Source organism: Pelagimonas sp. KU-00592-HH (assembly GCF_040369695.1).
Classification (GTDB): Bacteria; Pseudomonadota; Alphaproteobacteria; order Rhodobacterales; family Rhodobacteraceae; genus Shimia.
Genome location: NZ_BAABWM010000002.1, coordinates 1,016,538 through 1,071,340, shown reverse-complemented (window position 1 = coordinate 1,071,340; position 54,803 = coordinate 1,016,538). Strand labels below are relative to the sequence as shown.

General features: G+C 57.5%; 58 protein-coding genes (2 of these 58 cut by a window edge). 16 read left to right on the top strand and 42 right to left on the bottom strand.

All coding sequences use genetic code 11. The features are described 5' to 3' along the window. A protein-coding gene (locus ABWV42_RS12310; protein WP_353340358.1) for a DUF1217 domain-containing protein crosses the window boundary here: on the top strand, window positions 1-719 show its 3' portion. It extends 106 nt beyond the left edge of the window; 719 of the gene's 825 nt are visible here — the last part of the coding sequence; its start codon lies off the left edge, out of view; it ends in the stop codon at window positions 717-719. A gap of 12 nt (window positions 720-731) precedes the next feature. On the opposite strand, the gene ABWV42_RS12305 is transcribed toward ABWV42_RS12310, so the two are convergent. The 5 genes from ABWV42_RS12305 to fliF all read right to left on the bottom strand — a co-directional run bounded on the left by ABWV42_RS12305 (window position 732) and on the right by fliF (window position 5,453). Then, window positions 732-1,754 (bottom strand): flagellar motor switch protein FliG, encoded by a 1,023-nt coding sequence (locus ABWV42_RS12305; protein ID WP_255104346.1) that lies wholly within the window; start codon window positions 1,752-1,754, stop codon window positions 732-734. Between the two features lie 118 nt (window positions 1,755-1,872). Continuing rightward, complete coding sequence (gene fliP / locus ABWV42_RS12300; protein ID WP_353340356.1) at window positions 1,873-2,619, bottom strand: flagellar type III secretion system pore protein FliP; 747 nt, start codon at window positions 2,617-2,619, stop codon at window positions 1,873-1,875. Window positions 2,620-2,700: 81 nt separating this feature from the next. Further along, on the bottom strand, window positions 2,701-3,057 hold the full coding sequence (locus tag ABWV42_RS12295) for a FliM/FliN family flagellar motor switch protein (RefSeq protein ID WP_353340355.1): 357 nt from the start codon (window positions 3,055-3,057) through the stop codon (window positions 2,701-2,703). Next, a complete protein-coding gene (locus ABWV42_RS12290) occupies window positions 3,058-3,747 on the bottom strand; it encodes a FliH/SctL family protein (protein WP_353340354.1) in 690 nt (229 codons plus the stop codon). It abuts the gene before it with no gap. Continuing rightward, window positions 3,744-5,453 carry a flagellar basal-body MS-ring/collar protein FliF gene (gene fliF, locus ABWV42_RS12285; protein ID WP_353340353.1) on the bottom strand — a complete coding sequence of 570 codons (1,710 nt, stop codon included), beginning with the start codon at window positions 5,451-5,453 and terminating at the stop codon, window positions 3,744-3,746. Before fliF ends, ABWV42_RS12290 begins: the two co-directional genes overlap by 4 nt. A 148-nt stretch (window positions 5,454-5,601) precedes the next feature. Here fliF and ABWV42_RS12280 point away from each other — a divergent pair, with 148 nt between their 5' ends. From ABWV42_RS12280 to ABWV42_RS12265, 4 genes are read left to right on the top strand one after another with little or no spacing between them, the layout of a single operon-like run. Next, window positions 5,602-6,294, top strand: a complete 693-nt coding sequence (locus ABWV42_RS12280; RefSeq protein WP_353340352.1) for a flagellar basal body-associated FliL family protein — start codon at window positions 5,602-5,604, stop codon at window positions 6,292-6,294. A gap of 9 nt (window positions 6,295-6,303) precedes the next feature. Then, window positions 6,304-7,257: a flagellar motor switch protein FliM gene (locus tag ABWV42_RS12275; RefSeq protein ID WP_353340351.1), complete on the top strand. Its 954-nt coding sequence runs from the start codon at window positions 6,304-6,306 to the stop codon at window positions 7,255-7,257. Next, window positions 7,238-7,612, top strand: a complete 375-nt coding sequence (locus ABWV42_RS12270) for a flagellar motor switch protein (RefSeq protein ID WP_353340350.1) — start codon at window positions 7,238-7,240, stop codon at window positions 7,610-7,612. The genes ABWV42_RS12275 and ABWV42_RS12270 overlap by 20 nt, the downstream gene beginning before the upstream one ends. A gap of 3 nt (window positions 7,613-7,615) precedes the next feature. Continuing rightward, window positions 7,616-8,269 carry a MotE family protein gene (locus tag ABWV42_RS12265; RefSeq protein WP_353340349.1) on the top strand — a complete coding sequence of 218 codons (654 nt, stop codon included), beginning with the start codon at window positions 7,616-7,618 and terminating at the stop codon, window positions 8,267-8,269. Between the two features lie 59 nt (window positions 8,270-8,328). On the opposite strand, the gene ABWV42_RS12260 is transcribed toward ABWV42_RS12265, so the two are convergent. The 9 genes from ABWV42_RS12260 to ABWV42_RS12220 form a co-directional block, all read right to left on the bottom strand. Further along, window positions 8,329-9,294 carry a response regulator gene (locus ABWV42_RS12260; RefSeq protein WP_353340348.1) on the bottom strand — a complete coding sequence of 322 codons (966 nt, stop codon included), beginning with the start codon at window positions 9,292-9,294 and terminating at the stop codon, window positions 8,329-8,331. 130 nt (window positions 9,295-9,424) lie between these two features. Next, a complete protein-coding gene (locus tag ABWV42_RS12255; protein WP_255104328.1) occupies window positions 9,425-10,555 on the bottom strand; it encodes an EscU/YscU/HrcU family type III secretion system export apparatus switch protein in 1,131 nt (376 codons plus the stop codon). A 6-nt stretch (window positions 10,556-10,561) separates the two neighbouring features. Continuing rightward, window positions 10,562-11,317 (bottom strand): flagellar biosynthetic protein FliR, encoded by a 756-nt coding sequence (locus tag ABWV42_RS12250; RefSeq protein WP_353340347.1) that lies wholly within the window; start codon window positions 11,315-11,317, stop codon window positions 10,562-10,564. Between the two features lie 2 nt (window positions 11,318-11,319). Then, the gene (flhA, locus tag ABWV42_RS12245) at window positions 11,320-13,383 is read right to left on the bottom strand and encodes a flagellar biosynthesis protein FlhA (protein WP_353340391.1); all 2,064 of its coding nucleotides are present in this window, start codon (window positions 13,381-13,383) and stop codon (window positions 11,320-11,322) included. A 41-nt stretch (window positions 13,384-13,424) separates the two neighbouring features. Then, window positions 13,425-14,234, bottom strand: a complete 810-nt coding sequence (locus ABWV42_RS12240; protein ID WP_353340346.1) for a lytic transglycosylase domain-containing protein — start codon at window positions 14,232-14,234, stop codon at window positions 13,425-13,427. A gap of 2 nt (window positions 14,235-14,236) precedes the next feature. After that, the gene (locus tag ABWV42_RS12235; protein ID WP_255104323.1) at window positions 14,237-14,506 is read right to left on the bottom strand and encodes a flagellar biosynthetic protein FliQ; all 270 of its coding nucleotides are present in this window, start codon (window positions 14,504-14,506) and stop codon (window positions 14,237-14,239) included. Between the two features lie 34 nt (window positions 14,507-14,540). Then, entirely contained in the window at window positions 14,541-14,873 is a 333-nt protein-coding gene (gene fliE / locus ABWV42_RS12230) for a flagellar hook-basal body complex protein FliE (RefSeq protein ID WP_255104321.1), read from the bottom strand. Window positions 14,874-14,883: 10 nt separating this feature from the next. Further along, the gene (flgC, locus tag ABWV42_RS12225) at window positions 14,884-15,294 is read right to left on the bottom strand and encodes a flagellar basal body rod protein FlgC (RefSeq protein WP_255104319.1); all 411 of its coding nucleotides are present in this window, start codon (window positions 15,292-15,294) and stop codon (window positions 14,884-14,886) included. Between the two features lie 12 nt (window positions 15,295-15,306). Then, a complete protein-coding gene (locus tag ABWV42_RS12220) occupies window positions 15,307-15,657 on the bottom strand; it encodes a flagellar basal body protein (RefSeq protein WP_353340345.1) in 351 nt (116 codons plus the stop codon). Between the two features lie 71 nt (window positions 15,658-15,728). Between ABWV42_RS12220 and ABWV42_RS12215 the strand changes: the two genes are divergently transcribed. Beyond that, window positions 15,729-17,099, top strand: a complete 1,371-nt coding sequence (locus tag ABWV42_RS12215) for a FliI/YscN family ATPase (protein WP_353340344.1) — start codon at window positions 15,729-15,731, stop codon at window positions 17,097-17,099. A gap of 151 nt (window positions 17,100-17,250) precedes the next feature. On the opposite strand, the gene ABWV42_RS12210 is transcribed toward ABWV42_RS12215, so the two are convergent. The 4 genes from ABWV42_RS12210 to ABWV42_RS12195 all read right to left on the bottom strand — a co-directional run bounded on the left by ABWV42_RS12210 (window position 17,251) and on the right by ABWV42_RS12195 (window position 20,220). Then, window positions 17,251-18,123, bottom strand: a complete 873-nt coding sequence (locus tag ABWV42_RS12210; RefSeq protein WP_255104313.1) for a flagellin N-terminal helical domain-containing protein — start codon at window positions 18,121-18,123, stop codon at window positions 17,251-17,253. A gap of 131 nt (window positions 18,124-18,254) precedes the next feature. Further along, entirely contained in the window at window positions 18,255-18,752 is a 498-nt protein-coding gene (locus tag ABWV42_RS12205; RefSeq protein ID WP_353340343.1) for a flagellar biosynthesis protein FlgI, read from the bottom strand. A 20-nt stretch (window positions 18,753-18,772) separates the two neighbouring features. Then, window positions 18,773-19,084 carry a rod-binding protein gene (locus ABWV42_RS12200; RefSeq protein ID WP_255104310.1) on the bottom strand — a complete coding sequence of 104 codons (312 nt, stop codon included), beginning with the start codon at window positions 19,082-19,084 and terminating at the stop codon, window positions 18,773-18,775. Further along, a complete protein-coding gene (locus ABWV42_RS12195) occupies window positions 19,084-20,220 on the bottom strand; it encodes a flagellar basal body P-ring protein FlgI (RefSeq protein ID WP_255104308.1) in 1,137 nt (378 codons plus the stop codon). The genes ABWV42_RS12200 and ABWV42_RS12195 overlap by 1 nt, the downstream gene beginning before the upstream one ends. A 214-nt stretch (window positions 20,221-20,434) precedes the next feature. Between ABWV42_RS12195 and ABWV42_RS12190 the strand changes: the two genes are divergently transcribed. Next, complete coding sequence (locus ABWV42_RS12190; RefSeq protein ID WP_255104306.1) at window positions 20,435-21,148, top strand: response regulator transcription factor; 714 nt, start codon at window positions 20,435-20,437, stop codon at window positions 21,146-21,148. A gap of 18 nt (window positions 21,149-21,166) precedes the next feature. Here the strand turns inward: ABWV42_RS12190 and ABWV42_RS12185 are convergent, their stop codons facing one another. From ABWV42_RS12185 to ABWV42_RS12170, 4 genes are all read right to left on the bottom strand, one after another. Next, complete coding sequence (locus tag ABWV42_RS12185; protein WP_353340342.1) at window positions 21,167-22,249, bottom strand: flagellin N-terminal helical domain-containing protein; 1,083 nt, start codon at window positions 22,247-22,249, stop codon at window positions 21,167-21,169. Window positions 22,250-22,260: 11 nt separating this feature from the next. Beyond that, the gene (gene flgK, locus ABWV42_RS12180) at window positions 22,261-23,682 is read right to left on the bottom strand and encodes a flagellar hook-associated protein FlgK (RefSeq protein ID WP_353340341.1); all 1,422 of its coding nucleotides are present in this window, start codon (window positions 23,680-23,682) and stop codon (window positions 22,261-22,263) included. Window positions 23,683-23,709: 27 nt separating this feature from the next. Continuing rightward, window positions 23,710-25,008, bottom strand: a complete 1,299-nt coding sequence (locus ABWV42_RS12175) for a flagellar hook protein FlgE (protein WP_353340340.1) — start codon at window positions 25,006-25,008, stop codon at window positions 23,710-23,712. Between the two features lie 129 nt (window positions 25,009-25,137). Beyond that, window positions 25,138-26,952, bottom strand: a complete 1,815-nt coding sequence (locus ABWV42_RS12170; protein WP_353340339.1) for a tetratricopeptide repeat protein — start codon at window positions 26,950-26,952, stop codon at window positions 25,138-25,140. A 133-nt stretch (window positions 26,953-27,085) separates the two neighbouring features. On the opposite strand from ABWV42_RS12170, the gene ABWV42_RS12165 reads away from it, so the two are divergent. The 5 genes from ABWV42_RS12165 to ABWV42_RS12145 are packed head-to-tail and all read left to right on the top strand — an operon-like array spanning window position 27,086 to window position 30,603. Next, window positions 27,086-27,823 carry a flagellar hook basal-body protein gene (locus tag ABWV42_RS12165; protein ID WP_353340338.1) on the top strand — a complete coding sequence of 246 codons (738 nt, stop codon included), beginning with the start codon at window positions 27,086-27,088 and terminating at the stop codon, window positions 27,821-27,823. A 23-nt stretch (window positions 27,824-27,846) separates the two neighbouring features. Continuing rightward, the gene (gene flgG / locus ABWV42_RS12160; protein ID WP_255104295.1) at window positions 27,847-28,632 is read left to right on the top strand and encodes a flagellar basal-body rod protein FlgG; all 786 of its coding nucleotides are present in this window, start codon (window positions 27,847-27,849) and stop codon (window positions 28,630-28,632) included. 52 nt (window positions 28,633-28,684) lie between these two features. Then, the gene (flgA, locus tag ABWV42_RS12155; RefSeq protein ID WP_353340337.1) at window positions 28,685-29,338 is read left to right on the top strand and encodes a flagellar basal body P-ring formation chaperone FlgA; all 654 of its coding nucleotides are present in this window, start codon (window positions 28,685-28,687) and stop codon (window positions 29,336-29,338) included. Beyond that, window positions 29,335-30,123, top strand: a complete 789-nt coding sequence (flgH, locus tag ABWV42_RS12150) for a flagellar basal body L-ring protein FlgH (RefSeq protein ID WP_353340336.1) — start codon at window positions 29,335-29,337, stop codon at window positions 30,121-30,123. The genes flgA and flgH overlap by 4 nt, the downstream gene beginning before the upstream one ends. 9 nt (window positions 30,124-30,132) lie before the next feature. Continuing rightward, the gene (locus ABWV42_RS12145) at window positions 30,133-30,603 is read left to right on the top strand and encodes a flagellar biosynthesis protein FlgH (protein WP_353340334.1); all 471 of its coding nucleotides are present in this window, start codon (window positions 30,133-30,135) and stop codon (window positions 30,601-30,603) included. A gap of 6 nt (window positions 30,604-30,609) precedes the next feature. Here ABWV42_RS12145 and ABWV42_RS12140 read toward each other — a convergent pair whose 3' ends face one another. The 12 genes from ABWV42_RS12140 to ABWV42_RS12085 all read right to left on the bottom strand — a co-directional run bounded on the left by ABWV42_RS12140 (window position 30,610) and on the right by ABWV42_RS12085 (window position 44,309). Then, entirely contained in the window at window positions 30,610-31,278 is a 669-nt protein-coding gene (locus ABWV42_RS12140; protein WP_353340333.1) for a flagellar hook assembly protein FlgD, read from the bottom strand. 15 nt (window positions 31,279-31,293) lie between these two features. Further along, window positions 31,294-32,697, bottom strand: a complete 1,404-nt coding sequence (locus ABWV42_RS12135; RefSeq protein WP_353340332.1) for a flagellar hook-length control protein FliK — start codon at window positions 32,695-32,697, stop codon at window positions 31,294-31,296. 3 nt (window positions 32,698-32,700) lie between these two features. After that, entirely contained in the window at window positions 32,701-33,366 is a 666-nt protein-coding gene (locus tag ABWV42_RS12130; RefSeq protein WP_353340331.1) for a sigma-70 family RNA polymerase sigma factor, read from the bottom strand. Between the two features lie 291 nt (window positions 33,367-33,657). Beyond that, on the bottom strand, window positions 33,658-36,075 hold the full coding sequence (gyrB, locus tag ABWV42_RS12125) for a DNA topoisomerase (ATP-hydrolyzing) subunit B (protein WP_353340330.1): 2,418 nt from the start codon (window positions 36,073-36,075) through the stop codon (window positions 33,658-33,660). A 100-nt stretch (window positions 36,076-36,175) separates the two neighbouring features. Beyond that, window positions 36,176-37,285 (bottom strand): DNA replication/repair protein RecF, encoded by a 1,110-nt coding sequence (gene recF / locus ABWV42_RS12120; protein ID WP_353340329.1) that lies wholly within the window; start codon window positions 37,283-37,285, stop codon window positions 36,176-36,178. A gap of 64 nt (window positions 37,286-37,349) precedes the next feature. Next, a complete protein-coding gene (gene dnaN, locus ABWV42_RS12115) occupies window positions 37,350-38,468 on the bottom strand; it encodes a DNA polymerase III subunit beta (protein ID WP_255104277.1) in 1,119 nt (372 codons plus the stop codon). Between the two features lie 197 nt (window positions 38,469-38,665). Continuing rightward, complete coding sequence (gene dnaA, locus ABWV42_RS12110; RefSeq protein WP_353340328.1) at window positions 38,666-40,024, bottom strand: chromosomal replication initiator protein DnaA; 1,359 nt, start codon at window positions 40,022-40,024, stop codon at window positions 38,666-38,668. 531 nt (window positions 40,025-40,555) lie between these two features. Next, the gene (rpsT, locus tag ABWV42_RS12105; protein WP_255104273.1) at window positions 40,556-40,819 is read right to left on the bottom strand and encodes a 30S ribosomal protein S20; all 264 of its coding nucleotides are present in this window, start codon (window positions 40,817-40,819) and stop codon (window positions 40,556-40,558) included. Between the two features lie 224 nt (window positions 40,820-41,043). Beyond that, on the bottom strand, window positions 41,044-41,946 hold the full coding sequence (locus tag ABWV42_RS12100) for a glycosyltransferase family 2 protein (protein ID WP_353340327.1): 903 nt from the start codon (window positions 41,944-41,946) through the stop codon (window positions 41,044-41,046). Window positions 41,947-42,008: 62 nt separating this feature from the next. After that, window positions 42,009-42,785 carry an acryloyl-CoA hydratase gene (gene acuK, locus ABWV42_RS12095; RefSeq protein ID WP_255104269.1) on the bottom strand — a complete coding sequence of 259 codons (777 nt, stop codon included), beginning with the start codon at window positions 42,783-42,785 and terminating at the stop codon, window positions 42,009-42,011. Window positions 42,786-42,849: 64 nt separating this feature from the next. Beyond that, on the bottom strand, window positions 42,850-43,701 hold the full coding sequence (mutM, locus tag ABWV42_RS12090) for a bifunctional DNA-formamidopyrimidine glycosylase/DNA-(apurinic or apyrimidinic site) lyase (RefSeq protein WP_353340326.1): 852 nt from the start codon (window positions 43,699-43,701) through the stop codon (window positions 42,850-42,852). Then, window positions 43,680-44,309, bottom strand: a complete 630-nt coding sequence (locus ABWV42_RS12085; protein WP_353340325.1) for a hypothetical protein — start codon at window positions 44,307-44,309, stop codon at window positions 43,680-43,682. Before ABWV42_RS12085 ends, mutM begins: the two co-directional genes overlap by 22 nt. A 109-nt stretch (window positions 44,310-44,418) precedes the next feature. Between ABWV42_RS12085 and ubiE the strand changes: the two genes are divergently transcribed. Together ubiE and ubiB are read left to right on the top strand one after the other, a co-directional pair. Next, complete coding sequence (ubiE, locus tag ABWV42_RS12080) at window positions 44,419-45,171, top strand: bifunctional demethylmenaquinone methyltransferase/2-methoxy-6-polyprenyl-1,4-benzoquinol methylase UbiE (RefSeq protein WP_353340324.1); 753 nt, start codon at window positions 44,419-44,421, stop codon at window positions 45,169-45,171. Then, window positions 45,168-46,700, top strand: coding sequence for a 2-polyprenylphenol 6-hydroxylase (gene ubiB, locus ABWV42_RS12075; protein WP_353340389.1), 1,533 nt, complete (start codon window positions 45,168-45,170; stop codon window positions 46,698-46,700). Before ubiE ends, ubiB begins: the two co-directional genes overlap by 4 nt. A 2-nt stretch (window positions 46,701-46,702) precedes the next feature. Here ubiB and ABWV42_RS12070 read toward each other — a convergent pair whose 3' ends face one another. Further along, on the bottom strand, window positions 46,703-47,263 hold the full coding sequence (locus ABWV42_RS12070) for an HD domain-containing protein (RefSeq protein WP_353340322.1): 561 nt from the start codon (window positions 47,261-47,263) through the stop codon (window positions 46,703-46,705). 126 nt (window positions 47,264-47,389) lie between these two features. Continuing rightward, window positions 47,390-48,262, bottom strand: a complete 873-nt coding sequence (gene dapA, locus ABWV42_RS12065) for a 4-hydroxy-tetrahydrodipicolinate synthase (protein ID WP_255104257.1) — start codon at window positions 48,260-48,262, stop codon at window positions 47,390-47,392. A gap of 205 nt (window positions 48,263-48,467) precedes the next feature. Here dapA and ABWV42_RS12060 point away from each other — a divergent pair, with 205 nt between their 5' ends. Next, the gene (locus tag ABWV42_RS12060) at window positions 48,468-50,378 is read left to right on the top strand and encodes a lytic transglycosylase domain-containing protein (protein ID WP_353340319.1); all 1,911 of its coding nucleotides are present in this window, start codon (window positions 48,468-48,470) and stop codon (window positions 50,376-50,378) included. Here ABWV42_RS12060 and ABWV42_RS12055 read toward each other — a convergent pair. Continuing rightward, window positions 50,375-51,241, bottom strand: coding sequence for a DMT family transporter (locus ABWV42_RS12055; protein ID WP_255104254.1), 867 nt, complete (start codon window positions 51,239-51,241; stop codon window positions 50,375-50,377). The genes ABWV42_RS12060 and ABWV42_RS12055 overlap by 4 nt on opposite strands. Next, on the bottom strand, window positions 51,238-51,912 hold the full coding sequence (mnmC2, locus tag ABWV42_RS12050) for a tRNA (5-methylaminomethyl-2-thiouridine)(34)-methyltransferase MnmC2 (RefSeq protein WP_353340318.1): 675 nt from the start codon (window positions 51,910-51,912) through the stop codon (window positions 51,238-51,240). The genes ABWV42_RS12055 and mnmC2 overlap by 4 nt, the downstream gene beginning before the upstream one ends. 59 nt (window positions 51,913-51,971) lie before the next feature. Here mnmC2 and ABWV42_RS12045 point away from each other — a divergent pair, with 59 nt between their 5' ends. After that, the gene (locus ABWV42_RS12045) at window positions 51,972-53,012 is read left to right on the top strand and encodes an NAD(P)/FAD-dependent oxidoreductase (protein WP_353340316.1); all 1,041 of its coding nucleotides are present in this window, start codon (window positions 51,972-51,974) and stop codon (window positions 53,010-53,012) included. Window positions 53,013-53,082: 70 nt separating this feature from the next. Here ABWV42_RS12045 and ABWV42_RS12040 read toward each other — a convergent pair whose 3' ends face one another. The 4 genes from ABWV42_RS12040 to serB all read right to left on the bottom strand — a co-directional run. Next, entirely contained in the window at window positions 53,083-53,397 is a 315-nt protein-coding gene (locus ABWV42_RS12040) for a YciI family protein (RefSeq protein WP_255104249.1), read from the bottom strand. A gap of 27 nt (window positions 53,398-53,424) precedes the next feature. Continuing rightward, window positions 53,425-53,853, bottom strand: a complete 429-nt coding sequence (locus ABWV42_RS12035; RefSeq protein ID WP_353340315.1) for an SRPBCC family protein — start codon at window positions 53,851-53,853, stop codon at window positions 53,425-53,427. After that, a complete protein-coding gene (locus ABWV42_RS12030) occupies window positions 53,846-54,169 on the bottom strand; it encodes an ArsR/SmtB family transcription factor (protein ID WP_353340313.1) in 324 nt (107 codons plus the stop codon). Before ABWV42_RS12030 ends, ABWV42_RS12035 begins: the two co-directional genes overlap by 8 nt. A 167-nt stretch (window positions 54,170-54,336) precedes the next feature. Next, window positions 54,337-54,803 carry the 3' portion of a phosphoserine phosphatase SerB gene (gene serB / locus ABWV42_RS12025; RefSeq protein ID WP_353340312.1) on the bottom strand. It continues 409 nt past the right edge of the window, so 467 of the gene's 876 nt are visible here — the last part of the coding sequence; its start codon lies off the right edge, out of view; it ends in the stop codon at window positions 54,337-54,339.

The following is a 54,803-nucleotide window of genomic DNA, read 5'->3' as shown; positions in this document are numbered from 1 at the left end:
GTGCGGAAGCTGACTTTCGAGAGCGGATCGGCTCGATTTCTTCACCAGAAGAATTCGTCAAGGACTACGAGGTTTACAGCTTCGTCATGCGTGCCTTCGATCTGGAAGACCAGATCTTTGGTCGGGGTATGATGCGCAAGATCCTTGAAAGCGATCCCTCTGATGAAACATCGCTGGTGAACCGTTTGACGGATTCACGTTTTGGCGAAATTCATGGGGCGTTGGGCTTTACGACGGCCTCGGGGCCACAAACCCCGAATTTCGACAGTGCTTTCTGGGTTCAGGGCATCGTGGATCGGTACTACGAAACCGTCTTTGTTGCCGAAAATGACGCCCAGAACGAAACAGTTGGTACTGTCCTCCACTTCCGCGAGAAGGTTGGCGACGTCGATAGTTGGTACGACGTCCTGAAAGACCGCGATCTCACGCAGTTCTTTCAAGTGGCATTGGGCCTGCCTTCCGAGATGTCCGGCCTTGAAGTGGATATGCAAAAGGGCATTCTCGAGAGCAAGTTTGACCTGGCCAAGCTGGCTGATCCTGCTGAACTGGAGCGCTTGGAAAGCAGATATGTTGCCATCTCCGATGCGCTGAATGCGCAGACGACTGTGAGCAGTGCCGCGCTGTCCATCCTTCAGAATTCGAGTATCAGCGGCCAATTCGTGCCGATCACGATCGATTTCTCCGCGATCAACTATGCGCCTTCAACGCTTTATAGATAAGGGTCTGCGCGCCTAGTCGATCATCTCGTCGTCATCGTCGCTGGGCAGTTCGATCTCGCCTTCCGCGGCAAGGCGCATGGCAATCTCAACCATCTCGGACTGCGCCTGCTTGACGTCTTTAGACTTAACCGCGCCCATATCCTTCATCTCATCCTGAAGCATATCGCGGGACCGCGCCGGGAGTGAGCCTAGGAAGTGTTCGCGGACTTCCTTTTTTGCGCCTCTCAGGGCAAGGGGAAGGGTTTTTCCAGTGATCTCCCGCATGATCTTGCCCAGCATCGTCGGGGCAAGCTTCTCGAGGTCGTCGAATACGAACATCTTTTGCTTGATGGCGCGGAATTGGTCAGGAACGCGCTTTTCAAGCTCGCGTGAAAGGTCCTGGAAGACACGTTCATCCAGCTTGTTGAAGATCGATACCAGTTGCTTTTCGACCTTCGCGTCAGAGCTCCGTTCAACGCTTGCGAGGATGCCCGTGCGAAGGCTTTCCTCGATGTTCTGCATGGCTTCTGCAGGAAGTTCTTCGGTCGCCAGCATCCGTTCGATCAGGTCTGTGGCGCGTTCCTCACCCAGAAGCGGGATAAGGCGGGCCACAGAGTCAGATTTCAGGTTGGCGAGGATCACGGCGATGGTCTGATTGTGTTCCTTGCGCAGGAAATCAGCGAGCAGCTTTTCGTCGAGCTTGGAGAGTTCTTCCCAAACCGAATTTTCCGACCGGGTTTCAATCTCTCCCAAGATTTCGCCCACGCGATCCTCTGGCAGGAAGCCCATCAGAAGGTTTCTGGCGGCATCGGCGTTGCCTGTCACACTGCCATATTCGCCGACCTTATCGCCGAATTCTTCCATAATCTCTTCGACGACGTCCGACTGGACCTCGCCCATTGATGAAATGGCGGTCGTGATCTTACGAATTTCGGCGACGTCCAGTTGCTGCATGAGGGCACCACCGCGTTCTTCGCCAAGGCAAAGAAACAGGATTGCAGATTTCTGCGCTCCGCTAAGCTTTGGGCGTTTCCTGAAGGGTGTGTACTGGTTCATGTTTTCCGCAGGGTTGTTGTTGGGCGGTCGCATATTTCTTTTTAAACTAACGTAAACCATCCTTGGTGATCAAGGATAATGGGGGTGAAGGGAAGGATAAAAGTGGCGGATAGAGTGGCTATCCGCCAGCTATTGATGAATAGGACTGCATGAGAGAGCCCGCAAGCAGATACCATCCATCGATCAGCACAAAGAAAATCACCTTGAAGGGAAGCGAAACGATCACCGGTGGTAGCATCATCATACCTGCGCTCATCAGCACTGAGGCGACAATCAGGTCAATTGCGATGAATGGCAGATAGAGCAGGAAGCCGATGGTAAAGGCGCGGCGCAGTTCGGAGATCATGAAAGACGGAACAAGAACGCGCCAGCCGATGTCTTCCGGGCCTTCGATGGTATCCGGAATCTCGGTGCCCGAGATTTCCTGAAAGAGCGCCAGATCCTTGTCTCTGGTATTGGCATACATGAACTCCTGGAAGGGTTCGGAGATCTGGGTCAGGGCCTGCTCTTCAGTGATGGTGTTTTCAAGAAGGGGGCGCAGGCCACCCTCCCAGGCGTCGTCGAACACGGGCTGCATCACGAAGAACGTCATGAACAGCGCCATCGCGTTCAACACCATGTTGGGGGGCGTCTGGTTGAGGCCAAGCGCGAGCCGCAGCATAGAAAATACGATCACGAAGCGGGTAAAGCTTGTGGCAACTACCAAAAGCCCGGGCGCGATGCTGAGCACCGTGATCAGGGCGAAGATCTGAATCAGGCGGCCAGACAGGCTGGTGTTGGTGTCTTCGCCCGGCTCCGTGCCACCGATGCTTGAAGAAAGATCGCGGATCAGACCGCCGATATCCGCCTCCTGCGCAGACACCATGCCAGGGATGGCTGTCGCGAGAACTGCGCAAACCGCAATGCCTGCGGAGACTGGGAGGCGGATGGGAGTGGACATTGAGGTTTAGGCGCCCGAAACGAAGTCTTTGACGATTTCCCTCAGGGCGACACCAATCATGTCGCCTTGAACCTTCACGAGGTCTCCGCGAGCGATGACGCGATCGTTGATCATGACGTCAACGGGTTCGCCAACCTTGCGATCGAGTTCAATGACCGAGCCCTTGGTGAGCTTGAGAAGCTCGGATACGGGCATCTGGTTGCGGCCGAGTACAATCCGCACATCCAGTTTGACGCCGAAGATGGCCTCGATGTTGCGCCCGTCTTCTTCGATGAGGGGGGCCTCGGAGGCCGGGGCCTTTTCTTCCGCCTTTGCCTCGGCGTCTACTTGTTCGGCTTGGCCTTGGGTTTCTTGTTCCAGCATTTAGCTTACCTTCTTTGCTTGGGCCGTCATCTGATCACTTGCGCGGCGCAAGGCCGTGAGAAGTTCCTCGCACACGTGATCAAGGTTGTATTCGAGATAACCGTGTTTCCAGTTCAGGCGGGCTGAGCCGTCTGACATTTGGTCATTAGGGATCACGGCGATATCGAGGTTTTCGAATTCGGTCTTTTGCCAGGACGCAACAAGGTCCTGAATGCTGGGGGCCATGTCTTCTGACACGTTGATTTGCAAGGTTGCGTTGCCGGAGGCAATGCGCATTCCTGACTGGATCTTGGCGGTCACGAGGTCGGCGCCATATGTTTCAAGAAACTCGGGGATGACGCGTTCGGCGACGCCTAGAGAGAGCTCAATCATCTCTTTCTCGAGCTGCTGGAACTGTATGTCTACTTGAGACGAGAGGCTTGCCAAATCACCACCGACCGCAGCTAGGGTTTCCTGCAGCGCCGTGGCGGCAGCTGTTTCCAACTCTTCCCGTGTCTCCGCAACGCCCTGGGCGTGGCCTTCTGCAAAAGCCTTGTCGCGTGCTTCGTTCAGCAGGGTCTCGACCTCGGTTTCTGTAAAGTGGCGCGGTGCTTCGACGGGGTGATCGAAGGGTTCCGATGGCAGGGGCTGATACGCAGCGTGCCCCAGTCCCGGATCTTCATCGAAGTTGCGTTCGAAGAGGCTGATCATGCTTCAGCCTCCGTTACCAGCCAGGAGCGCAGAACGCGCAGCACGTCATCGGGCTGTTCGTCTGCCATTTTCTGGATGGCTTCGACGCGTGCTTTCAGAAGGTTGCCGCGAATACCCATTGTTTCGATGTATTCATGCGGTCCGTCGTCGTTCGCAGGGTCAAAGACGTTGACGCGTGCGGCCTGTGGTTCAAAGCCGGGTTGTCCGGCGTCGCCCGCCATTGTGCCATCCTGCGCGCCATCGGCGACGGTGCCCGGCAGGGCGGCCATATCCGCGCCTTCAGGCGCGTCCAGTACGGCGGCCTCATCGGTTTCGAGCTCCGGTGTTGGCTCGTCCGGGGTGTTCAGTTGGCGCAGCATGGGGCGGACGCCAAGGATCAGGATGAGGCCAACGATAATGAGGGTCAGAAGTCCGCGTACGATCGGAACGATGTTCTGCGCGAGTTGCTGGGTGAGTGAAAGCGAAACAGGTTCGCCCACGTCCATCGAGTAATCCATGAAGCGCATGCTATCGACCGAGACGCTGTCGCCGCGGTTTCCGTCAAAGCCAACTGCGGTTTTCACAAGCTCGGAAAGACGGTTGAGCTCTTCGGGGGTGCGTTCGCTATAGGCGACGTCGGAGCCGTCCACGCTGTAGATACCGTTCACGAGCACGGCCACCGAGATGCGGCGTACTTCGCCCGCTTCCCGCACGATTTCACGGCGGGTGTTGCCGATTTCGTAGTTCACGACCTCGCCCGATTTCGAGCGTTGCGATGTGGCGCCGGCGTTCGGATCCGCAAGGGCTGCGGGAATGTTGTTTTCAACGCCGACGTTGCCGCCACCTTCCTGGCCCGCCTGGCTTTCGTTTTTGTTTTCCGTCGAGCGCACGACCTGCTGTTCGGGGTCATAGCTTTGCTCGATGATCACTTCGCGTTCGGAGGTCAGGTCGACGTTCACGCGCACGCGGGCGTTTCCGGCACCGACGCGTGCGGTGAGGATTTCCTGAATTTCCTGGGCGAGCCGATCTTCAATCGAGACCTTGTTCGACTGCATGGAAACCTGTCCATTGCCGTCGGGGGTTTCGGACAGAATAGTTTCGCCGTTTGCCGAGAGCACGGTAACGCGGGTCAGTTCAAGTTCGGCAACGGCCGAGGCGACCAGGTTGCGGATGGCCAGCGCCTGCTTGCGAGAGATGGCACGGCCGGGAACGGAGCGTACAATAACCGATGCGCGCGGCGACGGGGTTTCGCGGGTAAAGGCTTCGCGTTCGGGCAGGACAAGGTGGACGCGCGCGCTTTGGACGCCGTCGAGTGTCTGGATCGAGCGAGACAGTTCGCCTTCCATGGCGCGCAGGCGGTTCACCTTTTGCAGGAAGGAGTTCATCGTCAGGCCGCTGGCCTCGTCAAACAGTTCCCAGCCGGGTTCGCCGTCGATCGGGATGCCGGTTTCGGCCAGGACCATGCGGGCGCGGACAATGTCTTCGCGCGGGACAAGAACGCCGGTGCCGTCGTCAGAGAGCTGAACCTGAAAGCCTGCGCTGGATAGCGTGGATTCGATTGAACTCGCCGTGGAAAGCGAGAGGTTCTTATACAACGAGCTGAAATTCGGCGACGATACTGCGTTCAGGCCAAGTACTAGGGCGACGACAAGCGCCACCATCGTTCCGCCCATGATCATCAGGCGTTGGCGTCCAAGTGCAAGAAGATTGTTGATCAGCTCGGGCACTATACTCTCAGTCCTCTGAGGTGTTTCGTTTATTCTTAATTGAGACTTACTATACTTGATTGAGGCAAGTAAATATATACTTCTATTCTTGCGTTGAGAGCAAAAATAAAAGATTATGCCTTAAGGAAAGAGCAAAGGTTAATCTGCGATGGCCAAGGCCGCCAAGAAACGCAAGGAAGACACCGAGGTGTCAGGCGAAGAGGCCCCCGTCAAAGCGAAGGCGAGAAGCGCCAAAAAGCTTTTGATGGCAGCCGTTCTTATGTGCGTCGCTTCGCTGGGCGGCGGCTTTTTCCTTGCGCGCATGGCCTATCTCGAGGACGTGTCGTCTTATGAGCCGGATTATGTCGATGAACAGTCCGGGGCGGACACCGCTGCAGCCAAGGATAGCGGGGACTCCAAGAAGGGTATTGTCGATCCTCTGGCCAAGGATGGCCACCCCGCCGAAGACGCCTTGGCGTTGAAGAAAGACAAGGACAAAGCCAAGGACGAGGGTGAGGGCAAGGAAGGCGAAGCTGTTGCTGACAATGGCCTGTTGGACTTCGGGGATTTGTTGACCAATATCCAGGGTGTTGATGCGCAGGGCGCGCCGACAAAGGCCTTTCTGAAAGTCGCGGTGGTTCTTGTCTATCGGACCGACCCCGGTGCGGCCGAGCTGGTTCGGTCGAGAGAGCCATTCATGCGGGATCTGTTCAACGGGTATTTGCGCGGCCTTCATGAAGCCGACGTCCGGGGGATGGCGGGCGTGCTGCACGTCAAGGCGGAGCTGTTGAAGCGCGCCCGTGCCGCGGTAGGCAGTGACCTGCCGCAAGAAATCCTGATCAACGATCTGATCGTGCAATAGGGGGCGGGGATGAACAGAATTTTGACGCCTCAGGAAATGGAAGAGCAGAACGGTAACCTGATCGACGAGATTATCCGGCTTTCGGACTTCAGCTTTGAACGCCTACCCATGCTGGACATCTTGGGGGAGCGCCTGGCCGAAAACATCTCGATCGCAGTGCCGGATCTGACGCGGGTGATCTGTGAAACGTCATTGGTGCAATTGGACTATGTGACGGTTGCGCAAGCAGTAGAAGCATTGCCCGCGCCGGCGATCCTTGCGACCTGTACGGGTGAACCCTTTGACGGGGACATCCTGATCGCGATGGATTCGACGCTGTTGATGACATCGCTCGAATTGATGCTGGGGGGCGAGGTCAAGGAACTGCCCAAGCGCGACAGTGCCGATTTCACGACAATCGAGCGTGGATTCAGCCGGCGGCTTGCAAGGCTAATCCTTGATGAGTTTCAGAGAAGCCTGTCGGTTGTCGTGGACTCGGATATGGAGTGCGTCGACATCGAGTCTGATCCCGATGCGGTGAATTTTGCCCAGCCCGCAAGTCTTTGCGTGCGGATGAAGATTTCGGCGTTGATGATGGGACATGCCGGGGCTCTTGAAGTGCTGGTTCCCTATGACGCGCTGGAGCCGATCCGACCCAAGCTTGGCAAAATCCATTTCGGGGAGCGCAGTAATGGCAATGACAAGTGGCATGACCAGTTGTCGATCCAGATCGAGCGCGCGCAGCTGGGCATGGAAGCCGTGTTTGCCGAGGTGACTTTACCCATCGACAAGATACTCAACTGGAAGCGTGGCGAGACCTTTGATCTGTTCGTCGAGGAAGATCACGAGGCAACAATTGTCTGTGCCGGGGTGCCAATGTTCCGTGCGGCGCTGGGCAAGAAGAACAATGGAAACGTGGCAATTCAGATCACGGAAGAGCTTGAAACAAAGGGGGAATTCGAAAATGGCCGCAACGATCATTGACGCAGTCATCATCATCATGCTGGCAGGAGCCATTGCCTATGGTTTCATGATTTCCGCGAAAGTGCGCCGCCTGATGGCGGTTCTCAAGGAACTTGAGCCGCTGGTGCAAGAGTTCTCGCAGGCTGTCGACAAATCCGAGCAATCGGTCGAGCAGATGAAAGACAGCATCGAAGCCAGAAAAACGCAGGATCAAGCTGACTGGCAAGAAGAAGAGGTGCGTGTAGAGGATGACGCGCCTGCATTTGCAAGCCGCAGGCAGCCTTCGAGCAAGATGCCGGGTATGCAGATCGTGCGCGACAAGAAAGACCTTGTGCGCATGTTCTTTGAAGCATCGCGTGTTGAATCGAGGACCTGATAGATGCTGCGTGGGGCTTATGGAAAAATCCTGATCGTCGGGCTGGGTGTGACGCTGTTTGCGAAGGCGGCGGTATCGGTGCCTTTGCCCCCATTCCGGACGGAAACCCCACAGGCGCCGGAGATCCTGGTGCAGGCTGCTGCAAAGGATGAAAAAGCCGAGGCCGAGCCGGAAGAAACAGTGCCGCCGCTTGTTGAGGGCCTGTCGCAAAAACCTGCGCAATGTGAAACCCCTGAAGAGGTGCTTGCTGCCCTCGCCATTGAGCGAGAGGTCATCGAAGAACAGCGTTTGGCCGTGAGTGCGCGGGAATCCGAGCTGGCCCTTGCTCGTGAGAAGCTGCAGATTGAAAAGGCCGCGCTTCTGGAGTTGCAGAGCGCGATTACCGATCTTCTGGCACGGGTGGAAGCCGCCAAGACGGATGACCTTGATCGCCTGATCCAGTTCTACAAGAACATGAAGCCCGCGGATGCGGCCAGGATCATGGACGACATGGATATTGAAACAACCATCATGATCCTGGGCACCATGAAGCCGCGTACGGCGGCCCCAATACTGGCGAAGATGTCGCCGGTGCGCGCCCGTGCGGTTTCCAAGATTATTCTCGAACGCTCGCAGTTGCCGGGAGATCAGGATTTGAACGGGATTCGTTTGAACTAGACTCAGACAGAAAGTCGAGCAGAAGGCCGGGGTAACTGTGAGGGTTACCTCGGCCTATTTTATTGGCCGAGGTCCGAAAACCAGTTGGCATCGTCCGCTTCTGGGAAACCGTGTTCATCGCGTTGCGCCAGGGACTGTTTAAAGCCTTGAATCGCTTCCAGTGCGGATTGGTTGGTCCAGACGCTTTTGCGAGAGAGTGCAGACACCGCCAGATAAGGTGTCTTGATCCCGAAGGTCGCGTCAGGGTTCCATTGGGCATCGAGCGCTTTCTCGATGCGGTCTTCGACCTGCATGAGGTCGAGCCGATCGCGGCCTTGCTTCACGCATAGAAAAACGCCTTTGCCAGCGTAGGTAATGATCGTTTTGTCGCCTGAGAGGCTTTCCGAGAGGATCGAGGCGATTTTCTTCAGGTAGCCAACAAAGTAGGGCGGAGCGACGCGGTCATAGACATCCTTTGCCGACATGGCTTCGATCGAGAAAATCGACATCGCATAGCAGGCACGGGCCATACGGAGCAACATGTTCTCGAGAACCGGATAGTCGACGACGCCTTCGATATTGGGCAGCGAGACCATCTCGTCGAACTGCACGCGGGTGAGTTCGGTCAGATCTTCCAGCGTATACATCGCCCGCTTCTCGCGGATGATACTGTCGTTCAGCATTCCGGCGATCTTGACGCGGGTGCCAAGCTCGAGGCCGTCGATCGGTTTGCCGACGAAATCGGTGGCACCGGCCTCGAACGCGCGTTCCATGAGATCGGATTGCTTGCTGGCCGTGATCATGATGATCGGAGTCATGCGGTAGTTTGGCAGGAGTCGGATTTCCCGGCACAGGTCCACGCCATTCTTGTTTGGCAAGTTGATGTCGAGAAGGAAAGTGCTGAAAGGTTCCCGCTCTTGTATGGCCAATTGCAATGCCTCTTCCGCGCTCGATGCGCAGACCGGCATTTGAAATCCCATACTGGTGAGAGCTGTGCAGATCAGGTCTACGAACAGTTCATCATCGTCCACAACCAAAATGCGCATTCATGCGGCTCCTGGATTCGCTGTGCAGTCTCCGATTCTTCGGGAAAGACCGATTCCAGTGATCGCAAAAAAATGGGACGAAAATGGGGCTATCGAGTCAATTCTTTAAGGAACAGTCCGGGAGGGTGGACTACTCATCCGCCAGCGTCCTCAGGGACGAGCCGTCAGGTGGTTGGCGATGCACGTTGTTTTCCAGGTCGAGTACGAAGCTGATGATTTCTGCAACAACGGCCCAGTGTTCAACAGGGACAACTTCATCAAGGTCCACCGTGTCATACAGCAAGCGCGCCAGGGGCTTGTTTTCAACAACCGGGATTTCATTGTCGAAGGCGAGTTCGCGAATGCGTTTGGCCATATGGTCGGCGCCCTTGGCCACACATTGCGGTGCAAGGTCGGTGCCGGGCTCGTATTTCAAGGCAACGGCATAGTGTGTTGGGTTGGTTAGAACGACACTTGCCTCTGGCACGGCAAGTGCGACCCGTTTCTGGGATTGCTCGCGACGTACCTGGGCCCGCTTGGCCTTGAGTTCTGGCGAGCCTTCCGCTTCTTTCATTTCGTCGCGAAGTTCCTTGTGGGACATCATGTGCTTCTTGCGCCATTCAAACCGACGCCAAACGATGTCGAGCAGGGCGAGTGGAATGAGGAAGATCGACATTGCGACAAGCAGGCGACGGGCTGCTTCGAGCAGGTAGTTCGGCAGGCTTTCGGGGAGGAAGCCCGAACTGTCCATCATGCCGGCCACGACCTTGTTGGTCACCCAAAGGGCAAGCGCGCCAGCGACAAATACCTTCAACAGGCTTTTCCCAAACTCGATAAGGGCGCTGCCGGAGAAGAGACGTTTGAAGCCCTGTTGCGGCGAAATCTTGTTGAGCTTTGGCGTGATGCGTTCAAGTGAGAAGACGGTCTCACCCTGGATCATCACACCGAACAAGCCGCCGAGAGCCAGAAGGCCGAAAATCGGCGCAAGAACGAAGCCGAGGGCGATCATGAATTCGAACATCACCTCGCCCAGGCGGGTAACGCCCGCCTGGCCTGTTCCAACAGAAATTCGGCCCGAGTTGTCGATCAGGATTGCAAGCGACTCGGCGAGATCTGCTGACTGCCAGGGCAATACAAAGATCGTGATGCCGAGAAGGGACAACACTACCATCATGTTGCCGGTCTCGCGTGACGACGGCACATCCCCTTTCTTCCGCGCGTCCCGTAGGCGCTTTTCGGTTGGTTCGTGTGGTTTGGAGTCGCTTGTCTCTTCCTGGCTCATGGTGCCTCAGACGGTGAAGTTGGCAAACCAACGGATGAAATCACGTACAAAGAAGTCTAGCACGCTGGGGATTGCAGCGGCGAGGATAAGTAGGCCGACGGCGATCAGAATAGAGGCCGCAACGAAGAAAACTGGAAGCTGGGGCATCATCCGGTTGGCCAGGCCCATACCGAGGTTCAGCACAACCCCCATGACAAAGAAGGGGGCCGAGATCATGGTGCCGATGTAAAGGCTGTGCGCCCCAGCCTTGACGATCTGTTCGGCCAGATCTCCGGTCAGAATGCGACCCAGCGGGAATACGTTGTAGCTGTCCAGAAGCGCCATAAGGATGACATGATGCGCATCCGTGGCGAAAATTGCAGCGACCCCGCCCAACAGGATGAGAGTCGAGACAAGCGTGGCGCCTTCGAAAGAGCCAAGCGAAGGGCCGAAGGCGTTGGCAAGTCCCGAGACCTGTCCGACCTGGTAGCCTGCGAACTGAAGGGCGGCGAGGAGGACGCGGGCCGTCAATCCGATCCAGAGACCCACCGTGACCTCGAGGCCCAGAAGCACAGCTGCTGCGGCGGGGGATTCCGGAATGAAAGCCGGGACGGGGGTGACCGGGTAAAGTGCGGCGCAAAGCACGAGTGCAAAGGATAGCCTTGCGCGCACGGGTATTTGGGTTTCACCAAAACCGGGCATGAACATGAGGGCCGCGCCAAGCCGGGCCACGACCACGAAGTAGCCGAAGATCTGGGCGGAAACGATGTCCTCCAGCGACATGGTTATTGTCCCACGGTGCCCATCGTGCGCAGCGAGGCTTTGCGGTGTACCTCGTTGTGCGAGATGATTTGGGTCATTGGGCTGACGCGTTCGAAGATCGAGCGCACGTAGGGTCGGACGGAGGGCGAGACCAAGAGCGCCGGCCAATGATCACCGCTTGAGAACCGCTGGATTTCCTGACGGGCGGCAAGAACAAACTCCTGAACTCGCTGGGGCGACATGATGAACGTCTCTTCGCCATTGGCGTTCGAAACCGAGTTGGTCAGTTCGCGCTCCCAATCTGCGCCAAGGGTGATCACCGGCACGTGGCCTTGGGGATCGATCAGAGACTGGCAAATCTGCTTCGAGAGCTTTCCGCGGACATGTTCCACAACTTGACGAATGTTCTGAGTTGTCGCGGTGGCTTCGGCAATGGCCTCGATGATGCGCGGCAGGTTGCGGATCGAGACACGCTCGGCCAGCAGCGCCTGAAGCACATGTTGCAGCATGACGGCGGAAGACGAGCCGCTGTCGGACAGGAGCTTTTGATATTCCTTGCTTTGCCCTTCGATCAGTTCCTGAGTTGCCGAATAGTTCAGGATTTCCGGCATGTGCTCTTTGATGATCTCCGTCAGGTGCGTGGTGATGACGCTTTCGGGGTCAACTACTGTCAGACCCATCAGCTCGGCTTCGGATGCGCGGGTTTCGTCCACCCAAACGGCATTCAGGCCGAAGGTGGGTTCGCGAGTCTGTTCGCCGGGAAGGTCAATCTGGCTCCCTTCCGGGTCGATTACCATCATCATCATCGGACGCACGTCGCCGCGGGCGGTCTCGACCTCGTTGAGGGAGACCGAATAGGTGTTGGGTGGCAGGGTGTTGTCGTCCTTGATGCGGACGGGGGGAAGAACGAAACCGAAGTCCTTGATGAAAAGATTGCGCAGGCTTTTGACCTTACCGGGCAGGGCTGCGTTTTGCGAGGTGATCAGGGGAACAAGGCCGGTGCCAAGGTTCAGCCGGACATCATCAACGTGAAGAAGGTCGAAGACGGTTTCCTCTTTGGATTGTTCTTGCGATTCCGCAAATTCTGCTGCGGCCTGTTCTGCCTGTTTCACGCTTTCCGCGTGCTTTTGCATCACGTAGCCCATGGCTGCCATGGCTGCCGACAGGGGCAGGAAGACGGCTACCGGGAAGCCGGGAAGCCAGCCGACGCCAAAGCAAAGGGCGGCGGCCATGTAGAGGGCCTTGGGGAAGCCACCGAGCTGGGCCAGGACAACTTCGTTTGCGGCACCGCGGGTTCCGCCTTTGGTGACAAGAAGACCTGCGGCCAGCGACACAACAAGCGCGGGGATCTGCGTGATAAGCCCGTCACCGATTGTCAGAACCGTATAGTTCGCGGCGGCCTGGCTGATGCTGAGCGAGTGGCTTGTCATGCCGATCAGGATGCCGCCGATCACGTTGATCAGGGTAATGATGATACCGGCGACGGCGTCGCCGCGTACGAACTTGGATGCACCATCCATTGCCCCGAAAAAGGCGCTTTCTTCTTCCAGAACCTTGCGGCGCGCGCGCGCCTCGTCTTCGTCAATGATACCGGCACCCAGGTCGGCATCGATGGCCATCTGCTTGCCGGGCATCGCGTCGAGCGAGAAGCGGGCGGCAACTTCGGCGATACGGGTCGAACCCTTGGTGATCACGATGAAGTTGATCGTCACGAGGATCGCGAAAATCACGATACCGATGACATAGTCGCCCCCGACGATGAAGCCTGCGAACCCCTCGATGACCTTACCTGCGGCACCGGTCCCCTGATGGCCTTCACTCAGGATCAGGCGGGTCGATGACACGTTGAGCGCAAGGCGCAACATGGTGACCACGAGAAGCAGCGTCGGGAAGGAGTTGAAGTCGAGAGGGGTCTGAATCCAGAGCGACACCATGAGGATCAACACGGCGAGTGACAAGGAAACCGCAAGGCCGATATCCAGCAGGAACGGCGGCAGCGGAATGAACAGCATCGCAAGGATCAGCACCACGCCAATGGCAAAGGCAATATCCCGGTTGCCCACGGTCTGGCGCAGCCAGCCGGGCATCAGGGATTGGGGGGTGTTAACGTCACGTGCGCTCATTTTTGTCAGAACATCTCTTTGTAGTCAGGTATGATCGGCCGCATCGGGCTGTTGGAGTAGATCGTGAAAGTTGCAGCAGTCTCTTCGGACTGATGGTTGCCCCAGAACACGGCGGGTGGGGTCACGGGGGCGACCTCGGCCACCAGAACAGTATTCGCGATGGTTTCATCGACGATCATGTCCAGAAACCCATCCAGATTGGCATTGGCGACCCCCTGGTTGCGAGACAGCTTGTCGAGATAGATCTTCTGGTATTTCTCGGTGCCGGAGTGGTAGCGGCCGGCAGCTTTCCACCAGTCTCCCTCACTGCGGTACAGATCACGCAGGTAGCGGGCGGCATAGTCGACGTTGATGGCGGGATCTGTTGCGTCCTCAAGCGAAGCAAAAGCCTTGCCGTGCCATTTCTGATTGATCTGCATGCAGCCGACGTCGATAGATCGCACGCCCTGGGCCATCTGGTTGCGCACCCAGTCAAGCATGGCTGCGCGGGTGGGAAAGAAGGCGCCTTTGCCCTCGGCGTTGACCGACCAAGGCCAGACTGTGAGGCCGCGTTTCCCGACCCGTCCGGCCTCTTGGATGCCAATGGACAACAGAAGATTGTCGGGAATCCCATAGCGGGACTGTGCTTCGAGGATTTCGGCAAGGCACACCGCGTCGTCGCCCAGCTCGAAAATCTCCTGAGGCGTCGGCTCAGGTTGAGACGGCTTGTAGAACCCTGCCCAAAGCTGGGCCTGTGCCGATTGCTCTGACCCGCCTGTCGAAACGACAAAAAGCGCCGTTGCCAGCGCCAGAAGGGATGTACGTCGGCGCGCCATGGCTACACGCTACCGCTGGCGATCAGGTCGAAGATTTGCTCCGACAGGCGCGATAGCGTCCCATAGATGAATGGAAGCGTCAGGACCAAGGTTCCGAAGATCGCGATGATCTTGGGAACGAAGGTCAGCGTCATTTCCTGAATCTGGGTCAGGGCCTGAATGAATGCGATGATCAGACCCACGGCCAGTGCAACCGCAAGAACGGGCCCCGATCCCTTGAGAACGGTCATAATGGTGAGACGAAGAATTTCGTATGTGCTGACCGCGTCCATATTGGGTTCCTGCTGAAGCGCCTGTTGCGCGGGGTTAGATCGGCATCCGCATGATTTCCTGGTAGGCCTCGACGAATTTGTCCCGCACCGCGACCGAAACGCGGACCGTGCTTTCCATCGCCATCGTGGCCTCGACAACTTGTTGAATGCCTGCTTGGCCCGTCAGGCCCGCCATGGCCGTCTGGTCGCCCTGACGAACGGTTTCCGCAGCGTTGGAGGCCGCCTTTGACACCATCTGGGAAAAGTCGGGGCCCTGGGTCGTATTGCCCTGATCGGCCTGGTTCGTCTTGTCGCTCTGAAGACTGCGCGTCTTGTTGTAGGCCGATTGAACGGCGCTTGACGAACGAATGGCAGCAAAATCCGTCATCTCTTACCTCTTATCCCAACAGATCAATCAGGAGCGAACGCATCTCGCGTGCGCGTTCCATCATCGACAGGTTTGCTTCGTAACCACGTGCGGCCTCGCGCATGTTGCTCATCTCGATCAACGGATTGACGTTCGGCATTTTGACGTAACCGTTGTCATCCGCCGAAGGGTGGGCCGGATCGTAGAGAACTTTGAAATTGCTCAAGTCGCGCGAGATTTCCGAAACAGTGACGATCGCTGCGCCGGTGGATTCATCCGTGCCGGTGCCAAACGAGATGACCTTGCGGCGATATGGATCGTCGCCGGGGTTCTCGGCTGTGGTGGCCGAGTTGGCAACGTTTTCAGAAACCACCCGCAGGCGCTCTGACTGTGCCCGCATGCCGCTGGCGGCGGTGGCTGAAATCGATCTTAGTGAATCCATCGTTCAGCCCTCCTAGTTTCCGGAAACCGCAAGGATAAGCTGATGGGCTTTCTTGTAGAGACCAGCTGCCATCTTGTACTGGCCAGATGTTGAGCCGGCTTCCATCATCTGTTCCTCGAGAACGACGTTGTTGCCCGAAAAGTCCTCGCCCCAGGCGGTCTTGGTTTCGACAATCTGCGCGTTTAGGGGCAGACTCGTGTCTTCAGTGTTGCTCAGATAGCTTTGAAAGCTCTCCACATCCCGTGCGCGGTATTCTGCGGTATCGGCATTGGCGATGTTTTCGGAGAGCACTTTTTGACGGTCCGAGAGCCATTGCAGGCGCTTGGATGCAAGGTCAAAAAGGTTGACGTCACCAAAGTTCATCATGGACTCCCGTCGCTATTTGAGCAAGTATAGCACCGTATCCAAGAATTAATAAAGGGTTTATTCTTGATATGAATGCTCTCGCATCGCTACATAGATCGATTTATTCCTTGAGTTCATCAAGGATAGTCGGGCATGTGAGCGCAATTGTTGGCCTTACCCTAAGTGCCTCGGGCCTGGAGAGGGCTGCGGGCATTGGTCAGCGGTGCAGAGTTCATAGCCGTTTGGGTGTGATTGATTGCGAAGTTGTTGGAGCGCGCAATGATGACCTGCAGCTTTTGCCCTACGGCAGCTGGGATGGAGTTGCCGTAGGCGATCCGGTTGAACTTGTGCAGCACGATGATGCGATTTCGCCGGATGAAAGCTGGATTGGTACCGTAGTTGATGCGCTGGGCCGGCCGCTGGATTACACGCCCAGGCGCCCCAGAAGTGGCAAGCGCCTTGCCCGAAAGGCGCATCCGCCGCGCGCGTTCGAGCGCCGTCGTGTTGGGGAAAAGCTTCAGACCCAGGTCAAGTGTATCGACGTCTTCACCCCGATTTGCCGTGGTCAGCGGATGGGTATTTTCGCGGGCTCAGGTGTCGGTAAGTCCACCCTGATGGCGATGCTGGCGCGCAATACGGATGCCGACGTTGTCGTGTTCGGACTTGTCGGTGAGCGTGGTCGGGAAGTTCGCGAGTTTATTCAGGAAGATCTGGGCGAGGAGGGTATGGCCCGGTCAGTGGTCGTGGTTGCAACTGGTGATGAAGCCCCCTTGTTGCGTCGGCAGGCAGCCTGGACGGCGACATCGGTTGCGGAATACTTTCGGTCGACTGGCCGGCAGGTTTTGTTGCTTCTCGATAGCGTGACGCGATTTGCAACTGCGCAACGCGAAATCGGTCTGTCCAGTGGTGAGCCACCCACCACGCGGGGCTATCCTCCAACCGTGTTCTCCGAGTTGCCACACCTACTGGAGCGGGCCGGCCCGGGCGTGGAAGGGCAGGGCGACATCACCGGAATCTATACCGTGCTTGTGGATGGTGATGACATGAACGAACCGATCGCCGATGCCATTCGCGGCATTGTTGATGGCCATATCGTGCTTGATCGTCGTATTGCCGAGCAGAGCCGCTTTCCGGCCATTGATGTTCAGAGATCCATTTCGCGGATGCTGCCGCAGTGCCATTCGCCGGAAGAATACGAGGTCATGTCGTCCGCCCGAAAGGCGCTTGCGCGGTATTCGGACATGGAGGAGTTGATCCGCGTTGGTGCCTATCGGCCGGGCTCAGATCCCGAACTGGAAGCGGCGGAGCGGTTCTTCAAGGCGGCAAATGCGTTCCTTTCTCAGAAGAGATCCGAGAAAATGACACCCGATCAGAGCTTTGCGGAAATTTATAGGTTGCTTTTGGAGGCCGGAATAGACGATCCTCTAAGAGAGTTCTTTGACGATAAACAGGTCAGCTGACACTCTTGATGCCGGCCGCTATTGCGCAGCGACCGGCTCAACCCGACTGGAGGGCGTCGAGGCTGGCTTTCTCTGGCGAGAAAGAAAACAAATCACTCGTTACTGTCACTCGCTTTGGGGCCTAGTGGAAACCACTAGGCCCCTATTGCGTTTAACGGAACAAGCTCAGGATGTTTTGAGGTGCTTGGTTCGCGATGGAGAGAGACTGCGTCGCAAGCTGTTGCTGGACCTGATAGGCCTGCAAGCGGGCGGCTTCTTCTTCCATGTTCGCGTCGACCATTGCGCCGATGCCCGAGTCCAGTGTGTCGGTCAGGCTGCCGAGGAATGCCTGCTGGCCTTCAACGGTCTTTTCGGTAACACCCAGCGAAGTCGCTGCCGCGATCGCGCTCGACAGGAGGCCTTCCGCGGTCGCCAGATCGGCGGCCAGGTCGGTCGAAGTCGAGACGTCGATGGCTGCAAAGCCGGTGTCGGTGTTGGTCATATCGCCACGGATCGATGCGAGGTCGACACCGGTGAACGAAATGGTGGTGGTGCTGAACGAACCGCCGGCGCGAGACACACCAGAAATCGCGGTGACGCTTACGGTTGCGGCGTTGCCGGTAGCACCGTCGCTCGATGCGTTGACCAGGTCGTCACCGTTGAAGGTGGCTTGCTTGATCGCGGAATCCATCCGCTTGACCAGTTCGCCCAGTTCCGACTGAACTTCGCCGAGGTCGATGCCGTTACCTTGTGCAAAGGCAACACGCTCAACAAACTGTTCAGCAAGATCAGCAACGGTTTCTGCGCCAAGGCGTGCGGTCGCGACCGAGTTCTTGGTCGAGGTCAGGCCTTCGTTGATGGCCTTGAACATACCGCTGTCGCCCTTCATCGTTTCCGAGATGGCGAAGTATGCTGCGTTTTCCTTACCGGAGCGAATGGCAAGGCCACTCGAAACGCGGTTTTGGGTTTCATTCAGGCCTGTATTGACCATTTTCAGCGTGGACAGGGCGACCATCGCCGAATTGTTTGTGAGAATGGACGACATTTAATGCTCTCCTCAACTTCTCATTATTGTCAGTCTTCTGACTGATCTGATTTTCTAATCAGTAACACGAATATTGAGCGTGAGGTTAAAGCGCGGTTAAGAAACCTGTGTCAAAATTAAGGCACCCAGTCTCAGAACTCGCGATCAATGCGCAAGTTGCCCTCTGATGCGGCGCCGAGTTTCTGCCCGGACTTGCCGTAGATACCACTCAAGCCATTGCGATCACTTGCTTTTTCTATCTCGCGCACCACACTTCTTGCGGCAATAGACATGCGGGACAGCAGTTCACCATCGGTGGCGGCGGCTTCTTTAAGTTCCTCAAGGTAAAGGTGAATCTTTTTTTCGCGGGCCGTTTGATGTGGCAAAAATGGCTCAATAAGGGGGGTCTTGAGCTCCAACCATTTCATCAATTTGGATTTTCGCTCGAAAAATTCGCTCACAACGCCGAGTTTGCCGCTGTTAATTGCTTCGATTTCCTCTCGAAGCAGTTGGATCGTTTCCTTCAGAGTCTCAGCGAAGGCATCAAGGTTCTGTTCGTCCTCATTGGTCAGGACGACGTCACCCGATGCGCTCGCGTTCTCTCGTGCCTCGCGCCGTTCACCAAACCTGAACTTTCGAATACCTGCCATCGTTTGTTCTACAAATGCCGTCAGCTACCGCCCGACAACTTGCTCCCTTGTTGGTAGGATGAGATCGCCTGTTCGACGCTTTGGCCAAATCCGAACCCGCCCTGCTCGGTGAGTTTTTCGGCAATTGCTTCGGAGAGGAAGGACCGCCAGATTTCAGCTTGCTTCTCGCCGCCAAAGGCGTTGGGGTCCACCGTTTCCATCATCTGTTCCACGAATTGGGTGAGGAAGACTGTTTCAAAGCCTTCCGCCACGTTCTTTTCACGCGAGGCCTGATTGGCCTGCGCCTTGGCCGCTTCCAGTGGAGAGATGGGAGGCATTTCAAGATTGGACATCAGATAATCTCCAGATCTGCATGCAGTGCCCCCGCGGCCTTGATGGCCTGCAGGATCGCAATGGTCTGACGCGCACCAACTCCAATGGCGTTCAGGCCATCAACGAGCTCCTGAAGGCTTACGTCCCCCTGCAGGATTGTGAAGCGCCGGTCGCTTTCGCGAATGTCGATCTCGGTCTCCGGAACCACGACAGTTGTGCCGCCGATGCTAATGGGCTCACCTGCAATGACCAGCGTGTCACCGCCCGCGCTCACGGGGTTGGGTTGGCTGACGTTGAAGCTCTCGTTTACCCGAACCGTCAGGCCGCCCTGGGTAATGGCGACGCGGCTGATGCGAACGTTGGCACCCATCACGATCGTTCCGGATTTTTCGTCAACAACCACGCGGGCGGTTGTATCCGGTTGGATGGCAATGTTCTCGATGTCTGCGATGAGTTCGGGGATCAGTTCCGGATCGCGCCCTTTCTTACCCGGGAAGCTGATTTCCACCGTGCCGGAATCCAGAACTTTGGCGGTGGCTTCGCCTAGGGCACCGGAAATCGCATTGCGCACACGGCGGGCGGTGGTGAAATCGGGGTCGCGCAATGAGATGCGCAGGCTGTTCATATCGTTTAGTTCAAACTGAACCTCACGCTCGACAATTGCACCGTTTTCGATTTTGGCAATTGTCGGCACGCCTTCGACTACGCTGCTGGCGTTGCCCTGAGCCAGAAAGCCGGAGGTGGCAATGGCGCCTTGCGCGACGGCATAGATTTCTCCGTCAGCCCCGGAAAGCGGCGTGACCAAAAGTGTGCCGCCGCGCAGGCTTGACGCATCGCCAAGGGACGACACGGTCACGTCCAGCGGTGAGCCGCGGCGGGCAAAGGGCGGCAGCTTTGCCGTTACCATGACGGCGGCCGTGTTCTTGGTCTTGAGTGAATCGCTGTCGAGGTTCGCGACCCCAAGGCGCTCGAGCATGCCCTTTATCGACTCGCGGGTGAAGGGGCTGGACGAGAGCTTGTCTCCCGAGCCTAGCAGGCCTACGACAAGCCCGTATCCGATCAGGTGGTTTTCGCGCACCCCTTCAAATCCGGCGATGTCCTTTAGGCGCACTTCTGCGCCGGCCGTCGTTGAACCCAGTACGACAGCCAAAACCATAGCCGCAGGGGCCAGGTGTTGAAGGATTTTTGGCGCTTGGAAGAACAAATCTTCACCTTTCCTTCATGTCGAGTCATGATTAAATTTCCATTAAGTAAGTATTAATTCATCTATCAATGAATTTACAAGAATAATATGTTGAATTGTTTTTCTTGCTATTTATACTTGGTGCCCATGAGCAGTGTAGCGAAACGAAGAATTGCCGGAGAAGTTCATGCGCGTCTTTGTGTTTGAACCGCGAGAGGAGCGCCACGAGGCCTTGGCCAATCAATTGAGCCATGTGGGCATTGAATCTCACTTTGTTGGGCGGGATTTCTTTCAGGCAGGTTTGTCGGCGTTGCGCCAGCCCGGTTTGGATAGCCGTCCAATCCTGATCGGCGAATCCGAGGATGTACATGAGAACATTCGCGCACTACGCAAGGCGGGGTGCTCAAATCCTGTTATTGTTCTACGTGACTTCCGGAACTTCCGTGATACTTCGGCCCTCCTCGATAACGGCGCTGATGATGTGATTGTCAGCCCAATCAAGGGCGGTGAAGTTCTTTCCCGCATCAACTCGATCATTCGCCGGTTTCATGGCCATGCGGCTGACAGCGTGGTCTTGGGCGAAATGACAGCCTATTTTGACGGCCGGGACCCGATTGTGTCGGGCAGCCGCATCAAGCTTTCCAAACGAGAGCATTCGATCTTTCGCCATCTCGTGCTGAATTCGCATCGCGTTACGTCAAAGAGTGCGATCTATGATGCAGTGTACGGCATGAGCGCGGATCAGCCGTTTGACAAGGTGATTGACGTCTATATCTGCAAGCTGCGCAAAAAGATCGCGGCGGCTGCAGAGAGTGGATGTCAGTATATCGAAACGGTGCATGGCCGCGGCTACAAGCTGTCGCCGCCGGACCACATGGACATGATGCACCGGGCGTCCTGACGTCCGCGCTATATCAGGTCAGATCCTGTTAAGTATGGATAGTGAAGAGAGCCTCGCGGCAACTTCGTAACTTGCTTGCAGTTGCGTTTCCAGATTTGTCATCCGGGTGACAGCTTCGTAGGGATCCACTGTCTCATACGCTGAAATCTGGGTTTGCTGGACAAGGGAAAGGTCGGTCAGGCGGGTCTTTGCTGTTTCGACGACCTGTTGATTAAAGCCGATCTGCGAAGAGATTGCCAAAGCGCCTTCCTGCCCCTTTGACAGCGAGTCGATGACGTTGCCCATCCAATCCTTATATGCCGCATCGTCATTGATGGTGCTGGCGTCGACGGCGATCAGCATCGAAAGCCCTTGTAAAATGTCACGCAGGCCGTCGTCGTTGGCTTGCGCACCGTAGCTCAGTTCCTGACCTGCGCTCAGCCGTGCCACGACACGGTCATAGGGTTGATTGGAACCATCAAGCTGCGGAGACCCGACGTAGAATGTCTGTTCAAAGTTGCGGTCCGGATTGCTGGCATCAGCAGAGGCAAAAACAGTGTCAAACTCGGCCGCCATTGCCTGTGCTGTGGCTAGGTCCGTGATCCCTGGCGCCACGATGCCCGCTGCAACACCTTCGGGTGAAAGCCCCGTGTCAGGGTTGGTTTGTTCCCAACGCATCAGTGGTGCGTTGTCACTTTGAGTGCCGGCAAACAGGTGTTCGCCGTTGTATTTGATATTGAGCGTTGCAACGACGCTCTCCATTGCCGCGCGTGCCTGCAATTTAAGAGTGTGGCCGCCGTTGGCGGGGCTCGAAGCATTGGCCAGGGCCATTTCCAAAACGCCCTGAACCTGGTCGCGAACTGCGTCGACCGAGGTCAGCATGGCTGACAGCTTGTTGCCAAGCAGCTCGTTTGATTTGAGGTAGTTTTGAGTTTCTTCTTCCCTTGCGCGCAGCTTGATAGTGCCTGCTGCTCGAGGGCCTAGATCGGCAAAGACGTCGGCACGCCGACCTGTAGACACTTCCTCTCCAGCCCGCTGCAAATCCATCGAGGTGCGAGAAACGTGGTACCTGTTTGTCAGGTTGAACTGTAAAGTTGAGAGGCGTCCCACTGACCAGGGCATGGTACCGTTCCTTACACTGCAGCGATGAGCGTATCCATCATTTCAGATATGGCCTGAAGCATGCGGGAATTCGCTGCAAAGCTTTGTTCGATGAGCATCAGCTTTTGCATCTCTTCATCGATGTTTACGCCTTCTGCGTTTTGACGGGCCGATTGAACGACAGCCGCCGCAGAACTTGCCGCGTTGTATTGGCTTTCGGCCCTGGCGCGGGCATTTGACTGGGCGGTGACCATTTCGGCACCAAAGTCGGCAAGCGTGATTGAGGATGGCAATCCTGTTCCCGGGTCTGCGTTGGCCGCCTGCCCCATCGCGTCGAGGAATGCCTGAATCTGGGTTGCATTCGAAGCATCACCTTGCTGTGCGGCGCCAATCCCGTCACGTAAGCGCCAGACTTCGCTACCAACGCCAACTTCTACGGCGTCATTGACATGCAGCCTGCCGGCCAACCCTGACAGGTTCGCAGGATCATAGGCTGAACCATTGTCGGTAAAGAGACCTGCCTGACCGGCAGTCAGGGAGGCGTCGGCATCTTCAAACGCCTCGATCAAGCTGCGCGCGTATTCGTCCAGTTGGAGTTGGAACTGTGGCAGTATCTCTTGGTTGAGGGCTATAAGGCCGGCAAGGCTTCCTTCGCGCAGTCCCCGGACACCGTCGCGGTTGGGCGTAATGTCCTGCTCTCCGGCCAGCAGCGTACCGGTGCCCTGGTTGTAGGTGACATCGTTGACGCGCTTGCCTTCCAGAAGCGCGGTTCCGGCAGAGGTATACACGCTGAGGGTGCCGTCGTTCGAGCGGGTGGTGCGGATATCGATGATGCCCGAAATCTGGTCCAGCAGCCCTTCGATCTTGTCTTCAAACTGTGCTGCTTCCAGCGATCCACTGGAAAAGTCCCGGCGGGTTTGATTGAGAGAAGCAAGGTCGTATAGCGCCTGGTTCAGATCCGCGACCTCGTAGCGGATTTCCATGTGAACTTCGGATTTGGTGTTGGCAAGCGTGTTGCTTGCCCCCCTGATTGAAGCCGCCAGATCTTCGGCGGCAAGGACGGCTCCGGATTGGGCACCGTTCGATGCTGGCGAATTCGCAAGCGTCGTCATGGCGTTTTGAAAGGCAGAAAACTTCTCAGCCGGAGAAATCCCGTCTCCGGGTTGCCCCAAATAGATGGTATATCCTCGCAATCCCTCGTGAATGGCTTCCTGATGCGCCATCTTGGAGTTTTCAAGGCGCGACATGCGCACGAGTGAGCTATCTACTTCCCTGCGGATTTCCTTGAGAATGGCTCCGCCTTGATCTGGCCCACCTGAAACCAGAACGGCTGTACGCCGAGCATAACCCGGCGTTGTCGCGTTGGCGACGTTGTCTGCAGTGATTGCCGAAAGCGACTGGGTGGTCGACAGTCCGTTCTTTGCAGAATAGAGGGCGGTAGTGAGACTCGTCATCTCATGCCTTACTTATTGTCAGATCAACTATCGTTTCAGACGGGTCGTTTCTTCCATCATTTCATCCACGGTGGTAACCACCTTTGCGTTGGTAGAATAGGCGCGTTGTGCCTCGATTAGATCTGTCATTTCCTTGGAGATGTCGACGTTTGCCGCCTCCAATGCACCGGCGTTAATGGCACCAACCGAGCCTGAGTTCGCTTGGCTCGCCAGGAAGGCCCCGCTTTCACCAGACAGACCGTAGGCATTGCCCTTCATCTCGATCATTCCGTGCGGGTTGGCGACAACTGCCACCGGAATCTCGTAGAGGGGGCGGCGCTGTCCGTTGTCAAAAACGCCAAACAAGGTGCCAGCTTCGTCGATCTCATAGCGGATCAGCCCCCCGACGCTTGAGCCGTTACGATCAAATGTCATGCCGGAGTCGCCTGCAAACTGCGTGATGCCGTTGTAGGTGCCGGGTGCGCCGAGGTCCAGCTCAAGGACTTGAGGGTCGGTGCCATTGTTCAAAGTTAGTGTGGCAACCCCGGTCGTCGCGTCAAATGCAAAGGCGCTGGGTGCCGTGGCAAGATTTGTAATATTTGAGTAGCTGGCTGGCGTGCCGCCCGTGTCTCCGGAATCGTGGAATTGAACTGTGACGCTACCAAGTGGCGCGTTGTTGGTGTCTTCCAGGGTCAAGACCCATTCATTTGGGTTCGCCGTCGATTGCCAGCTGAAGTTGATGTATTCCGACGCCCCAAGCGTCGTGTAGTATTCAGTTTGGCTGATGACCGGATCGGCTGTCGGGTCGCCCGACACATTCGAGGGTAGGTTTCCCCTTGCCGAAATGCTGGTCGTGGCGGCTGCAGAAAGGCTGATGTTGCCAACGTTTACGGTTTCCATCTGCGCAAAAGAACTGCGGTCAACCTGGCCGATCGAACCGCTGAGGTCGTAAGGGTAGCCTGCTAGGTAGTAGCCGGCGGCATTTACCAGATTGCCATCGGCGTCGGGCAGGAACGAGCCGGCCCGCGTCAGGAGATAGTTGGTTTGAATGGTTTCATTGGGACGGAGCGAAACCGAAAAGAACCCGTTGCCGCCAATGGCCATGTCTGTTGGCGAGTTTGTCGAGATCAGGCCGCCCGAGCTGTTGATGTCGAGCCGCTGCACCGAGGCGACAGAGAGAACGCCGGTTCCGCTTCCGCCGGATGCGGTGGTGGTTACCATTTGCGAGAAACCGCGGCGATAGCCGATGGTATTTGCGTTCGCGATGTTTTCGGAAATGCCGCCGACTGCCCGGGAGTTGGCTTGAAGGCCGCTTACGCCAGTTTGAAGCGCGCTGGAAATGCTCATGCCGATCTGCCTCTTTGTTCTTGTCGTAATTCTTACTTTAGCAAAGTATTACTTTGAAATTTAAGGAGAGTTAAAGAATTGAAGAATTGCAACATTTAAAAGAGCATTTTCCTTTTCATGCACGTTTAACTAGAGTCCTGATTTTTCTATTTTTTCCAAAGCCCTATCCAGGCTGTTCAGGCGGCTTTGGGCTGAATCCTTGCGCAGTGGAAGCAAGTCGGCGGGTACTTCTTGTAAACCTTTGGCAAGGTCTATCCATTCCCTTGACGCCGTAAGGCCAGGGAAGTCGGCGACGATTTGTTCTTCGATTTTCAGGTTTCCTTGCCTCTTGGCTGCGATCAGCAGATAGGAGGCATCTTCAGCCATGAACTGATCCGGAAACTCTGACTTCAAGCGCTCGTAGAACTTGATGGCTCCGTCCCAATCTTCCAGATCTAGAAACGCGCGCGCCATGTTGCGAAGCTGTTCGGCGTCCGGATTGGCAACATAGGTTCTCATGAACCTGTCTCGATCCCCCATCTCGGCGAGGATTTCGGCCTTGAGAGCAAATACGTCTTCGCGAAAGCTGCCACTTTCCTTGACGTCGATCCGGTCCAGCGTGTCACGGGCTTCTGCCAAGTCGCCCATCATGTTTTGTGACCTTGCCAGCTTTAGAAGGAGGCGGTGCTTCTGATCTTCCGGGACTGGAATGTTGAAGTAGTCAAAGTTTTGCTCGAGCAACAGCAGTGCGCGCTGATATTCGGAGCGCGCGAGGCTCGAGCCTCCAAGCGAGAGTGCCTTGTCGGCAAGAATTTCCACGTATTCGGGAAAGGCCGGGTATTCCTTGTAGAGCGGGAGGATCTTTAGGTGGACGTCGACCCAGACTGCGAGGGGAATTTCGCCATCCGCGCCTTGTTGGTAGACCTTGCCCAGAAGTTCGGTTCCGTTGGCGCGGGCTTCCTCGCTGGCGTTCGATACCGGAAACCGAACGTTGATCTTGCCGTAGGTTTGAAGGGCGCCCTTTGCGTCGCCCAGTTTTGTGTAGACCGAGGCCAGTTTTTCCAGCGCTTCGAGCTCATAGTTATCGCCCCGCCACGAGTCTGCGCCGTGCGCGAGAACGTCTCGGGCGGCAAGAAGTGCGCCGCGCCCCTTGTCACGAAGCGCCATATCCGCGAGCGCCAGTCGGGCGCGCGCGGCTGATCTGTCCCACCCTTTTGACGCCTCAAAGTAGGCGTCCAGCGCTGTCTTCTCATTCCCCTTCAGCTCGGCGACGCGGCCAAGCAGAAAAAAACCTGTGGGAGCGGTCGACAGGTCCGGCAACTCATCAATCAAGCGGATGGCCTCACTGGCGAGTGTTTTCTTGTCGAGCGCGACCGCGGCTTCGATGAAGAGGGGGAGAACGACGCGCAGAACCGGCTTGGGTAGATGCGCCATGCCAATGAAGCCCTCGACAAGGTTCTCGTCGAGCAACGGGCCATCTCCAACTGCGATTGCATGCAGGGAAAGCCAAAAGGCACGATCAGGGCGCGATCTTGAGAGCAGGGGCGTCGTGTCTGGGTCTTCCAGGGGATCGCCTTGGAGGAGATCAATTGCTTGCAGCATGACAAGGCGTCGTGTCTCCTGCAGCGAGTTCGCCGTCTTTATGCCCTCCAGAACAGAGCGCCCCTCGTAGAGCATCATCTGGGTCAGGTAAATCTCGGCAAGGTTCAGCAGGATTTCCGGTCGTTCGGGACCGTGGGCGCTGCTCAACGTAATGATCTGCTGAGAGAAGTCGGCGTGGAACGTGTTCCAAGGCCAGTATTGCAGATCCATGTGGCGCAACCGCTGGCGTTTGGGAAGTCTGTCAGTCAATTCGGGCGCGGAAACCGGGTTCTCTGCGGCCACAGCTTTTTCCGTGGCGGGAACGCCAGCGCTGGGGGCCACGAGCGAGGCGAGGCCAAGGAGAGTACCGGTTAGCTTTTTCATTCTTTGGGTTGTGCTTGCCAAAAGAAGTTACCGCTTGATTTATTCTTGTATCAATGGATAGATATTCATGCAATAAATGAATTGGAGTGTTTGTTTTCTTGGCGGCACTCTCGTTGAGCATGGATCTGTAAGAATGGGCAACATCAGTTACGTTTCACTGTCCTATGCTTCAGCATTGGAGCGGAGCCTTGATGCGACGGCTCATAACCTCTCGAATGCCTCCACTGCGGGATACAAGGCCTTCCGCCCTGTGTTCGAAACCGTGGATGCCGAGGCCGAGACGGTTGGTGGTGATGCAATCAGCTATGTTCAGGATCGCGGCAGCTATCTGGATGCGACCCAGGGTGCGATCATGCCCACCGGAAACCCGCTTGATCTCGCGGTGTCCGGCAATGGCTGGTTCGGCTTTGAAGTGGATGGCGAGCAAGCCTATGGCCGCAATGGCCGGCTGGTTGTCGACGTAAACGGACGGCTCACTACGGCATCCGGGCACGCTTTGATGGACGCCGGTGGCGCGCCCATCATTCTGCCCAACGATGTCGGGCAGGACATTACGATTGCACCGGACGGAACGATCTCCGGACCCGATGGCGCGGTTTTGGGGCGGGTCGGGCTTTATGACATTCAGGCCGATGCGCTCATGCACCCTATTGGGCAGGGACTCTATATTTCACCGCTTGGAGCCGAAGCGGCCCAGCCCGCCGAGAATTCACGTGTGGCTCAGGGCTTTGTTGAATCCAGCAATGTCGAGCCGGTTATCGAGATGACACGCATGATCGACATCCAGCGTGCCTATGAAAATTCGCTCCGCCTGATCGGCGAAGAAGACGATCTGACCAAACAGGCTATTCAGCGATTGGGTCGCGTGTAAACTAGAGGCAGGAGAGCAGTGACATGAAAACACTGGGAATTGCAGCCACGGGCATGCTGGCGCAGCAGACAAACGTTGACGTGATCGCGAACAACATTGCGAACGCCAATACCACGGGTTTCAAAAGCGGACGCGCTGCTTTTCAGGACCTCATCTACCAGACCATGCAACGCGAAGGAGCGCTGACCTCTGAGGATGGCACATCCCGACCAGTCGGTACCGACATTGGCTTGGGGGTGCAGGCAGCCGGTGTGATCCGTCTCAATAGCCAGGGCGGACTCATCCAGACGGAAAACCCCCTTGATCTCGCGATCGAGGGACGAGGCTACTTTATTCTGAACCGTCCTGACGGCTCACAGGCCTATACCCGTGCAGGCAGCTTTCAGTTGAGCAGTGAAGGTCAGCTTGTGGCGCTGAATGGGTTCGAGGTCGAGCCGGCCATCGTTATCCCGGAAAACACCCGGCAGGTCGAAATCAACCAGCAGGGTCTTGTCATGGCCTATGTGGAAAACGATCCGACCCCAGTGGAGTTGGGCCAGATCACAATGGCGACCTTCCTGAACGAGGCAGGTATGAAGCCGATCGGTGACAACCTTCTCGAGGCGACCACGGCGTCCGGTGAGGCGACAGAGGTGGTGCCGGGAGATCCCGGTATTGGCATGGTTCGGCAAGGGTTTCTCGAGGCCTCGAACGTGAACATCATCCAGCAGATCACCGACCTGATCTCGGCGCAGCGCGCTTATGAAATGAATTCGAAAGCCATCGAAACCGCCGACCAGATGATGTCGACGGTCAACCAGATCAAGTAAGATGAAACTGCGCGCTCCCAATTTCCCTAGACGGATCAGGGCCATCGCGACGATGGCGGCCTTGGTATGTTGCGCGGGGTTGGGCCATGTTCTGCCGGCACAAGCCGCGAGCGTGTCCGACCTTGTTGCCGAACGTGCCGAGCAGGAGTTCGGAGCGGCCATGCCGCAGCGTGGGTATTTCGATATCCGCATGCAGGACCTTGCGATCGATCAAGGCGAGTATATTCGCGAGTTCTGGATTGATCAGCAAACCGGAAAATTCATTGCTAATGTCGTCACCGAAACGGCTGATGTCTACCGTGTCTGGGGGGCTGCTGTTCTGACGGTGCCGGTGCCTGTGCCGATGGAACGAAAGATGCCCGATGAAATCGTGACCGAGGCAGACATCAGGATCGTCGAGATGCCGTGGGGACGTCTGGGTGCCTTTGCAATTGACGATCCGGAAGAGCTGGTGGGCATGCAGGTGCGCCGCATGCTTGTGCCCGGCCGCCCGGTGCCGCGTCACTCGGTGATCCCTCCCATCATCATCGCGCGAGGGGACAAGGTGAAGATCAAGCTCAAGCATGGCGCCCTGCAACTCGTGGCCAAAGGACGTGCGGTGACAGATGCGCATCTCGGGCAAGACGTGCGCGTGGTAAATCTGTCCAGCAATAAGACGATAACGGCAATCGCCAGACAAGAAGGCATCGTGGAGGTTCTTCAGTGACAGGCAAGTTGAGCAAGTACCAACGTAACGTGGGGCGTGCCGGGATGGCACTGGCTTTGGCCACGGGGTTGGTCGCTTGCGCGCAATACGAAGAGGCGCGCGATCCGACAATGGCGAACCTGGTGCTTGACGAGACAACGGTCCCGGAAGCAAACCGGATTAGCATCCCGATGCCCCAGCGACAGCACGCGCGCACACCCCAGCGCGCGGAAGCCTCTAGCCTTTGGCAAACCAACACCAGCAGCTTTTTTGGCGACCGCCGGGCAAAGGATATCGGGGATCTTCTGACGGTCGAAATCGAAATCAACGATAAGGCGCAGCTTAGCAATACGTCGGAGCGCTCTCGGAGCAATGCTCAGGGCGCTGCTGATCCTTCGTTCCTGGGGTATGGATCGCAGATCGAGAAGCTGCTGCCGGGTGTTGATGAGACCGATCTTCCAACCGGCGGCAGCATCATCGATCTGAGCTCAAGCTCTTCGACACGTGGTGACGGGTCCATTGATCGGAATGAGAAGATCAGCCTGCGTGTGGCCGCTGTGATCATCAAGGTGCTGCCCAATGGCAACTTTGTCATTGCCGGGCGTCAGGAGGTGAAGGTCAACAAGGAGCTCCGCGAACTGAGGATTGCCGGGATCATCCGGTCCATGGACCTGAGCCTCAACAACACCATCAGCTATGAAAAAGTGGCCGAGGCACGGATCGCTTATGGTGGTCGCGGACAGCTCTCGGTGGTGCAGCAGCCGCGCTATGGACAGGATTTCCTCGAGGTCATCCTGCCGTATTGATGAGGTAAGATGCTTAAGTTTGCCTTGATCTCCGTGGTCGGCGCCGTGATTTTCGCGGCGGCCGGCTTCTTTGCGGAACCCTATCTGTTTCGCCCACCACCGCCGACCTCGCCGTCGGAAGTGGATGGCGGGAAGCCTGCCGAAGTCCTTTACAAAATGCCGCTCGGCAAGTTCACGCTTCAGGTTGTTCAGCGCAAACGGAGCGTGCATCTCTTGTTCGACATTGATGTCTACATGGCGGGTTCCGCGAACTTCGAGAAGATGAACGGCGCGATGGGGCGCGCAGAATTGCGCGACACCACGATCCGGGAAATCGCCGAGATGGCGGAAACGGCCCTGTGGGCCAATACCGAAGATCTCGAGACTCTCGACAAACGCTTTCTCGCAGAAGAAATAGTGCGCCAGCTATATCAAACCTATCCGATGGTTCGCACGGCGCGTGTCAACCAGATCACGGCAAGCGTCAGCGTGAGAGAGTGATACGCTTTACTGGATGCTCAGGACGGATTCTGACGACAGTACTTCGCCACCGGAGACACCATAGTAAAGGTTGCCCTGATCCAGCAGGGTTTCCTTAACCTCGGCGGTCCGGAAAACGTAGACGGGTACGGACTCGCCCGCAGCATCCTTTGCGGTGAAAGACACAGAGTATTCCCCGGGCAGTACTTCCTGACCAATGTTGTCACGGCCATCCCAATCGAACGCGATTTCTCGTCCCGCGTCACCTGAGAGGTTCGAGAGAGTCCTGAACTCATGGCCTTCCGCATCTGAGATCACGGCCTCGATCTCTACGGCTTCCACCGGTAGCTGATAAAATGTCTGATTGTTTCCTTCGGCATCCAGTTCAACGAGGTTGGAGCCAAAGGTGACGTCTCGGCCAATCATGTTGACGCCTGTCATAGCGTTCAATGACGCGATTTGCGCAGCAACAGTCTCTAAATTTGCGTTCGTTTGGACGGATTGTTCCACCTGGCTCAACTGTGCGAGTTGAGAGACAAACTCGGTACTGTCCATCGGGGAAAGTGGGTCTTGGTTCTGAATCTGGGCCGTCAGCAACGTAATGAAACGCGTGTAGTCTTCACTCAGGTTGGAAAGCGCGTTTGCGCTTGCCTGTGTCGTTTGCTGAGTGCCAGTGGATACGCCGTTGATGTCCATCTTTATCTCCGTCCTCTACGTGACGATATCAAGCTGATCACCCTGGATCAGGTCTTCATGCTGTTGCGTGGGGCCTGTTTCAACAAAGTCCTCCTCGCCAGTTCCGCTCCGGTGTCCGCGCGATTGATCCGCCATTTGCCAGCGCTCTTCCTGTGAACGCTGCTGGAATTCGAATGACGTCTTGTCCGACATGCCAAGCGCCTCGGATAGAATGGTCTGTCCGTCGCGAAGGCTGTTCAACACCGCCGGGTTCTCGACCCGCACAGTGACTTTCAGGTCTCCGTCAGCGTCCGCGATGACATCGATGTCGATGTTGCCAAGACCCTTGGGATTCAATTCGACACGCGTCCGGCCTTCCGTCACTTCGGCGGCCCGGATTTGTGATGTGATAGCCTCAGCGAACCGTTTCGGGCCCGTTGCGGCTTCGGGTTGAGACGCGGTTTCGATCGGCTGGCTGCCTTGAACACTATCGACGGTCAGTGGAGCCGGCGTGAGCGGGTCCGGGCGCACGGCGCTTTGCGGGCTCTCCGCGTTGACATTGGCAACTGCAACAGGCGCTGCGCTGGCAGATTGTGGGGCCGTATTGGTGGGGGATTTTGCGAATGCTAGATCCCGCACATCCACACGAAGGCTCGTGTCTGCGGCGTCGTTGCTCGTCGCGATTTCCACGTCAGAAAGCGTTTGAAGAGCGTCTTCAGTTTCGCCCGCGTGGGCGGGTGTCATGCCATGTATCGTGGCATCGGCTACGCGTGAGACCTGCTGGCCCTTACCCTTAACGGACAAGTCTTTGGCTGACGATGTCTGAGTCGGAACAGGTGCCAAGGGAGTGGTGACTGGACCGCTGATCGCGGCTTTGGGTTGAGCGTCACCTACAATAGGGGCCTGGGTTTGGTTTGTGCCCGCTAACTGGGTTGAGGGAGCACCCGGTACTTCAATTTGCGGCGTTGTTGCGGCTGGTGGAGTGGTAGCCAGCTTAGGGACGTCTCCGAGAGGCTTTTGCGTGTCAGCTTGGACAGCGATGGTCACCGCCTTAGCGGTTTGGTCAGGAACGCCAAGATCTCGTGTTGTGTTGGCAGCCACCTGAATGTTGCCGATTTCCATGCTCGAAACGTTCCCTGTCGTCCCGACAACCTGATCTTGCGAAACCGCGGCTGGGGCGGTGATGTTTACGGGCGTCGAGTTTGGCTGCATGACGGGTGCGGCCACCACGATTGGCAGGTTTGAAGTATCGCTTGTAAGGGGCTCACTCTGTTGGCTGGTTGATGCAGTCGCCGGTTTCGAGGGGGTGCCATTCGGTATGTCTTTGGGCTGAGACGGGGTGACCATAGCGCCGAAACCGGTCTGGTTCGCAGCCTGCGTGCCTGCGTCGCCGGTTCCTTGACCGGACTGTCCAACCAAAAGTGCGCCAACACTGTTCATTTCTTATCCAACCCTGACCGACGATATTCCGCGTGACAGAAGCTCGTATTTCAATTTCGCCATAGCCCGCCGTTCAAGCTGCCGGAGACGCTCACGGCTGACATTGTAGCGCCTTGCCAAGTCCTCAACCGTGGCCGGGCGTGCCAACAGGCTGCGCGAGACCACAACATCCCGTTCGATCTCGCAGAGGTTCTCCATCGCGTGAACGATGTGTTCCCGCATTCTGAGACGGGACGATTCCACGATCATCTGCTCTTCCGGTGTCGGATCAGGAGATTCAAAGGCATCGACGCCTTCGCTTTCCATATCGATATAGGCAAGGTCCTTGGGCATGAAGGTCGCAATGGTGTCATCGTCGTCTTTGGGTTGATACGGAACATCAACTACGGAATTCAGACGGGCGTTCGCGGCGGCAACCGAGTTGCGCACCCACCAGCGTGCATAGGTCGAGAACCTGACATCGCGGTCGAGCTCAAAGGCGTTGGCGGCTTTGATTAGTCCGAACAGCCCCTCGGAAATCATTTCTTCCTGATCGTTTTGCGAGCACTTGAGTTTGCGCACAATGGTATAGACGAGCCTTGCGTGGGAAACCACGAGCTCCTCCAATGCGGCTTTGCTGCCCTTTTGTTGCCACTCACGTAACAAATAACGCTCTTTCTCGCGTTCCAAGAGTGGGGCCGCCCGGGCCTCCACGTAAGAAATAGTCATTGCCTGCCTCATCGAAATCATAACGTTTCGTTGATGCTAAAAGACCATAACTCCCCGAATTGGCAAAGATATATGTGATTAAAGAATGGTTAATTCTTGTTTATTCTTAATTAAACTGTCCTTGGCTGCGCGGTTTGTTGTTGTCAGATCAAGTGAATCATACGGCACCTTGGGAAAAACAGGACCATCCAAAACAAGAAAGCCCCGCTGCCTGATCGGCAACGGGGCTCTAAAAGAAGACTGTGAAATGGCCTAGAAGTCGAGGTTCTCCACGCTCAGGGCGTTCTTCTGGATGAACTCGCGACGTGGTTCCACGACGTCGCCCATCAACTTGGTAAAGAGGTCATCCGCATCGGCCATGTCCTCGATCTTTACCTGAAGCAGGGTGCGTGCATCCGGGTCCAGCGTGGTCTCCCAAAGCTGGTCGGGGTTCATCTCACCCAGACCTTTGTAGCGTTGCAGCGACAGACCTTTTTCGCCTTCGGAGAGGATCGCCTGGAGCAGGTCCAGAGGGCCGTGAATAACCTGGCTGCGGTCTTTGCGTATCAGGGTCGCAGGCGTGTTGTAGACGTCTTGAAGGCTCTGCGTGAAGCTGCCTGTCTTGCGTGCCTCACCAGACCGCAGCATCGGGCCGTCAAGCGTGCGCACCTCTTCGACGCCGCGCAGGATACGGGCAAGGCGAATGCCGTGATCTTGGGTGATACGTCCCGCCCAGCCGCGCTCGTATTCAAGTGCGATGAGGTCGAGGCGCGCCGCAACCTTATCGGCCACGCCTTGCAGGTCGGCGTCGACAGCACCGGGGACAAATGCACCGGCAATTGCCGCCTGTTCAAGAATGTGGCGCGGATAGTGTGTTGGGAAGGCATCCAGAACACGCTTCAGCTGGCGTGCTTCGTTCACAACGCGCGCAAGGTCTGCACCAACGATTTCCTCGCCGCTACCAAGACGCAAGGACGCTCCGTCGATCCCTTGCTCGACAAGGTAATCGTCCAGCGCGGCCTGATCCTTGAGGTACACCTCGGATTTACCACGCGCGACCTTGTAGAGCGGAGGCTGTGCGATGAAGAGGTGACCCTTTTCGATCAACTCGGGCATCTGGCGATAGAAGAAGGTCAGGAGAAGCGTACGGATGTGCGCCCCATCAACGTCGGCATCGGTCATGATGACGATCTTGTGGTACCGCAGTTTTTCGAGATTGAACTCGTCCCGCCCGATACCGGTGCCAAGCGCCATCACGAGGTTGCCGATTTCCTGGCTCGACAGCATCCGGTCGAACCGAGCCCGTTCCACGTTTAGGATCTTACCGCGCAAGGGCAGGATCGCCTGGGTGCGGCGATCGCGGCCCGTTTGCGCGGAACCACCTGCCGAGTCACCCTCGACGAGGAAAACTTCGGTCTGCGACGGGTCTTTCTCGGAGCAGTCCTTGAGCTTACCAGCGAGGAAATTCACGTCCATCGCGGTCTTGCGGCGGGTCAGTTCACGGGCCTTGCGCGCCGCTTCGCGGGCGTGGGCCGCTTCGATGATCTTGGTCACGATGATCTTGGCGACGTTCGGGTTCTCTTCGAACCACTCCGCCAGCTTTTCGTTCATCAGACCTTCGACCGCAGGGCGTACTTCGGACGAAACCAGCTTGTCCTTTGTCTGCGACGAGAACTTCGGATCCGGTACTTTGACCGATAGCACACATGTCAGGCCTTCACGCGCATCATCTCCGGTGAAGCTGACCTTCTCCTTTTTCGCGATACCGCTTTCCTGCGCGTATTTCTGAAGCGTACGCGTCAAGGCGCCGCGGAAGCCAGCCATGTGCGTGCCGCCGTCGCGCTGAGGAATGTTGTTGGTAAAGGGGAGGACCGTCTCGTGGTAGCTATCGTTCCACCACATGGCGACCTCGACGCCGATGTCATCCCGTTCACCCTTCACGTAGATCGGGGTTTCCATCATCGGGGTCTTGTGGCGGTCGATGTACTTTACGAACTCATTCACGCCACCATCATAGAACAGCTCGGTCCGCAGCGGTTCTGCCGGACGTTCGTCTTCCAGGATGATCCGAACACCGGAGTTCAGGAAGGCCAGTTCACGAAGACGTTTTTCGAGGGTCTCGAACGAGTATTCGAGGTTCGAGAACGTGTCGGTTGATGCAAGAAAGCGCACTTCGGTTCCGGTGCGATCACCGCAGTCGCCCACAACGCGCAGATGTTCGGTAGTTTCCCCGTGCTCGAACTTGGCATAGTGTTCCTTGCCGTTGCGCCAGATGCGCAGTTCCAGCCAGACGGACAGCGCGTTCACAACCGAAACACCAACACCGTGCAGACCGCCGGAAACCTTGTAGGAGTTTGAGTCGAACTTACCACCGGCGTGCAGCTGGGTCATGATGACCTCGGCGGCCGAAACGCCTTCTTCGGGGTGAATGTCGACGGGGATACCGCGGCCGTTGTCGCCAACCGAGACCGAGTTGTCGGAGTGGATTTTCACCATTACGGCGTCGGCATGACCTGCCAGGGCTTCGTCGATACCGTTGTCGACAACCTCATACACCATGTGATGCAGGCCAGACCCGTCATCCGTATCGCCGATATACATGCCCGGACGTTTGCGAACGGCTTCCAAGCCTTTGAGAACTTTAATGGAATCCGCGCCATATTCCGGATTGTTCTGTGTCTCTTCGGACATGCAGTGTTTCCCCTTATCAGTCGTTCCAAATTATTGGTTTTGGCAGGGAATGTCACGCAAATGAGGCAAGAAAAATGACAGGGGGTCTGCCGAATTTTGCCTATGGTGTTCTTAGATCGATGTTGGAAATCCCGTCACTGTCGGTGACTTCAAGATACTGTGCCCTGTCTCCGAGATCGGAAAAAAGTTCCGGGCCTGTACCCGTCATCCATGCCTGCGCGCCAAGGGCGCAAATCTCGTCATAAAGGGCGGCCCGGCGGTTGGCATCAAGGTGGGCGGCGACTTCGTCGAGAAGCAGGATCGGAGGAGCCCCAAAGCTCTCAGTTAGGGCGCGGCCGTTGGCGAGGATCAGGGAAATCAGCAGGGCTTTTTGTTCGCCGGTAGAGCAATCCTTGGCGGGAACCCCCTTGGCCGCAAAGGTGCCTTCCATGTCGCTACGATGCGGTCCCACCAGCGTTCGGCCTGCAGCCATGTCGCGAGACCGGTTTGCGCTGAAGGCGGTGCAGTAGTCGTCTGCACTGCCTGGCAGTTCCCCTTCTGCCTGAGTCAGTCGCAGCTCGGCAACGGGGAAGGCCGTTTCGGCATCTGCCTGCGCGGCGGAAAGCTGGGCAAGGGCGGCGGCGCGGTTTGCATCAATCTCGACAGCGGTTTCCGCCATCCGTCCTTCAAGGGCGGCAAACCATGCGCCGTCCTGAACCTGATCTTTCAGCAACCGATTGCGTTGCCGCATCGCCTTTTCATAATCCAAGGACAATTCCGCGTGTTTCGGAAAGAACGAGAGGGTCATCCGGTCAAGGAAACGCCTGCGCCCCTCTGCGCCCTCGATCCAGAGACGATCCATTGCCGGGATAAGCCAGAGAATGCGGGCAACACGCCCCAAGGTGGTTTGGGGCGCGGTCTTGCCATCAATCCGCAGTTGCCGTGCGGCACCTTCCTCGGACCAGAACTCGATTTCGTGGATGTTCTGAAGCGATGTGAGGTGCCCCGTGACCTTCCAGCCTAGGGCTTCGGGGCGGCGGGTCATGGCCTGGGCGCTTGATCTTCTGAGACCCCGACCAGGAGAGAACAATGAGATGGCTTCAAGGATGTTGGTCTTGCCCGCTCCGTTGGGGCCATAGATGGCCACCGGACGGGCATCGCATTCAAGTTCGCCGCGTTTGTGCGAGCGGAAATGCGAAAGCGTAAGCCGGGTAAGGGCAAGCTCTGTCATGCGCTTTGCGCCCGTCTATTGGCCCGAGGTTTGGGCCGGAGTTTGTCGAAAGCTCCGGCTCCGGTCACACGCGCATCGGCATGACAACATAAACGGCGCTCGTGTCATTGCCTTCGCGCATCAGGGTCGGGTCGCCTGCCGAATTGAAGAGGAAAACAGCGTTTTCCCGATCCACCTGGCTTGCGATTTCCAGCAGGTACTTGGCGTTGAAGCCGATTTCGAGACGCTCGTCCCCATAAGCCACGGCGAGCTCTTCTTCAGCCGCGCCGCTGTCGGGGGCATTGACGGACAGGATCAGACGATCCTCATCCAGTTGCAGCTTCACAGCCCGCGAGCGTTCGGACGATACGGTGGCCACACGATCAACCGCCTGCGCGAATTCGCTTGCGTCCACTTCGAGGCGGCGGGTGTTGCCGGTCGGGATCACGCGCGTGTAGTCGGGGAAGGTGCCGTCAATAACCTTGGAGGTCAGTGTGATGTCGGGGGTCGCAAAGCGGATCTTGGTTTCCGAGACCGACACGGCGATCTGCATCTCATCGTCATCAAGAAGCTTGCGCAGCTCACCAACGGTTTTGCGCGGAACAATCACGCCCGGCATGTCGCTGGCGTTTTCAGGCAGGTCGGCATCGATACGTGCAAGGCGGTGGCCATCGGTTGCCACGGCGCGAAGCACTTTGCCACCGTCTGCGTCCGAGACGTGCAGGTAGACGCCGTTCAGGTAGTAACGGGTTTCTTCGGTCGAAATCGCGAATTTCGATTTGTCGAACAGACGGCGCATCACCGGGGCGGGGGCCGAGAAGTTAGACTGATATTCCGAAGATGCCATGACCGGAAAATCTTCTTTCGGCAGGGTCGCCAGCGAAAAGTTCGAACGGCCCGCATCAACGGTCAGGCGACCGGTGGCGCTGTCGTCCGTCAGGGTCACGAGGGCACCATCGGGCAGTTTGCGAACGATTTCGTGCAGCGTGGTCGCAGAAACGGTGGTGGCGCCGGCGCGCTCAACCATTGCCGCGGCCTTGTCGACAACCTCGATATCAAGGTCGGTTGCGCGAAACTGAACCGTGTTCCCTTCGGCCTCGATCAGGACGTTGGCCAGGATCGGAATGGTGTTGCGACGTTCGACAACCGATTGCGCTTGCGAAACCGCCTTGAGCAGAGTGCCGCGTTCGATGCTGATCTTCATCCCAAAGTCCTCCGATTGCAGGGAAGGGCACCCTATCGGTTTCCTCCCGTTGCGCAAGTTTTTTTGTTTTTGTCGACCTTATAGGCCGGAGGGTCAAGGTGACAGGCCACCTCTGGGCGAAGTATTTTGGAAACAAGTGAAAAAAGCCGCGCAGAATGACTGCGCGGCGGATCATTTCGAGGATACGAGTGCGTCGATCAGGCTTCGAGCGTCCGGCGCAGAAGTTCGAGATCTTCCGCGATCTGGCCGTCTTGGGCGCGCAGTTCTTCGATCCGCTTGACCCCGTGCATCACGGTCGTGTGGTCACGGCCGCCAAACCGCCGCCCGATTTCCGGCAGCGAACGGCTGGTCAATTGCTTGCAGAGATACATCGCGATCTGACGCGGGCGGGCCAGCGTACGGACCCGCTTGGGGCCAATCATGTCGCTCAGGCGAATGTTGTAGTGCTCTGCCACGCGACGCTGAATTTCCTCGACGGAAATCTTGCGCTCGGAGGCACGCAGAACGTCGGACAGACAGTCCTGGGTCAGCTCCATCGTGATCTCGCGGCCGACAAGCGATGCGAAAGCGAACAGGCGGGTCAATGCGCCTTCGAGAACGCGCACGTTGGTAGAGATACGGTGCGCAAGGAACTCGAGCACACCCTCTGCCAGTTGCAAATCCGGATATTGTTCGCGGTACTGATCGACCTTCGACTGAAGAATGCCAAGACGCAGTTCGTAGTCGGTCGGGTGGAGGTCTACCACCAGGCCACATTGCAGACGCGAGCGAATTCGGTCTTCCAGATCCTTGATTTCGCCCGGAGCGCGGTCAGCCGAGATGATGATCTGTTTGTTCTGATCCACAAGCGCGTTGAATGTGTGGAAGAACTCTTCCTGAGTTGAATCCTTGCCGGCGATGAATTGGACGTCATCTACCATCAGAACATCAACGGAGCGGAAAAGCTCTTTGAAGTCCATCATCTTGCGGTCACGAAGCGCCTGAACAAAGCGGTACATAAACTGTTCGGCCGACAGGTACAGAACGTTCAGATCGGGGCGTTGTTTCTGAAGTTCCCAGGCGATTGCGTGCATAAGGTGGGTCTTACCCAAACCAACGCCACCATAGAGGAACAACGGGTTGAACGTGACGGGGCCGCCTTCGCCGACACGGCGGGCCGCGGCGTTTGCAAGTTCGTTCGGCTTGCCGACGACAAAGCTGTCAAAGGTAAAACGCGCATCCAGAGGGGCGCCCGGGAGCTCTTCCTTTGCCGCAGCAGCAGGCGCGGCGGATGGGGCGCTTGCGGGGGGGCGGGACGACGGCCGTGCAGGCGTATTGGCCGGGACTTTGAAATGCACGCGCTGGACATCTTCTCCAATGCTGGAGAGCTGGTGCATGATCAGGTCGCCAAAGTTCTGGGAGACATAGTTGCCAATAAAGTTGGTAGGAACGTGAAAGGTTGCCACGCCTTCGCTCAGCTCGGCGAATTCAAGCGGTTCAATCCAGGTTTTGAAATTGTTCTGCCCAACTGTCCTTAGCAAATCCTGCTTAAGTTCACCCCATTGTTCCTGCGTCATGTGTCCCCGCATCAAGCCTTCCGCCGTTCCAGTGGGGCCATTGCGACCCCTGTATTTCTGCCTTCCCGTAATCCAACTTCGCCTTCGAGCCAGCGACACCCAGATTGCCTTGAGCACAAAGGTTTACTTGCTGCCAAGAGTCCCCACTCCGGCAGATAGAAAAACATTCGTGCGCAATTTGCGCTGGCGATTTAGACAGGACAGCAGCAATCAGGCGACACGCGGCGCTCCAATTCAGAGCGGTTGCGCACGAATTTCTTCCGTGTCGCAAAGCTGCGCGTGTGGCTCTCACCATATCATGGCCTTTTGGCCTTATGGTTTGACGTCTGTCCCCCCGAAGGCGATGTGAATCGCAAGATTGAAACTAGCAATTCGAGGTGCGGACGGGCAACCGATCTTCGATCTTGACTCTGCCTTTTGTGGAAAAGAATCTCTCGCCCCGTTTCGTCAGGTCAGAAATGCAAAAGGCACCTCGCGCTGGAGGTGCCTTTCTGTTCAATGACTTGGCCAGTGAGGCCGGCGTCCGGAGACTTAGCCCAGAGCTTTCACGCGTGCGGCGAGGCGCGACACTTTACGCGAAGCAGTGTTCTTGTGGTAGACGCCTTTGGTAACGCCACGCATCAGTTCAGGCTGAGCGGCACGCAGAGCGGCTGCAGCTGCTTCTTTGTCGCCGGAAGCAATTGCTTCTTCGACTTTACGCAGGAAGGTGCGGATGCGCGAACGGCGGGCTTTGTTAACTTCGAGGCGACGCTCGTTCTGACGGGCGCGTTTCTTTGCCTGGGGCGAATTTGCCATGAATCTCAGGTCCTTAGTTTTGGTTCGTTCAGGTTTTACACGTGCCAGACCCGAACGGGACCTCTCCGAAAGGGAGAATCGATTCAAGCCAGAGCGGGCTGCACGCGCATGTATGACGGCGGCGTATACCTTATTCTGAAGGGATTGCAAACGAAGAATCTAAAGGGCTCTGGTAACAGAGGAGAGTCACGTGCGATTTGGTTTGGAGATCCCGGTTCTTGGTTTCAGGTCCTGCCGTAGAAAGATGTTTGCACTTTGAGCAGTGTCAAAATCGTACCCCAACAATATCCGAGGTCCTTTGTTGCACGCACCAAGTGGCCATTGGCGAACAGACAGAACAAAAGGTGCTCTGCTGCATAGCAAAGCTTCAGGAGACCGATGCGCGTCATTTTCAGGCGAACCTTTCCTTCGTGTTCGTCAAGATGCCGCGCTATTTCGGCGGCCATCACGGCAGTTCTGATCCCCTCGCGAAAATAGTACCTGAGCCGTCGGCGTTCGGGCGGAACATGTTCGTAAACCAGGGCCTCGGTAGAGGATGCAAATCGGGCGCCGGAGCTGCGAAGGCGGTTTTGCAAATCCCAGTCTTCTCCGCCAATGCGGGAGAATCGAGGGTGAAACAAGCCGCCATCCTGATCGGGTAGGGCAGAGCCCCTTAAAAGGACATTGTGTGTACCAAAGGTTGTTTCATCCTTGTCGAGAAAGTCGGTATCGCGCAGCCAGCGTGGCAGAGGTCCGTCCAGCAGTGGCAGACAGGGGCCGGTTACAACGTCGGCTTTCTCCCGCAATGCGGTGCTTACATGTGCTTCCAACCAGCCGGGAGATGGAAGTTCGTCATCGTCGATAAGGGCAAGGAATTCGTGACCACCTGCCATCGCCATTTCAAAGACGGCATTGCGAACAGGAACCAACCCGGTTTCCTGAACTCTCGTGTAATGAATGGTCAGACGGTCACTAAACCGTTCGAGAACGCGGTTGGCCGGTTTTTCGCCATTGTCGGCAATGTAGATTGGAACTGAATTTGCGTAGGTTGCCTTGGCAAAATGTGCCAGCAACGTGCCAAGCATCTCGTGGCGGTCGCAGGTGCAAATCAAAATGCACACATTTACCGACTTCAGTAGCTGTTCCATTCCAATAGCAACCCGCAGAGGATGAATTGCAAAGGCCGCCCGTTTGGGCGGCCTTGCCGAGGTTACTTGTCGCGGAACTGCGCCTGTCGTTTTTCTAGGAAGGCACCCATGCCTTCCTTCTGGTCCTCGGTCGCGAAGAGCGAATGGAACAGGCGGCGTTCGAAGAGAAGGCCTTCCGACAGAGTTGTCTCGTAGGACCGGTTTACCGCTTCCTTGACCGCCATCGACGTTAGTACCGATTTCTCGGCGATCTTCTGAGCGGCGCCCATGGCTTCGTCCATCAGTTTCTTGGCAGGCACGATACGCGACACAAGGCCCGAGCGTTCTGCCTCTTCGGCATCCATAAAGCGGCCGGTGAGGTGCATGTCCATCGACTTGGACTTGCCTACAAACTTGGTCAGGCGCTGAGTGCCGCCAATGCCGGCAACGACGCCAAGGTTGATTTCGGGCTGGCCGAACTTGGCCGTATCCGAGGCAATGATGAAATCGCACATCATGGCGAGTTCGCAACCACCGCCAAGGGCATAGCCCGAAACAGCAGCGATGATCGGCTTGCGCGTACGGATGACACTGTCGCCTTCGCGGCCGAAGAAGTCAGACATGAACATGTCGACAAAGCTCTTCTCCGACATTTCCTTAATGTCCGCGCCAGCAGCAAATGCTTTCTCTGAGCCGGTGACAACGATGCAGCGCACCTTGTCGTTTTCGTCGGCTTCTTTCAGAGCCTGTACCAGTTCACCCAGCAGCTGAGAGTTCAGCGCGTTCAGGGCATCAGGGCGGTTTAGTTTGATGAGGGCAACGTGATCCTCAACTTCGACGATGATCGTCTCAAAAGCCATGAGTGATGCTTTCCTTGTTTCCGGTCAGGAACGATTGATTACCAATGTTCACATGCTGATCAAGCTATCTTTGGCATTGCGGACAATAGAAGGATGAGCGTCCCGACTGAGTGATTCGGGCAATCGTCCCGTCGCAATCGGGGGTGTGACAGGGGTCTCCCTCGCGTCCGTAAACATCGAAAGAATGCTGAAAATATCCAAGTTCTCCATCGGCTTGGCGGAAATTCTTGAGGGACGACCCCCCCGCCGCAATGGCGTCACTCAGAACTTGGCGGATGATGGGGACGAAGGTGCGAATTCGGGCGGCAGAAATATTGTCGGCTTTGCGACGTGGCGACACACCCGCCCGATAGAGTGTCTCGCAGACGTAGATGTTTCCAAGTCCCGCGACGATCTGTTGATCAAGGAGCGCCGACTTGATTGGTGTTTTTCGTCCTTTGAGTCGATCTACGAGATAGGCCTCGTCAAACGCATTACCGAGAGGTTCGGGGCCGAGTTTCGACAGAAGCGGATGGTTTTGCGCATCTTCTGTCGACAAAAGGTCCATCGCTCCAAAACGTCGTGGATCGTTGAAGGTTATGCGCGCGCCGTTGTCCATGTCAAAGATGACGTGGTCGTGTTTCTCGATGGCCGGATGTTCATGGACGAATTGGCCCAGCGGATCGCCCGAAACCGTCATGCGTCCGGACATGCCAAGATGGATCAGGAGAGTTTCACCACTGTCGAGATCTGCAAGGATATACTTGGACCGCCGGCGAAGTTGCAGGACCTTTGCTCCAGTCAGGCGCTGGGCCATGTTGTCGGGAAAAGGCCAGCGCAGATCAGGGCGATTAACCTGCGCCTTGGCAATAGCGGCCCCGGACATGGATGGCTCAAGGCCGCGTCGAACGGTTTCTACCTCGGGAAGCTCGGGCATAGGTCGTAGGGGTCCTCATCCAATGCGTTTCTCAGAGCTTTATATAGGGTTTCTCGACCTTGAACATATTGCAGCACATGCGCTTTTTTCCCGCCGGTGAATTCGAGACGGTAGAAGCCGCTGGCGTCATGTTCAAAGTGTTTGAGTTTGCGCAGGGGATATCGCTCCTTGCCTAGGAGCCATGTGGTGTTGATTAGATCGCCATCGAAGATGATGACCTTGTATGTGAAAATATAGAAATTGTAGTAGATCCAGATAGCAACCGCGCCAAGGAAGAGGAAGGCGTCGTTTCCTGCCTTGCCGGTCAGCATATCTGTCAGAACGCTTTGGCCCAACATGAACAAGAGACAACTGCTTAGGGCGAGGCCGACAAGGCGAATGCCCCAGGTCGAGCGGAATATCGTGCGCTGATAGAGGGTTTCGGGAGTGAGGCCTGTGCCGGAACTGGCGATGATGTCGACATAGCGCTCATTCTCTTTCTTGCGGGCGGGTTTTTCATCGTAGTCGCGTGACCCCAGCAGGCGGCGGAAGATCACCGAGCGGCCACATACAAGCGAGAGAATCCCAGCAGTCGCCAGATAGAAGAAGAGCATTTTCAAATCGGTCATATGAAATCCCGGTGCGTGGGCGAGCCACGCGGCAAAAGGTGGTTTGTGTCTTCCCTTGCAACTGTGTATCCCGAAGCGGACGGAAATATGGCGAGGTTGGGAACTTCCAATGTCCGGTGCAGACGACAAGACCACCCATTTTGGTTTCGAGACCGTGCGCGAGGCTGACAAAGCCGGCAAGGTGCAGGGTGTGTTCAATTCGGTGGCGTCAAAATACGACGTGATGAATGACGTGATGAGCATGGGTATCCACCGCGTCTGGAAAGACGCGATGATGGATTGGCTTGCTCCGCGCCCCGGCCAGCGCCTGCTTGATGTAGCGGGCGGAACCGGCGACATTTCTTTCCGTTTTCTTGAGCGCGCAGGACATGGCCATGCCACTGTCTGTGACCTTACCGAGCCGATGCTGGTCGAGGGGCGCAAACGTGCCGAGGCGGCGGCAATGGCCCAGAGCCTTGACTGGGTGGTTGGAGATGCGATGGCTTTGCCGTTCGAGGACAACACCTTTGACGTTTACACAATTTCCTTTGGCATCAGGAATGTCACCCGTCCGCAGGAGGCTTTGAACGAAGCGTTCCGCGTATTGAAACCCGGCGGTCGCCTGATGGTTTTGGAGTTCAGCCAGATTCCCAATGACATGATGCAGAAGGTCTATGATCTTTATTCGTTCAACATCATCCCGCGTATGGGGCAGATGATCGCGAACGACCGTGACAGCTATCAGTACCTTGTGGAATCGATCCGCAAGTTCCCGGATCAGGATACCTTCTTGAACATGGTCAAGCAGGCCGGGTTCGAGAATGCGAAATATCGCAACCTGTCTATGGGCATTGCCTGCCTGCATTCGGGGTGGAAGATTTGAGGGGGCCGCACAATATCTGGCGGCTGATCCGAACTGGCGCAACGCTGGAGCGGACCGGTGCGATGAGCGTGGTGATGGATGCGCTGGACGCGCCCAAGCCGCTGCGAATCGTGGCACGCACATTGGTCTGGCCGTTCCGGTGGATCGGGATCAAGGGCGACCAGAACATGCCGCCAGTGACCCGCGCCCTGACGGCGTTGGGGCCGGCCTACATCAAGTTCGGGCAGGTGTTGTCGACACGCCCCGACGTGGTAGGCACCGATTTGGCGACACAGCTGCGGGTGTTGCAGGACAAGCTGCCGCCCTTTGATGTTGAAACCGCGAAACAGGCCGTTCAAGACGAATTGGGTGTTTCCGTTGACGAGGTGTTCTCGGAGTTTTCCGAACCCGTAGCGGCGGCGTCCATTGCCCAGGTACACAAGGCGCGGTTGGCCGAGACGGGCCGGGAAGTGGCGGTCAAGGTTCTGCGACCGGGAATTGAACGCGCTTTCCGCAAGGATGTGGATGCCTTCTATTTCGCGGCGGATGTCATCGAGTTCCTGTCGCCGGCATCGCGTCGGCTTCGTCCGCGTGACGTTATTGAGCATTTCGACGGTGTCGTCGCGGGTGAGTTGGACCTTCGATTGGAATCAGCGTCTGCCAGCGAGTTCGCGGCCAACACCGCACAGGACGAAGGATTCCAGGTGCCGGATGTCGTCTGGGATCTTTCCGCGCGCCGCGTGATGACGCTGGGTTGGGCAGAAGGGGTTTCCCTTGGCGACAACGATGCGCTGGATGCGGCCGGACACAACCGGCACGCGCTGGGCAGTCGAGTTCTGACGCTGTTCCTGAACCACGCGCTACGCGACGGGTATTTCCACGCCGACATGCACCAGGGCAACCTCAAGGTCGCCGCGAACGGCGACATCATTGCCTATGACTTTGGCATCATGGGGCACATCGACGAGTACACCCGCCGGGTCTATGCCGAGATTCTCTTTGGCTTTATTCAACGCGATTACCAGCGCGTGGCGGAAGTGCATTTTGAAGCTGGTTACGTGCCTTCTACCCAAGACGTGGATGAATTTGCCCGTGCCCTGCGTGCGGTCGGTGAGCCGATTTTTGGTATGGACGCGACCCGCATCTCGATGGGCCGCCTCCTAAGCTATCTCTTCGAAGTCACTGAACGTTTCGGCATGGAGACACGCACCGAGCTGATCCTTTTGCAGCGCACCATGGTTGTTGTCGAAGGGGTGTCTCGTTCGTTGGACCCCGAGGTCAATATCTGGGACGTCGCCAAGCCCGTCGTTGGGGATTACATCAAGAAGAGCCTTGGACCCCGTGCGCTTGGCCGTGACCTGTTCAAGACGGCCCGCGTCATGGCACGTTTCGGACCGCGCTTGCCGGGGCTGGTCGAGAACATCCTGATCCAGCAGGCCACAAAGACCGAGGAAACCCGACGCCGTGCATGGCCTTGGATTGTCCTGAGCGGTTTGGGGGGCTTGATTGTTGGGGCGGGAGCCGCAGCTGCAGCGTTCCTCGTTTTCTGATGTTAACCCCGCTTGCGTGAAGAGAGCGCTTCGGCCATCGCGAGGTAGGACACAAGTTCGGGCACGTCGAGACCCGGCACCTTGGCTTGGTCGTCGATTCGGCGCAACTGTACCCCTTCCTGCCAGAACGGTTTCTCTTCGAACGCCCTGACCTCGTCGGTCAACATGAGGCCACCTTGCAGTTCAAGACTGACGCGTGAATCTGTTGAGAGTTTTGAAAAATAGTCGTTCTCGACGGAGCACAGATATCGCTTTGCCGCGACGTGCAGGCGCACTGGTTCGGAGACCATAGGTCCGAACAGGGGCAGAAGCACATCCGCGCTGCTGTCTTCGTGATGATCATCTACACCAAGGCTTGCGAGGTCGACGTCCTCTTCGGAGAACAGGTGGCCAATGTCATGGAACAGGGCTGCGATGATCATTTCATCTGACAGGCCGAGCCCGGAAGCAAGCGCGGCCGACTGTATCGCGTGCTCGACTTGGTTCACGTCCGAAAGCCCGTATGCCCCCGTGCCGCGACTCGCCATGCGTTCGAAAAGGTCTCTAACGGTGGTGTGATGCATGACAGGCTTCCTGAAGAATGAGTTTCAGGGTGGCCTAATCCGAATTTGCGTAACTCTCGTGACAGCCACGAATGAACCCGGCTAGTACACCAGCCGGGTTTCGAGTGTTCTTTGTATTGATTGGGGTCAGAGCAGACCCGCGTGGACCATCGCCGCGTCGATCTGTTCTTTGACGCCGTCGCTCAGACCTGTCAGCGGCAGGCGAACCTCTTCATTGCACAGACCCAGTTTCGACATGCCGTACTTGGCACCGACAAGACCTGGCTCTGCGAAGATCGCCATGTGCAGCGGCATCAGGCGATCCTGATACTCAAGCGCTTTGGTGTAGTCGCCGGCAAGGGTGGCCGCCTGGAATTCCGCGCAGAGTTTCGGTGCCACGTTTGCAGTCACCGAGATGCAGCCAACACCGCCATGTGCGTTAAAGCCGAGCGCGGTTGCATCCTCACCCGACAGCTGCACAAAATCGGTGCCGCAGGTGATGCGCTGCTGCGGCACGCGGCTCAGGTCGCCGGTTGCGTCCTTTACGCCAACAATGCGCGGCAGTTCCGCCAGCTTGCCCATCGTTTCCGGGCTCATGTCGACAACGGAACGGCCGGGGATGTTGTAGATGATGATCGGCAGATTGCAGCAATCGTGCACCGCGGTGAAATGAGCAACCAGACCATGCTGGGTCGGCTTGTTGTAGTAGGGGGTCACGATCAGGATCGCGTCGGCCCCTGCCTTTTCCGCAGCCTGCGCCAGACGGATGGCTTCGAGGGTGTTGTTGGACCCGGCACCGGCGATGACCGGCACGCGACCGGCCGAAGCGCGGACCACGGTTTCAACAACCGCGTCGTGCTCTTCGTGCGTCAGGGTCGGGCTTTCACCGGTGGTGCCAACGGGAACGAAGCCGTTCGAGCCTTCACCGATATGCCATTCAACCAGTTTCTTGAGCGTTTCCAGATCCAGCTCGCCGTTCGTGAACGGCGTGACGAGTGCGGGAAGAGACCCTTTGAACATGACACGCTCCTTTTCTTTGCGTAGCTGGGCGGAAACGCCCGGATGATTTGTCAAACGCGCGGACCCTAGCGGGAAGATGCCGGTTTGCCAAGTTTGTGAATTGTCGGCTGGCCGGTGCGCATTTATGGTTGGGTTCTATCCTTCCTCGCATAGGAAATTGCAAGTGATGTTGCGCTTTTGTTTTCTGCTTTTATCCGGGTTTTTGATGATCTGCGCCGATGCGGCGCAGGCACAGACGGCGATGTCGCGTGCTTTGAGTGAAATCAGGGGCGAGAACTGGCGGCAGGCCGCAGCCGAGGTGCGCAACTCGGGACCCGTGGCAAAAGACATCGTTGAATGGCATCGGTTGCGTGCTGGTGAAGGCTCGGCACGGGACGTGCTGAAGTTCCTTGAGCGTAACGGTGACTGGCCGGGCTTGGCCTATCTTCGCAAGCAGTCGGAAGAGGCCTTTGAGGAGGCCAACAGGCGTGAAGTGAACACGTTCTTTGCCTATGGAGATGCGCAAACCCCGCAGGGTGTCCTGATTCAGGCGCGTGCCATGGAGCGGTTGGGAAACCGTACCGGGGCCGAGGCACTTGTTGTCAAGGCATGGCGCGAATTGGCAATCGGGCCGCAAACGCATGCAAAGTTCCTTGATCGCTATGGCAAGCTGCTGCGGCCACATCACGTTGCGCGGATGGATCACGTCTTGTGGAAAGGTTGGGAGAGCAACACCAAGCGTATGTTGCCATTGGTCAATGACGGTTGGAAAAAGCTGGCGGCGGCGCGGTTGGGGCTGCGTGAACAGGTGAATGGCGTTGACGGGTTGATCGCGGCGGTGCCCAAGGCGCTGCAAGGTGATCCCGGGCTGGCCTATGAACGGTTCGTCTGGCGCGCGCGTAAGGATCGGGACGATTCGGCGATTGAGCTTCTGCTGGCACAAAGTGGTTCCGGAAAGCTTGGCCGCGCAAAGGAATGGTCCGGGCGTCGCCGTGCACTGGCTCGTGAAAAAATGCGGGCCGGGGCGTATCGCACGGCCTATCAGGTGGCGGCGACCCACGGGATGACACCCGATGCGGGCTATGCCTATTCCGATTGCGAGTGGCTGGCGGGCTACATCGCGTTGCGTTTTCTGAACAAACCCAAGGTGGCGCTGGGCCATTTCCTGCGGTTCGAACAGTCGGTCGAGACACCAATTTCGCTTGGGCGGGCCGGATACTGGATCGGACGCGCGCATGAGGCGTCAGGTGACAAGGCCGCGGCGAAAGCAGCCTATACTGCCGGTGGCGCGCATCAGACGAGCTTTTACGGACTGCTCGCGGCAGAAGAAGCCGGCATGCGGTTTGACCTGACGTTGCGCGGGGACGAGGTTTTTGCCAATTGGCGGCGGGCCGAGTTTACCAAGTCGTCGGTCCACAAGGCGGCGATGATGGCCCTGGAAGCCGGCGATCTTGATCTGGCCGAACGCTTCTGGCTGCATCTGTCCGAGGGGTTGGATCGGGACGAGTTGGGCCGCCTTGGTACGATGGCACAGGAACTTGGCGCGCCGCACGTGGCCGTGATGCTTGGCAAAAAGGTTGCGCGCCGCGGGATCGTTTTGCCAGCGGCCTACTATGCCTTGCATCCGATGGTGAACAGCCGCCTTGCCGTATCAACCGAGATGGCGCTGGCGATTGCGCGGCGCGAAAGCGAATTTGATCCCAAGGTGGTCAGCGGTGCAGGTGCGCGGGGTCTGATGCAGGTCATGCCCGGAACGGCGCGCCAGGTCGCAGGCGCGATTGGCACGGCCTATAACTTCAGCGCACTGACAACGGACCCTGACTACAACATCCGTCTGGGCACCTCGTACCTTGCGGGTTTGGCACGTGAGTTCGATGGCAACGTGATCCTTGTATCGGCGGGGTACAACGCTGGTCCCAGCCGCCCGGAGCGGTGGATGCGCCAGCGCGGCGACCCGCGTCGGCGCAATGTGGACATGATCGACTGGATCGAACACATCCCGTTTTCGGAGACCCGGAACTATGTGATGCGTGTCGCCGAAAGCCTGCCGATTTATCGCGCCCGCCTTGGTCGTGAGCCCCTTCCTGTGCCTTTCAGCAAGGAACTGGTCGGCAAATCGGTGCGGGCCACACGCTAGGCCGACTGGCGTTCCCGCCAGAGGGTGAACAACCCGGCACCGACAACCACGACAGCGCCGATGGCAACGTTGACGCGGAGGGTTTCCCCAAAGGCCAGCATACCAAGGGCGGCGGCGAAGGGCAGTTGCAGATAGGCGAAAGGCTGAACCGCGCTGGCTTCGGCGTGATCGTAGGTTTTGATCAGGAGCCAGTGGCCAAGAATGCCGGTGCAGCACAAGAGGGCCATCCAGTATAGGTCGGTGCCGACAATCGGCTCCCAGTAGAACATGCCGATCGCGGTCATCACGACCATGCCGATCGTGCCGGTGTAGAAAAAGCTGACAGCGGATCCGTCCGTGCGGGCGACGTAGCGGGTGAGCAGGCCGTAAACGGCAAACATCAGCGCCCCGACCAGCGGTACGATGGCCGCGGGTGAAAACACCCCGGCGCTTGGTTTCAGGATGATCAGAACGCCAATCATGCCAATGCCAATAGCCGCCCAACGCCGCCAGCCGACTTTCTCGCCAAGGATCGGACCGGACAGGGCGGCGATGATCAGCGGATAGCAAATGAAGATCGCATGGGTTTCCGTCAGGCCCAGCAAGGTGAAGGCGATCACCGTGACAACGATTTCGAGCGCCAGCAATGCACCACGAAACACCTGAATGAACGGATGCTGCGTGCGTACGACAGCCCGCAGGCCACCGGGCCGGCGGGCCGAGAGGGCAATCACGAAAGCTGCGAAGAACCAATAACGGATCATCACCACGACATAGACGTTGTAGGCATCCGCAAGGTGGCGCGAGATGCCGTCCTGCATGGCGAAGACAAAGGTTGTCAGGCACATCAGCAGGATGCCGAGGCGTGTGTTCTGATCGCTCATTTCCGTTTCCTCGCAGTGGTCATGTGACGTTTGCGGCCATAGCCGGGGACGCGGGTGACATCAAAGCCTGCGGCCTCGATGTTACGGCGTACAAAACCGGCGGCGGTGTAGGTGGCTGCCGTGCCACCCGGTTTGGTGTGCAAGCCGACCCGCTGAATCAGGTCAGCGTCCCAAAGTTCGGGGTTCTTGGCGGGCGAAAACCCATCGAGGAACCAGGCGTCGGCCTGCCAGTCTTGCGTGGCAAGCGTCTCACGGGCATCGCCGATCACGACGCGGGCCTCAATCCCGTCAAGTGTGGCGAGGGTGTTGTCCTCTGCCCAGGCGGCGACGAGACGATGGGCATACTCGGCAAGAGAGGGAAAGGCCTCCAGCGCGCGGGCCATTTCGTCCGCGCTCATCGGGAAGCCCTCGAAACTGGTGAACCGCAAGGGCGTGGTTTGTCCGGAGGCGTCCCACGCGGCCCATGTGGTCAACAGGTTGAGACCGGTGCCGAAACCCAGTTCCGCGATGTGAAACCCAGGGGAAAAACGGGCAGGCAGGTTGTTGCCCGCGAGAAAGACATGACGGGTTTCGGCGAGGCCGTTTTCAAGGCTGAAATACGGGTCGTCAAACCGTGTCGAGACGGGAACGGCGCCGTCGCGCCACTCGAGATTTGCCTTCTGGTCGCTCATGTCAGGATGCCTTAGAGAGGTCGTCGGATGAGCATTGGGCAAAGGCGGGTGATTTGGCAATGGGTGATGTGACGGTTGTAGGCGCCGGGGTGTTCGGGCTGGCGACGGCATGGGCCTGTGCACGGCGGGGCGCGAAGGTGCGCGTGATCGACCGCACGGGCATCGCCGCCGGATGCAGCGGCGGCGTGGTTGGCATGTTGTCCCCACACGCGCCGGAACGTTGGAACGAAACAAAGGAATTCCAGTTTCAAAGCCTGATCGCGGCGGAAACCATGTGGCGCGAGGTAGAAGATACCAGCGGTCTGTTAACAGGATATGACCGCGTGGGACGCCTGCAGCCAATCGACACCGAGCGCGCGCTGGAACTGGCGCGGGAACGGGCGGTGAATGCCGATGACCATTGGCAGGGCAAGGCCCTCTGGCGCGTGATCGAGGCGAAGGACGCGGGGGACTGGTGCCCGAAAAGTGAAACGGGGTTGGTGATCCACGAGACCCTGAGTGCGCGGGTGCATCCGCGCAAGGCGTGTCTGGCGCTGGCAGAGGCGATCCGGCGCAAGGGCGGCGTGGTCGAGGTCGGGGACGCGCAAACCCTTTATGGCAAGGTGATCTGGGCGACGGGTGTTGCCGGCCTGCGCGAGTTGTCGACGCATTTTGACAAGACGGTTGGCAATGGCGTCAAAGGCCAGGCGGCGGTGCTGGGCCTAGATGCGCGGGGGGTGCCGATCACCTCGGCTGGTGACGTACTGGTGGTGCCACATGCCGATGGTACAGTGGCGGTTGGATCGACCTCCGAGCGAGAATTTTCATCGGAAGATCAAACGGATACACAGCTTGACGATCTGATTGCGCGGGCCTGCGACGTTTTCCCGATGCTGGCATCCGCCCCAATCGTTGAACGCTGGGCCGGGGTGCGTCCGAGGGCGAAAAGCCGCGCGCCGATGCTGGGGGTTCATCCGCTGAATGGCGATCAGTTCATCGCCAATGGCGGGTTCAAGATCGGCTTTGGTATGGCCCCGAAAGTGGGGGAGGTGATGGCCGATCTGGTGCTGGACGGTGTCGACACCATCCCCGAAAGGTTCCGCCCCGAAGCCTCGCTTTGAGGGCCTCGGGACGGCAAAAATCAACGTCGGTATTGCGTCGGTATTACGGCTGTATCGCGGAGGTGGAAAATCACATTTCCATCGCTTCAGCGACTTCGATGGTGCCAGACCCGCCTTCGAGGATCGGACAGCCCTTGGCCATTTCGCAGGCGGCGGCCATGTCTGGTGCGTTGACCAGTGAGTAGCCCGACACCGGGTTGGCGCCGCCGTTGTCTTCGATGCCGGAGGCGGTGACGGTCTTGGACATGCCGGCGGGATTGCCGCCGTCGACAAGGGCGTCGCCCATGTCGGCCATCCATTTCATCCAGGCCGCCATGACGCGCTCGCCTTCTTCCGGGGTCTCGGGGCGTCCGCCGCCGTGATAGATAAACATGAATTTGGGCATCTTCGTTTCCTCCCTGTGAAATGCCGTTCAGGACAATAGGTTCGTCAGTTTGTTCAACGTCGACGTCCAGCCGCGTTCGTGGCTGGCGCTGGCCTCGTCGTCACCGAGATCGCGATGGTCGATCACCAGCCGTGCGCCGGTGTCGGTTTTTTCGATGGTAAAGGTGACGTGGCTTTCCGCGCCGCGTGTGTCGCTGTCGTCGTGCCAGGCCCAGGTGAACCCGACCGAGCGGGGTGGGGTGACGTGGGTGACCTGACCGGACACCTTGTACCGCTGGCCCTCGGAATTCCGCATCACCGAGAACCACGGGCCGGTGCGGGAAAAGTCGAGATGTTCCTCGGGCAGGTCCATGCCTTCCGGCCCCCACCAGAGACACAGATCGGCGCGGCGGGTGATGGCGTTGAACAGGCGTTCGGGTGTCACGTTGAAATCGCGTGTCAGGCGCAGGTCAGGCATCGGGGTCCTCCTGTAGAAGGGCGTCAAGGCGGTCCAGGCTGGCCTCCCAAAAGGCGCGGTGGTCCATTGTCCAACTGGCAATGGCGCGCAGGGATTCGGGCCGGACAGAATATAAGCGGCGGTTGCCGTCGATCCGCTGGTCCACGAGGCCGGCGTTGCGCAGCACCTTGAGGTGACGCGAGATCGCCGGACCGCTGATCGTGCTGTCGGAAGCAAGGTCACCGGCGGGCAGTTCTCCCTGTGCCATCAGGCGTTCGACTATGCCTAGGCGCGTGGCATCGGAGAGGGCGGAAAAAGTTTCGATCAGGCGGGTCATGATCTCAATTTAACAAAAATGTTAAATTGATGCAAATGGCGCTGCGAGAGCGAGATTTTTCTCAGTAAAAGGAAACGCTTGTTTGAATGTGGGGGGGGCTCTGCCCACCATCGGTGCAAGGGGCTTGCACCGATTCCCCTGGGGTATTTGACCAAGAAGAAGCCGGGTTAGGCCGCGAAATCGCTTTTCTTGTAGCCTTGGATGTAGAGCAAGGCGGTGAGATCGCCGTGGTTGATGCGGATGTCGCATTCGGCGGCGACCGAGGGTTTGGCGTGCAGGGCGACGCCTGCACCGGCGAGGCCGAGCATGCCGAGGTCATTGGCCCCGTCGCCGACGGCCATCACGTCGTCATGGGAAAGGCCAAGGCGGGTGGTGATTTCCTTGAGTGCCTGTACCTTTGCTTCGCGTCCGAGGATCGGGCGGCCGACATCGCCGTTCAGCTTGCCATCTTCGACCAGCAGGGTGTTGGCGCGATTTTCGTCAAAGCCCAGTTCGGCGGCGACCTTGGCGGTGAAGGCGGTGAAGCCGCCAGAGACCAGCGCGGCATAGGCGCCGTTGGCCTTCATCGTTGCAAGGAGGGCCTTGCCGCCCGGCATGAAGGTGATGCGTTCGGCCAGAACCTTGCCGATCACGC

Bases quoted from the DNA above. Each gene is read 5' to 3' on its own strand.
- ABWV42_RS12305 (WP_255104346.1), bottom strand. From the start codon at position 1,754: ATGAACCAGTACACACCCTTCAGGAAACGCCCAAAGCTTAGCGGAGCG.
- fliP (WP_353340356.1), bottom strand. From the start codon at position 2,619: ATGGTGTCTGCGCAGGAGGCGGATATCGGCGGTCTGATCCGCGATCTT.
- ABWV42_RS12295 (WP_353340355.1), bottom strand. From the start codon at position 3,057: ATGCTGGAACAAGAAACCCAAGGCCAAGCCGAACAAGTAGACGCCGAG.
- ABWV42_RS12290 (WP_353340354.1), bottom strand. From the start codon at position 3,747: ATGATCAGCCTCTTCGAACGCAACTTCGATGAAGATCCGGGACTGGGG.
- ABWV42_RS12280 (WP_353340352.1), top strand. From the start codon at position 5,602: ATGGCCAAGGCCGCCAAGAAACGCAAGGAAGACACCGAGGTGTCAGGC.
- ABWV42_RS12275 (WP_353340351.1), top strand. From the start codon at position 6,304: ATGAACAGAATTTTGACGCCTCAGGAAATGGAAGAGCAGAACGGTAAC.
- ABWV42_RS12270 (WP_353340350.1), top strand. From the start codon at position 7,238: ATGGCCGCAACGATCATTGACGCAGTCATCATCATCATGCTGGCAGGA.
- ABWV42_RS12265 (WP_353340349.1), top strand. From the start codon at position 7,616: ATGCTGCGTGGGGCTTATGGAAAAATCCTGATCGTCGGGCTGGGTGTG.
- ABWV42_RS12260 (WP_353340348.1), bottom strand. From the start codon at position 9,294: ATGCGCATTTTGGTTGTGGACGATGATGAACTGTTCGTAGACCTGATC.
- ABWV42_RS12255 (WP_255104328.1), bottom strand. From the start codon at position 10,555: ATGAGCCAGGAAGAGACAAGCGACTCCAAACCACACGAACCAACCGAA.
- ABWV42_RS12250 (WP_353340347.1), bottom strand. From the start codon at position 11,317: ATGTCGCTGGAGGACATCGTTTCCGCCCAGATCTTCGGCTACTTCGTG.
- flhA (WP_353340391.1), bottom strand. From the start codon at position 13,383: ATGCCCGGCTGGCTGCGCCAGACCGTGGGCAACCGGGATATTGCCTTT.
- ABWV42_RS12240 (WP_353340346.1), bottom strand. From the start codon at position 14,234: ATGGCGCGCCGACGTACATCCCTTCTGGCGCTGGCAACGGCGCTTTTT.
- ABWV42_RS12235 (WP_255104323.1), bottom strand. From the start codon at position 14,506: ATGGACGCGGTCAGCACATACGAAATTCTTCGTCTCACCATTATGACC.
- fliE (WP_255104321.1), bottom strand. From the start codon at position 14,873: ATGACGGATTTTGCTGCCATTCGTTCGTCAAGCGCCGTTCAATCGGCC.
- flgC (WP_255104319.1), bottom strand. From the start codon at position 15,294: ATGGATTCACTAAGATCGATTTCAGCCACCGCCGCCAGCGGCATGCGG.
- ABWV42_RS12220 (WP_353340345.1), bottom strand. From the start codon at position 15,657: ATGAACTTTGGTGACGTCAACCTTTTTGACCTTGCATCCAAGCGCCTG.
- ABWV42_RS12215 (WP_353340344.1), top strand. From the start codon at position 15,729: ATGAATGCTCTCGCATCGCTACATAGATCGATTTATTCCTTGAGTTCA.
- ABWV42_RS12210 (WP_255104313.1), bottom strand. From the start codon at position 18,123: ATGTCGTCCATTCTCACAAACAATTCGGCGATGGTCGCCCTGTCCACG.
- ABWV42_RS12205 (WP_353340343.1), bottom strand. From the start codon at position 18,752: ATGGCAGGTATTCGAAAGTTCAGGTTTGGTGAACGGCGCGAGGCACGA.
- ABWV42_RS12200 (WP_255104310.1), bottom strand. From the start codon at position 19,084: ATGTCCAATCTTGAAATGCCTCCCATCTCTCCACTGGAAGCGGCCAAG.
- ABWV42_RS12195 (WP_255104308.1), bottom strand. From the start codon at position 20,220: ATGGTTTTGGCTGTCGTACTGGGTTCAACGACGGCCGGCGCAGAAGTG.
- ABWV42_RS12190 (WP_255104306.1), top strand. From the start codon at position 20,435: ATGCGCGTCTTTGTGTTTGAACCGCGAGAGGAGCGCCACGAGGCCTTG.
- ABWV42_RS12185 (WP_353340342.1), bottom strand. From the start codon at position 22,249: ATGCCCTGGTCAGTGGGACGCCTCTCAACTTTACAGTTCAACCTGACA.
- flgK (WP_353340341.1), bottom strand. From the start codon at position 23,682: ATGACGAGTCTCACTACCGCCCTCTATTCTGCAAAGAACGGACTGTCG.
- ABWV42_RS12175 (WP_353340340.1), bottom strand. From the start codon at position 25,008: ATGAGCATTTCCAGCGCGCTTCAAACTGGCGTAAGCGGCCTTCAAGCC.
- ABWV42_RS12170 (WP_353340339.1), bottom strand. From the start codon at position 26,952: ATGAAAAAGCTAACCGGTACTCTCCTTGGCCTCGCCTCGCTCGTGGCC.
- ABWV42_RS12165 (WP_353340338.1), top strand. From the start codon at position 27,086: ATGGGCAACATCAGTTACGTTTCACTGTCCTATGCTTCAGCATTGGAG.
- flgG (WP_255104295.1), top strand. From the start codon at position 27,847: ATGAAAACACTGGGAATTGCAGCCACGGGCATGCTGGCGCAGCAGACA.
- flgA (WP_353340337.1), top strand. From the start codon at position 28,685: ATGGCGGCCTTGGTATGTTGCGCGGGGTTGGGCCATGTTCTGCCGGCA.
- ABWV42_RS12145 (WP_353340334.1), top strand. From the start codon at position 30,133: ATGCTTAAGTTTGCCTTGATCTCCGTGGTCGGCGCCGTGATTTTCGCG.
- ABWV42_RS12140 (WP_353340333.1), bottom strand. From the start codon at position 31,278: ATGGACATCAACGGCGTATCCACTGGCACTCAGCAAACGACACAGGCA.
- ABWV42_RS12135 (WP_353340332.1), bottom strand. From the start codon at position 32,697: ATGAACAGTGTTGGCGCACTTTTGGTTGGACAGTCCGGTCAAGGAACC.
- gyrB (WP_353340330.1), bottom strand. From the start codon at position 36,075: ATGTCCGAAGAGACACAGAACAATCCGGAATATGGCGCGGATTCCATT.
- recF (WP_353340329.1), bottom strand. From the start codon at position 37,285: ATGACAGAGCTTGCCCTTACCCGGCTTACGCTTTCGCATTTCCGCTCG.
- dnaN (WP_255104277.1), bottom strand. From the start codon at position 38,468: ATGAAGATCAGCATCGAACGCGGCACTCTGCTCAAGGCGGTTTCGCAA.
- dnaA (WP_353340328.1), bottom strand. From the start codon at position 40,024: ATGACGCAGGAACAATGGGGTGAACTTAAGCAGGATTTGCTAAGGACA.
- rpsT (WP_255104273.1), bottom strand. From the start codon at position 40,819: ATGGCAAATTCGCCCCAGGCAAAGAAACGCGCCCGTCAGAACGAGCGT.
- ABWV42_RS12100 (WP_353340327.1), bottom strand. From the start codon at position 41,946: ATGGAACAGCTACTGAAGTCGGTAAATGTGTGCATTTTGATTTGCACC.
- acuK (WP_255104269.1), bottom strand. From the start codon at position 42,785: ATGGCTTTTGAGACGATCATCGTCGAAGTTGAGGATCACGTTGCCCTC.
- mutM (WP_353340326.1), bottom strand. From the start codon at position 43,701: ATGCCCGAGCTTCCCGAGGTAGAAACCGTTCGACGCGGCCTTGAGCCA.
- ABWV42_RS12085 (WP_353340325.1), bottom strand. From the start codon at position 44,309: ATGACCGATTTGAAAATGCTCTTCTTCTATCTGGCGACTGCTGGGATT.
- ubiE (WP_353340324.1), top strand. From the start codon at position 44,419: ATGTCCGGTGCAGACGACAAGACCACCCATTTTGGTTTCGAGACCGTG.
- ABWV42_RS12070 (WP_353340322.1), bottom strand. From the start codon at position 47,263: ATGCATCACACCACCGTTAGAGACCTTTTCGAACGCATGGCGAGTCGC.
- dapA (WP_255104257.1), bottom strand. From the start codon at position 48,262: ATGTTCAAAGGGTCTCTTCCCGCACTCGTCACGCCGTTCACGAACGGC.
- ABWV42_RS12060 (WP_353340319.1), top strand. From the start codon at position 48,468: ATGATCTGCGCCGATGCGGCGCAGGCACAGACGGCGATGTCGCGTGCT.
- ABWV42_RS12055 (WP_255104254.1), bottom strand. From the start codon at position 51,241: ATGAGCGATCAGAACACACGCCTCGGCATCCTGCTGATGTGCCTGACA.
- mnmC2 (WP_353340318.1), bottom strand. From the start codon at position 51,912: ATGAGCGACCAGAAGGCAAATCTCGAGTGGCGCGACGGCGCCGTTCCC.
- ABWV42_RS12045 (WP_353340316.1), top strand. From the start codon at position 51,972: ATGGGTGATGTGACGGTTGTAGGCGCCGGGGTGTTCGGGCTGGCGACG.
- ABWV42_RS12040 (WP_255104249.1), bottom strand. From the start codon at position 53,397: ATGCCCAAATTCATGTTTATCTATCACGGCGGCGGACGCCCCGAGACC.
- ABWV42_RS12035 (WP_353340315.1), bottom strand. From the start codon at position 53,853: ATGCCTGACCTGCGCCTGACACGCGATTTCAACGTGACACCCGAACGC.
- ABWV42_RS12030 (WP_353340313.1), bottom strand. From the start codon at position 54,169: ATGACCCGCCTGATCGAAACTTTTTCCGCCCTCTCCGATGCCACGCGC.